At 52.6% G+C, this 57,671-nt stretch carries 55 protein-coding genes and 4 pseudogenes (2 of these 59 cut by a window edge); 44 read left to right on the top strand and 15 right to left on the bottom strand.

Features of this window, described 5'->3' with window-relative positions:
• The 10 genes and pseudogenes from rimM to C8P63_RS06675 all read left to right on the top strand — a co-directional run.
• Nucleotides 1–60: the end of a ribosome maturation factor RimM gene (rimM, locus tag C8P63_RS06630; RefSeq protein ID WP_108022565.1), read on the top strand. The gene continues 456 nt to the left of window position 1, outside the view; the window shows 60 of its 516 coding nt (coding positions 457–516); the start codon falls outside the window, past its left edge; it ends in the stop codon at nt 58–60.
• A 16-nt stretch (nt 61–76) separates the two neighbouring features.
• On the top strand, nt 77–826 hold the full coding sequence (gene trmD / locus C8P63_RS06635; RefSeq protein WP_108022566.1) for a tRNA (guanosine(37)-N1)-methyltransferase TrmD: 750 nt from the start codon (nt 77–79) through the stop codon (nt 824–826).
• 112 nt (nt 827–938) lie between these two features.
• Entirely contained in the window at nt 939–1,283 is a 345-nt protein-coding gene (gene rplS, locus C8P63_RS06640; RefSeq protein WP_108022567.1) for a 50S ribosomal protein L19, read from the top strand.
• 103 nt (nt 1,284–1,386) lie between these two features.
• Nucleotides 1,387–1,956, top strand: a pseudogene (lepB, locus tag C8P63_RS06645) (signal peptidase I).
• A 10-nt stretch (nt 1,957–1,966) separates the two neighbouring features.
• The gene (ylqF, locus tag C8P63_RS06650; RefSeq protein WP_108022568.1) at nt 1,967–2,857 is read left to right on the top strand and encodes a ribosome biogenesis GTPase YlqF; all 891 of its coding nucleotides are present in this window, start codon (nt 1,967–1,969) and stop codon (nt 2,855–2,857) included.
• A complete protein-coding gene (locus C8P63_RS06655) occupies nt 2,832–3,623 on the top strand; it encodes a ribonuclease HII (protein WP_108022569.1) in 792 nt (263 codons plus the stop codon). Before ylqF ends, C8P63_RS06655 begins: the two co-directional genes overlap by 26 nt.
• Nucleotides 3,624–3,871: 248 nt before the next feature.
• Nucleotides 3,872–4,783: an ABC transporter ATP-binding protein gene (locus C8P63_RS06660; RefSeq protein ID WP_108022570.1), complete on the top strand. Its 912-nt coding sequence runs from the start codon at nt 3,872–3,874 to the stop codon at nt 4,781–4,783.
• 2 nt (nt 4,784–4,785) lie between these two features.
• Nucleotides 4,786–5,580: an ABC transporter permease subunit gene (locus C8P63_RS06665; protein ID WP_170109532.1), complete on the top strand. Its 795-nt coding sequence runs from the start codon at nt 4,786–4,788 to the stop codon at nt 5,578–5,580.
• A gap of 74 nt (nt 5,581–5,654) precedes the next feature.
• On the top strand, nt 5,655–6,407 hold the full coding sequence (locus tag C8P63_RS06670) for a TetR/AcrR family transcriptional regulator (RefSeq protein WP_170109533.1): 753 nt from the start codon (nt 5,655–5,657) through the stop codon (nt 6,405–6,407).
• A 27-nt stretch (nt 6,408–6,434) separates the two neighbouring features.
• Nucleotides 6,435–6,809: a YraN family protein gene (locus tag C8P63_RS06675; protein WP_108022573.1), complete on the top strand. Its 375-nt coding sequence runs from the start codon at nt 6,435–6,437 to the stop codon at nt 6,807–6,809.
• 105 nt (nt 6,810–6,914) lie between these two features.
• Here the strand turns inward: C8P63_RS06675 and C8P63_RS06680 are convergent, their stop codons facing one another.
• Nucleotides 6,915–7,490 carry a hypothetical protein gene (locus C8P63_RS06680; protein WP_108022574.1) on the bottom strand — a complete coding sequence of 192 codons (576 nt, stop codon included), beginning with the start codon at nt 7,488–7,490 and terminating at the stop codon, nt 6,915–6,917.
• 1,048 nt (nt 7,491–8,538) lie between these two features.
• Between C8P63_RS06680 and C8P63_RS19005 the strand changes: the two genes are divergently transcribed.
• The gene (locus tag C8P63_RS19005) at nt 8,539–8,679 is read left to right on the top strand and encodes a hypothetical protein (RefSeq protein WP_170109534.1); all 141 of its coding nucleotides are present in this window, start codon (nt 8,539–8,541) and stop codon (nt 8,677–8,679) included.
• A gap of 35 nt (nt 8,680–8,714) precedes the next feature.
• Here C8P63_RS19005 and brnQ read toward each other — a convergent pair whose 3' ends face one another.
• Nucleotides 8,715–10,037, bottom strand: a complete 1,323-nt coding sequence (gene brnQ / locus C8P63_RS06695; protein WP_108022577.1) for a branched-chain amino acid transport system II carrier protein — start codon at nt 10,035–10,037, stop codon at nt 8,715–8,717.
• 145 nt (nt 10,038–10,182) lie between these two features.
• Here brnQ and C8P63_RS06700 point away from each other — a divergent pair, with 145 nt between their 5' ends.
• On the top strand, nt 10,183–10,884 hold the full coding sequence (locus C8P63_RS06700) for a Type 1 glutamine amidotransferase-like domain-containing protein (RefSeq protein WP_108022578.1): 702 nt from the start codon (nt 10,183–10,185) through the stop codon (nt 10,882–10,884).
• Between the two features lie 97 nt (nt 10,885–10,981).
• Here the strand turns inward: C8P63_RS06700 and C8P63_RS19010 are convergent, their stop codons facing one another.
• Nucleotides 10,982–11,137 (bottom strand): hypothetical protein, encoded by a 156-nt coding sequence (locus C8P63_RS19010; protein ID WP_170109535.1) that lies wholly within the window; start codon nt 11,135–11,137, stop codon nt 10,982–10,984.
• Nucleotides 11,138–11,508: 371 nt separating this feature from the next.
• On the opposite strand from C8P63_RS19010, the gene C8P63_RS06705 reads away from it, so the two are divergent.
• The 16 genes and pseudogenes from C8P63_RS06705 (at nt 11,509) to prpB (ending at nt 29,605) form a co-directional block, all read left to right on the top strand.
• The gene (locus C8P63_RS06705) at nt 11,509–12,981 is read left to right on the top strand and encodes a PTS mannitol transporter subunit IIBC (RefSeq protein WP_108022579.1); all 1,473 of its coding nucleotides are present in this window, start codon (nt 11,509–11,511) and stop codon (nt 12,979–12,981) included.
• 23 nt (nt 12,982–13,004) lie between these two features.
• Nucleotides 13,005–15,107, top strand: coding sequence for a BglG family transcription antiterminator (locus C8P63_RS06710; RefSeq protein ID WP_108022580.1), 2,103 nt, complete (start codon nt 13,005–13,007; stop codon nt 15,105–15,107).
• A gap of 5 nt (nt 15,108–15,112) precedes the next feature.
• Nucleotides 15,113–15,550, top strand: a complete 438-nt coding sequence (locus C8P63_RS06715; RefSeq protein WP_108022581.1) for a PTS mannitol transporter subunit IIA — start codon at nt 15,113–15,115, stop codon at nt 15,548–15,550.
• 2 nt (nt 15,551–15,552) lie between these two features.
• Nucleotides 15,553–16,716: a mannitol-1-phosphate 5-dehydrogenase gene (locus C8P63_RS06720; RefSeq protein ID WP_108022582.1), complete on the top strand. Its 1,164-nt coding sequence runs from the start codon at nt 15,553–15,555 to the stop codon at nt 16,714–16,716.
• Between the two features lie 280 nt (nt 16,717–16,996).
• On the top strand, nt 16,997–18,526 hold the full coding sequence (locus tag C8P63_RS06725; protein ID WP_108022583.1) for a YifB family Mg chelatase-like AAA ATPase: 1,530 nt from the start codon (nt 16,997–16,999) through the stop codon (nt 18,524–18,526).
• A 378-nt stretch (nt 18,527–18,904) separates the two neighbouring features.
• Nucleotides 18,905–19,159, top strand: coding sequence for a hypothetical protein (locus C8P63_RS06730; RefSeq protein WP_108022584.1), 255 nt, complete (start codon nt 18,905–18,907; stop codon nt 19,157–19,159).
• Between the two features lie 392 nt (nt 19,160–19,551).
• A pseudogene (gene tnpA / locus C8P63_RS06740) lies at nt 19,552–19,967 on the top strand (IS200/IS605 family transposase).
• Entirely contained in the window at nt 19,967–21,055 is a 1,089-nt protein-coding gene (locus C8P63_RS06745; protein ID WP_108022587.1) for an RNA-guided endonuclease InsQ/TnpB family protein, read from the top strand. The pseudogene tnpA and the gene C8P63_RS06745 overlap by 1 nt, the downstream one beginning before the upstream one ends.
• Nucleotides 21,056–21,135: 80 nt before the next feature.
• On the top strand, nt 21,136–22,350 hold the full coding sequence (locus C8P63_RS06750; protein ID WP_108022588.1) for a dicarboxylate/amino acid:cation symporter: 1,215 nt from the start codon (nt 21,136–21,138) through the stop codon (nt 22,348–22,350).
• A gap of 776 nt (nt 22,351–23,126) precedes the next feature.
• Nucleotides 23,127–23,312, top strand: coding sequence for a helix-turn-helix domain-containing protein (locus tag C8P63_RS06755; RefSeq protein ID WP_108022635.1), 186 nt, complete (start codon nt 23,127–23,129; stop codon nt 23,310–23,312).
• A 116-nt stretch (nt 23,313–23,428) separates the two neighbouring features.
• A complete protein-coding gene (locus C8P63_RS06760) occupies nt 23,429–24,106 on the top strand; it encodes a GntR family transcriptional regulator (RefSeq protein WP_170109536.1) in 678 nt (225 codons plus the stop codon).
• A 36-nt stretch (nt 24,107–24,142) separates the two neighbouring features.
• Nucleotides 24,143–25,153, top strand: coding sequence for a tripartite tricarboxylate transporter substrate binding protein (locus C8P63_RS06765; protein ID WP_245920747.1), 1,011 nt, complete (start codon nt 24,143–24,145; stop codon nt 25,151–25,153).
• A gap of 5 nt (nt 25,154–25,158) precedes the next feature.
• Entirely contained in the window at nt 25,159–25,680 is a 522-nt protein-coding gene (locus C8P63_RS06770; RefSeq protein WP_245920748.1) for a tripartite tricarboxylate transporter TctB family protein, read from the top strand.
• Nucleotides 25,681–25,693: 13 nt separating this feature from the next.
• Nucleotides 25,694–27,196 carry a tripartite tricarboxylate transporter permease gene (locus tag C8P63_RS06775; protein WP_108022590.1) on the top strand — a complete coding sequence of 501 codons (1,503 nt, stop codon included), beginning with the start codon at nt 25,694–25,696 and terminating at the stop codon, nt 27,194–27,196.
• A gap of 24 nt (nt 27,197–27,220) precedes the next feature.
• On the top strand, nt 27,221–28,663 hold the full coding sequence (locus tag C8P63_RS06780; protein WP_108022591.1) for a bifunctional 2-methylcitrate dehydratase/aconitate hydratase: 1,443 nt from the start codon (nt 27,221–27,223) through the stop codon (nt 28,661–28,663).
• An 18-nt stretch (nt 28,664–28,681) separates the two neighbouring features.
• Nucleotides 28,682–29,605, top strand: a complete 924-nt coding sequence (prpB, locus tag C8P63_RS06785) for a methylisocitrate lyase (protein WP_108022592.1) — start codon at nt 28,682–28,684, stop codon at nt 29,603–29,605.
• 58 nt (nt 29,606–29,663) lie between these two features.
• Here prpB and C8P63_RS06790 read toward each other — a convergent pair whose 3' ends face one another.
• From C8P63_RS06790 to C8P63_RS06820, 7 genes are all read right to left on the bottom strand, one after another.
• The gene (locus tag C8P63_RS06790) at nt 29,664–30,179 is read right to left on the bottom strand and encodes a GNAT family N-acetyltransferase (RefSeq protein WP_245920750.1); all 516 of its coding nucleotides are present in this window, start codon (nt 30,177–30,179) and stop codon (nt 29,664–29,666) included.
• 287 nt (nt 30,180–30,466) lie between these two features.
• A complete protein-coding gene (locus C8P63_RS06795; protein ID WP_108022593.1) occupies nt 30,467–30,907 on the bottom strand; it encodes a PaaI family thioesterase in 441 nt (146 codons plus the stop codon).
• 491 nt (nt 30,908–31,398) lie between these two features.
• Nucleotides 31,399–32,526 carry an o-succinylbenzoate synthase gene (menC, locus tag C8P63_RS06800; protein WP_108022594.1) on the bottom strand — a complete coding sequence of 376 codons (1,128 nt, stop codon included), beginning with the start codon at nt 32,524–32,526 and terminating at the stop codon, nt 31,399–31,401.
• A 1-nt stretch (nt 32,527) separates the two neighbouring features.
• Nucleotides 32,528–33,358: a GNAT family N-acetyltransferase gene (locus C8P63_RS06805; protein WP_245920751.1), complete on the bottom strand. Its 831-nt coding sequence runs from the start codon at nt 33,356–33,358 to the stop codon at nt 32,528–32,530.
• Between the two features lie 44 nt (nt 33,359–33,402).
• The gene (locus tag C8P63_RS06810; RefSeq protein ID WP_108022596.1) at nt 33,403–34,542 is read right to left on the bottom strand and encodes an amidohydrolase; all 1,140 of its coding nucleotides are present in this window, start codon (nt 34,540–34,542) and stop codon (nt 33,403–33,405) included.
• 16 nt (nt 34,543–34,558) lie between these two features.
• Nucleotides 34,559–35,941 (bottom strand): YjiH family protein, encoded by a 1,383-nt coding sequence (locus tag C8P63_RS06815; RefSeq protein WP_108022597.1) that lies wholly within the window; start codon nt 35,939–35,941, stop codon nt 34,559–34,561.
• A gap of 44 nt (nt 35,942–35,985) precedes the next feature.
• Entirely contained in the window at nt 35,986–36,852 is an 867-nt protein-coding gene (locus tag C8P63_RS06820; protein ID WP_245920753.1) for a MurR/RpiR family transcriptional regulator, read from the bottom strand.
• Between the two features lie 261 nt (nt 36,853–37,113).
• On the opposite strand from C8P63_RS06820, the gene C8P63_RS06825 reads away from it, so the two are divergent.
• Nucleotides 37,114–38,160, top strand: coding sequence for an MBL fold metallo-hydrolase (locus C8P63_RS06825; protein ID WP_245920754.1), 1,047 nt, complete (start codon nt 37,114–37,116; stop codon nt 38,158–38,160).
• Between the two features lie 461 nt (nt 38,161–38,621).
• On the opposite strand, the gene C8P63_RS06830 is transcribed toward C8P63_RS06825, so the two are convergent.
• A complete protein-coding gene (locus C8P63_RS06830; protein WP_108022600.1) occupies nt 38,622–39,440 on the bottom strand; it encodes an SPL family radical SAM protein in 819 nt (272 codons plus the stop codon).
• Nucleotides 39,441–39,527: 87 nt separating this feature from the next.
• A complete protein-coding gene (locus tag C8P63_RS06835; RefSeq protein WP_108022601.1) occupies nt 39,528–40,241 on the bottom strand; it encodes a 2OG-Fe(II) oxygenase in 714 nt (237 codons plus the stop codon).
• 419 nt (nt 40,242–40,660) lie between these two features.
• Here C8P63_RS06835 and C8P63_RS19015 point away from each other — a divergent pair, with 419 nt between their 5' ends.
• The 4 genes and pseudogenes from C8P63_RS19015 to C8P63_RS06850 all read left to right on the top strand — a co-directional run.
• Nucleotides 40,661–40,810, top strand: coding sequence for a hypothetical protein (locus tag C8P63_RS19015; protein WP_170109537.1), 150 nt, complete (start codon nt 40,661–40,663; stop codon nt 40,808–40,810).
• Between the two features lie 263 nt (nt 40,811–41,073).
• Nucleotides 41,074–42,495, top strand: coding sequence for a Na+/H+ antiporter NhaC (gene nhaC, locus C8P63_RS06840; protein ID WP_108022602.1), 1,422 nt, complete (start codon nt 41,074–41,076; stop codon nt 42,493–42,495).
• Between the two features lie 284 nt (nt 42,496–42,779).
• Nucleotides 42,780–44,819, top strand: a complete 2,040-nt coding sequence (locus tag C8P63_RS06845; protein ID WP_108022603.1) for a phospholipase D family protein — start codon at nt 42,780–42,782, stop codon at nt 44,817–44,819.
• An 810-nt stretch (nt 44,820–45,629) separates the two neighbouring features.
• Nucleotides 45,630–46,115, top strand: a pseudogene (locus C8P63_RS06850) (zinc-binding dehydrogenase); the annotation flags it as partial.
• 49 nt (nt 46,116–46,164) lie between these two features.
• Here the strand turns inward: C8P63_RS06850 and C8P63_RS20000 are convergent.
• From C8P63_RS20000 to C8P63_RS06860, 3 genes and pseudogenes are all read right to left on the bottom strand, one after another.
• Nucleotides 46,165–46,245 (bottom strand): annotated as a pseudogene (locus C8P63_RS20000) (helix-turn-helix domain-containing protein); the annotation flags it as partial.
• 12 nt (nt 46,246–46,257) lie between these two features.
• Nucleotides 46,258–46,518 carry an AAA-type ATPase lid domain-containing protein gene (locus tag C8P63_RS20155; RefSeq protein WP_483869520.1) on the bottom strand — a complete coding sequence of 87 codons (261 nt, stop codon included), beginning with the start codon at nt 46,516–46,518 and terminating at the stop codon, nt 46,258–46,260.
• Nucleotides 46,437–46,946: a sigma 54-interacting transcriptional regulator gene (locus C8P63_RS06860; RefSeq protein ID WP_108022604.1), complete on the bottom strand. Its 510-nt coding sequence runs from the start codon at nt 46,944–46,946 to the stop codon at nt 46,437–46,439. The genes C8P63_RS20155 and C8P63_RS06860 overlap by 82 nt, the downstream gene beginning before the upstream one ends.
• 340 nt (nt 46,947–47,286) lie before the next feature.
• Between C8P63_RS06860 and C8P63_RS06865 the strand changes: the two genes are divergently transcribed.
• The 11 genes from C8P63_RS06865 to C8P63_RS06915 form a co-directional block, all read left to right on the top strand.
• Nucleotides 47,287–48,171 carry an FAD binding domain-containing protein gene (locus C8P63_RS06865; RefSeq protein ID WP_108022605.1) on the top strand — a complete coding sequence of 295 codons (885 nt, stop codon included), beginning with the start codon at nt 47,287–47,289 and terminating at the stop codon, nt 48,169–48,171.
• The gene (locus C8P63_RS06870) at nt 48,168–48,695 is read left to right on the top strand and encodes a (2Fe-2S)-binding protein (protein WP_108022606.1); all 528 of its coding nucleotides are present in this window, start codon (nt 48,168–48,170) and stop codon (nt 48,693–48,695) included. Before C8P63_RS06865 ends, C8P63_RS06870 begins: the two co-directional genes overlap by 4 nt.
• Entirely contained in the window at nt 48,676–51,027 is a 2,352-nt protein-coding gene (locus tag C8P63_RS06875) for an aerobic carbon-monoxide dehydrogenase large subunit (RefSeq protein WP_108022607.1), read from the top strand. Before C8P63_RS06870 ends, C8P63_RS06875 begins: the two co-directional genes overlap by 20 nt.
• 157 nt (nt 51,028–51,184) lie before the next feature.
• The gene (locus C8P63_RS06880; RefSeq protein WP_245920755.1) at nt 51,185–52,225 is read left to right on the top strand and encodes an XdhC family protein; all 1,041 of its coding nucleotides are present in this window, start codon (nt 51,185–51,187) and stop codon (nt 52,223–52,225) included.
• A gap of 408 nt (nt 52,226–52,633) precedes the next feature.
• Entirely contained in the window at nt 52,634–53,134 is a 501-nt protein-coding gene (locus tag C8P63_RS06885) for an SRPBCC family protein (protein WP_170109538.1), read from the top strand.
• Nucleotides 53,135–53,163: 29 nt separating this feature from the next.
• Nucleotides 53,164–54,027: an AAA family ATPase gene (locus tag C8P63_RS06890; protein ID WP_108022609.1), complete on the top strand. Its 864-nt coding sequence runs from the start codon at nt 53,164–53,166 to the stop codon at nt 54,025–54,027.
• The gene (locus tag C8P63_RS06895) at nt 54,015–55,166 is read left to right on the top strand and encodes a vWA domain-containing protein (protein WP_108022610.1); all 1,152 of its coding nucleotides are present in this window, start codon (nt 54,015–54,017) and stop codon (nt 55,164–55,166) included. Before C8P63_RS06890 ends, C8P63_RS06895 begins: the two co-directional genes overlap by 13 nt.
• An 83-nt stretch (nt 55,167–55,249) precedes the next feature.
• A complete protein-coding gene (locus C8P63_RS06900; RefSeq protein WP_245920756.1) occupies nt 55,250–55,762 on the top strand; it encodes an XdhC family protein in 513 nt (170 codons plus the stop codon).
• Nucleotides 55,759–56,598, top strand: coding sequence for an XdhC family protein (locus tag C8P63_RS06905; RefSeq protein WP_108022611.1), 840 nt, complete (start codon nt 55,759–55,761; stop codon nt 56,596–56,598). The genes C8P63_RS06900 and C8P63_RS06905 overlap by 4 nt, the downstream gene beginning before the upstream one ends.
• Before the next feature lie 47 nt (nt 56,599–56,645).
• Nucleotides 56,646–57,656 (top strand): molybdopterin-binding protein, encoded by a 1,011-nt coding sequence (locus C8P63_RS06910; protein ID WP_108022612.1) that lies wholly within the window; start codon nt 56,646–56,648, stop codon nt 57,654–57,656.
• Nucleotides 57,657–57,662: 6 nt separating this feature from the next.
• A protein-coding gene (locus tag C8P63_RS06915) for a nucleotidyltransferase family protein (RefSeq protein WP_146172129.1) crosses the window boundary here: on the top strand, nt 57,663–57,671 show its beginning. 618 nt of this gene lie beyond the right edge of the window; 9 of the gene's 627 nt are visible here — the first part of the coding sequence; the start codon lies at nt 57,663–57,665; the stop codon falls past the right edge of the window.

A 57,671-nucleotide genomic window follows, 5' to 3' on the forward strand; every position in this document is an offset into this window, starting at 1 on the left:
AAGGATGTGGATCCCGACGCCGGACGGGTGACCATCCGGTGGATGGAAGGGTTGGAGTGATTGAGGTGACGAAACCGTGCACTTCGATGTGTTGACGTTGTTTCCCGAAATGTTCGAGGGCTTTTTGGGCTCCAGCATCATGAAACGGGCGATCGACCAGGGACTCGTCACAACATCCGTCGTCAACTTCCGGGAATACAGCACCAACAAACACCGCACCGTCGACGATACCCCGTACGGCGGGGGCGGGGGAATGGTGCTGAAGCCGGAGCCGCTGTTCCGGGCTGTGGAGGATTTGACCAAAGACGAACCGGTCCGGCCGCCGGTTCTGATGATGAGTCCCCAGGGGACGCCCTACACCCAGAAGAAAGCGGAGGAGTTGGCCCGGCACGACCGGCTGATCCTTCTCTGCGGTCATTATGAAGGGTTTGACGAACGGATCCGGGAGCATTTGGTGGACGAGGAGATTTCCATCGGGGATTTTGTGTTGACGGGGGGAGAACTCCCTGCCATGGTCCTGATGGACAGCGTGATCCGGCTGATTCCCGGTGTTCTGGGCAACGAATCCTCGGCGGAAACCGATTCCTTTACCACGGGTCTCTTGGAGTATCCTCAATATACCCGGCCCGCCGAGTTTCGGGGTTGGAGGGTCCCGGATGTCCTGTTGTCGGGGCATCATGCGGAAATCGACCGTTGGCGGCGACGCCAGGCCCTCAAACGAACCCTCGAGCGCCGGCCGGATCTTTTGGAAAGCGCGGAATTGACGGAGGAAGACCGCGCGTGGATCCGGGAGATGACGCAAGGGAACGGGGGGCGGAAAGATTGAGCCCTTTTGGGTTCATTGTTTTCGGCCAACCCATATGATAAAATGGATCTTGTGCTCGATGGATTTTAGATTCGGCTGAGATAAAACAAGCGAGGGGAAGGAGGGAATACCCGTGAACCAACTCGTACGCGAAATCGGTGAAGAACAACTGCGCAAAGATATCCCTCAGTTCCGTGCCGGCGACACCGTCCGGGTTCATGTGAAGGTCGTCGAAGGCCAACGGGAACGGATTCAGGTATTTGAAGGGGTTGTGATCCAGCGCCGCGGCGGGGGGATCTCCGAAACCTTCACGGTTCGGAAAGTATCCTACGGCGTGGGCGTGGAACGGACCTTTCCACTTCACTCCCCGCGGATCGACAAAATCGAAGTGATCCGCCGCGGGAAAGTCCGCCGTGCCAAGCTGTTCTACCTGCGGAAACTGCGTGGCAAAGCGGCCCGGATCAAAGAAATTCACTAATCAGTTGGAAGGGCTTGGGGGTCTCAAGCCCTTTTTGTCACTTTTTTCTATCTGAAATCTCCGTTTTCTTGATGTTGTGTTCTCGAGAGTCAGGAGGAGCTTCATGAGCGAGTTCACCCCCCGTTCCGCCAGGCACGGACGACGCAGGAGGCGGGGAAACGATGAAGCGTGGGAGTGGGTACAGGCACTCGCCATCGCGATCGTCCTGGCCTTGATTATCCGCTATTTTATCTTTTCCCCGTTCAGCGTTTCCGGACCCTCGATGTTGTCCACCCTGCACAATGGTGATCTGGTGATCGTAAACAAGGTGGTATACCTGTTCCGCGATCCGAAACCCGGAGAAGTGGTCGTTTTTCATGCGACGGAAGACAAGGACTATATCAAACGGGTCATCGCAGGGCCGGGTTAGACGGTCTCCGCCCACAACAACGTGGTGCGGGTCGATGGCAAGAGTATAGAGGAACCATACATAGACGAGGGGAACCGGACGGCGGATTTCGGACCCGTCAAGGTGCCCAAAGGGCACATCTTCGTGATGGGTGATAATCGGATGAACAGCAGTGACAGCCGCAGCCCGGATGTGGGACCGGTTCCCATTGACGAGGTCGTGGGCAGAGCGGATCTGGTTTTCTGGCCTCTGAGCGACTTCAAGGTTTTGGTGGCGAAAAGGTGATTTTTTCAAAATGGTGATTCAATGGTATCCCGGCCATATGGCCAAAGCCCGCCGGCAGGTGGAGGAAAAACTGAATCAGGTGGATCTGGTCCTGGAGCTTCTGGACGCACGGCTGCCCCTGTCCAGCCGGAATCCGATGATCGACGACTTGATCAAGGGAAAGCCCCGGATCGTTCTCCTCACCAAGAGTGACCTGGCCGATCCGGATGCCACGCGGTGCTGGACGGAATTTTTCCGCGGGGAAAAGACCCAGGCCCTTCCCGTGGATATCCTGTCGGGAAAAGGAGTGAAGGCCATCTTTTCCATCAGCCGGGAGCTGATGAAGGAAAAGATTGAAAATCAGGCCCAAAAAGGGATCCGACGTCACCGCATCCGGGCGATGGTCCTGGGGGTTCCCAATGTGGGGAAATCCGCTCTGATCAATCGGTTGTCGGGGCGGAGTACGGCCAAGACCGGAGACCGGCCGGGAGTGACCAAAGCCCAACAGTGGATCAAGCTGGGAAACGGGATGGAACTCCTTGACACTCCAGGCATCCTGTGGCCCAAGTTTGAGGACCGGGAAGTGGGGCTTCGGCTGGCCTCCAGCGGGGCGATCAAGGAAGAGATCCTCCCGGTGGACGAGATCGGGCTCTACCTTCTCGAGTATCTCTCCCAACGGTACCCCGAACAACTGAAAGATCGCTACAAGCTCTCTGATATCCGGGACTTGCAAGGGCCGGCCCTCCTGGAAGAAGTGGGGAAACGGCGCGGTTGCATGAGAAAAGGCGGGGAGGTCGACCTGGAGAAAGCGGCGGAGATGGTCCTGCGGGATCTGCGGTCGGGACGTTTGGGCAGGATCTCCCTGGAATTTCCTTCGGATTGGGAGGAGAAACCGAATGAAAGTGAAGGGGACGGTCCGTGAGATTGCCGACCGATTGCGTCGGGAGGAAGATCTCACGGAATCTTACTTGGAATCGCTCCTTCGGGACCCCCGGGCCGGCGTTCAGAAGCTGGCCCGTTCTTATTTGCGGAAACGGGATGCCGAACGGCGCGAGAAGAAACGGTTGGAACAGATGTGGCAGTTTGAACGTACATACCGCGATCAGGGGTACCGGTACATCGCCGGTGTCGACGAGGCGGGGAGGGGTCCCTTGGCGGGGCCGGTGGTCGCCGCGGCGGTGATCCTGCCGGAAGGTTTCGATGTCACCGGTCTGAACGACTCCAAAAAATTGACTCCGGAAGAACGAAGCTCCCTCCGGGCCCGCATCGAACGGGGGGCGGTTGCCTGGGGGATCGGCGTAGTGGACAACGCCTATATCGATGAACATAACATCCTGCAGGCGACTTTTGAAGCGATGCGCCGGGCTGTGGCGGAGCTGGAGCCGGCGGCGGATTTCCTTCTGACAGACGCGGCCAAGGTACCGGGGTTGTCTCTTCCCCAGGAGCCCATCGTGAAGGGAGATGCTCTCAGTCATTCCATCGCCGCCGCTTCCGTCATTGCCAAAACGGTCCGGGATGAGTGGATGATCCATGCCGGGAAGGAATATCCCCAATATGGATTCGACACCAACATGGGTTATGGCACGCCCGAGCATCTGGCTGCGCTGGATCGCTGGGGGGCTTGCCCCCTTCACCGGAGGAGTTTCGCACCGGTGGGGGAACGCTGCCGAAAAGAAAGACTTTGTTGATCCGGATTTGCCATAACTGAAGTTTGAAGAAGGACACACTTGAAAGATCGAGCGCCCCGGGATCGAATGCAAATCAATTTTCATCCACTTTCCATAACGGGAAGTGGATTTTTTTGGTGAGTAATACTTATCATTTAAACGGATAAATATATATTGTTCATTTTTGTTGTTGATTTTATAATAAACCGAACGATATAACATTAAATTGTTCACATAAAGGGTTCCCAATGAATACGGAGGTGTGACCCATGGTTGGAAAGGAAAACGTCATTTGCATGAATGATCTGACAAAATACTACGGCCAGCATCAGGCTCTTGACAGGCTGAATCTTGAAGTGGAAAAAGGGACGGTTTACGGTTTCATCGGACCGAACGGTGCAGGAAAATCGACCACCATCCGTATTTTGCTCGGCTTGCTCAAACCGACGTCAGGAAGTGCTTTTATACTGGGGAAGGATGTCATAAAAAAAGGAGCTGTCATCCGACGTCATGTCGGTTACCTCCCTTCAGAGGTACATTATTATGAAAGGATGAAGGTCCGGGACGTCTTGAATTACGCATTGAGTTTTTATCCCGATGCCGATCGTTCCAGACTGGAATATTATCTTGATTTGTTTGAGGTGGATCCGAAGAAGAGAGTCAAAAACCTTTCCCTCGGTAACAAAAAGAAAGTGGCCATCATCCAGTCTCTCCTGCATGATCCGGATTTATTGATTCTGGATGAACCGACCAGCGGATTGGATCCTCTCATGCAGGGTGTCTTTTTCAATGTATTAAAAGAAGAGAAGGAAAAAGGGAAAACCATTTTCTTTTCCACGCACATCTTGAGTGAAGTGGAGAAAATATGCGACCGGTTTGCCATCATCCGTCAGGGGCAAATCGTGGCGACAAAAGATGTGGAAAGCATCCGGAAGCAGGTCATGCGCATTTTGAAAGTGGAATATCCGGCTCAGGATCGGATTCCGCATATTGAACATGAACAAATTGTCAAACGGGAAGTGCATGATCATATCGTCAGGTATTATGTACAGGGAAAAATCAACGAGGTGTTGCGCCAAATTGTCCATGATGAACTGAACGACATCCGTGTCGAAGAACCGTCCATCGAAGAAATATTCATGGATTATTACCAACCGAAAGAACCGGAGGGAGGGAAATGAGGATGTCCATTTTCAAACAAGAATTAAAATTCCATCGTAACAGTTTTATCATTTGGGCGGTGGTCATGGTTCTTTTTGTCTTCGTCTACCTGGGTTCATATGAAGCGATCGCAATGGACGAACAAATGATGAAAGTGTACGAAAAATTGCCGGAAGCCATGAAGAAAGCATATTATATGGATCAGGTCAATATGGCGGATATCCACGGTTATTTTGTGAGTACATTTATGTATCTCATCATCCTGATGGGGATTTATACGGCCATTTCGACCGCCACGGTTTTTGCCAAAGAAGAAGATCGGCGGACAGCCGAATTTTTGTACACCCGACCGGTGACGCGCACGAACATTTTTGCACAAAAAATTTTGAGCAACTTGACCGGTTTGATCCTGATGCATCTGATGGTTCTGGGTGCCATCTTTTTGACCCTGACCGGCATCATTACGGCAGACTATGAGCCGGCTGTCTTTGTTTATGTTGTCATGTCAACGTTTTTTGTCAGTGCAGCGATCGGTGCCGTGGGGTGGTTGATATCGACATTCCTGACCGGCGAAAGACTGGCTTCGTCCTTCGGCATCGGACTGGTGCTGGGATCCTATATGTGTCATATCCTTTCCGGACTGGCCGAAGAGCTGGAACCTTTTCAATACTTCAGTCTGATGTATTATACCGATCTGCCTTTCATTGTTCAGAACTCCGCTTTACCTTGGGAAAAAACGGCGATCATGCTTCTGATTTTTGTCGTTTCCGGTGGTTTGGCCCATTTCCGGTTCCAAAGCAAGGATATTCATGTGTAGTCAGAGCTGGTTTCATCGGTCCATGATTGACATAATAGGAAGGGTGAGACTGGAATGAGTTGAGGAGGATCACTGTGGCCGAAAATCGTTCCCGAAGAACATCAAAAAAGAAGCAAAAGATTCTGCTGACCGCTGAACGGTTGTTTTTAAAAAAAGGGATTCGCGCCGTAACTGTGGAAAACATCGTGGATGAGGCGCAAGTGAGCAAGGCTACTTTTTATAAATATTTTCGCAACAAAGAAGATATCTTGGAGCGGGTTTTTATCCACATGACGGACGAAATTGCCGCTCATTACCGGGATATAGTCGAACAAGCAAAGCGGGACGGCCTGACGAAGGAGATGTTTTTAAAACTGTTCAATGTGAACGAATATGATCGGTATTACCAGTCCGATTATGCTCTGGAACTGTTTCGGGATTATCCTGAACTTACAAATAAAATACAGTCGCACGGGTTGGAGAAGGTGATGCCCTTTTACCAGGAATTAATTCGTCTGGCCAAAGCGGAAGGGATCATCCGCACGGATGTGGATACCGACGTATTAATGGTATACACGCTGCAGATCCGAAGAATGTTCATTGAGCATCCCCAGCTGCCCGGACACATGAATGTGAAAGAGGCCACTACCCGGTTCTTGGATCTGTATTTGTACGGTGTGATGGAAAGGGATTCATCCATTAAAACCCGAAGGGAGAGATTCCCGCCGACTGTGCCAAAAAAAGATCTGCACAGTCTCGTGGACCGTCTGGAGGAACGGGATCAAAAAAGCGCCCGTGATTTTCTTTTGTATCTGGTCGACCGCAGTAAAAACACGGGTGATGAATAAATGTAAAAAACCGAACGGAGAGGATGGGTGGGGACCGTGAGAAAAGACCGGAGAAGGGAGACCGGCCGGATCGGGGAAGCCCTGGCGGCCCGTTTTTTGTCGGACAAGGGGTACCGGATCCTCGAAACCAACTGGCGTAATCGCCTGGGTGAACTGGACCTCATTACGGAAAAGGACGGCCTGCTGGTCATCGTCGAAGTCCGCACCACCCGGAGCCGCCGTTTCGGAATGGGGTTCCAATCCGTCGACCGGAAAAAACAACAACAGGTCCGCAGGCTCACCCTGTCTTATCTCCAAGTCCGCCATCGGGAACTGACGCCTTTCCGGTTCGACGTCGTCTCCGTCCTCCTCACCCCCACCAATGAACCGGCCCGGATCGATCACCTGGAAGGGGCGTTTTGATCATCGGTAACGGTTTGGGGTCCAGTCATATCTCAAGAACCCGTCTGGACAACGATTTCACCATGGTGAAATGGCTGCTGCCGGGGGGAGAGTCTTAAAACCGGATCACACCGCCTCCAAGTGTCCGTTCAACAGCTCCCGGTAAAGCTCGTCCCCGCCGATGTGGACGCGCATCGACACCTGATCCCGGCCGTTTTCCTGCCATTGGTAGAGCTGTTGGAACACCAGGTAAATGCACTTTTTCACTTCGATGTGGGGAAACAATTTCAGATCGACGAAAAAGCTGTACAGACTGGACTCGTCCACGGTGTGGCTGACCACTTTCATCGCTTCAAAGGTTTTTTCCAACCCGTTCAGCAGGTGGCCCATCCATTCCGGGCGCCCCGCTTTTCCTTTTTCGTCCAGATAGTGAATGGTGAAACCCATCATGGGATAGCGGTGGATGTCCGCCTCGGTGTACTGGGTTTCCTGATCGCTTTTGGCGTCGTACAGGAAAAACTCCAAGTGGTACCGCTTCGATTCCCCGCGTTCCACAGATTGCTTGCGAGCCATCTGATGTTTCAGTCTCAGCTCGTCGTTTTCCTTTTTCAAGCGCTGCAACTCTCTATGTAAATATTCCTTTTCCTCGGAGTAATCCGGATCCGGAGTAAAGTCGAAGAGCCGTTTGAGTTTCGAAAACATCCAACCTCTCTCCTCTGGGAGCAAAATTTTCATATCGTGTACATTATATAATACATAAACGTACATGCCTGAATAAAGTGCGTCAGGGCCGTTTCGGTTGGAGTCCCACGGACGGGGGGCTTTTTCCTGTTTTCGGAGTCCACCTCCCAAAACCCTCCCGGACGGGGGGATTCCCGCGGCAACAGGAAAACCCGCTGTCGGGGACAGGGGTTTTCCATCCGGCCTGTTTTTGTTCCTCTTCCCTTCCATGAAGGGAGCCAAACATCCGTGGGAATGAAGAAAAAACAGAAATCCTCTTTTTGCTTTCAGGCCTGAAACAGGTGAAAGATGAACAGAGAGGGGGAAGGTGAATTGATGGCGGTTTGTCCAACTTGCAAAGGAAAAGGAAAGATCCGAACCCTCCTCCCCATTCCGATGGATGCCCCCTGCGCGATGTGCGGCGGGACGGGGAAAAGACCGCCGGAAAAGCGAGACGGGAACAGGAATTCCGATGACAAAACGAAATAAATCCGCGACGCAAACGAGCCAACCCCGAGAAGCGTTGTGAAAAAGTGAGCGGCAGCATTTACCCAAAGCCGCTCCGGCTGCACTCACAGAGCACAAGTCTCGCCTGGGGTCGCTTCGCTCCCCGGTCTCGCTATGCTGTCCTGCAGAGATGGTTGCACTGTCCGCTCCGAATCATCCTGCTGCGGGCAGGGGCAAAGGCCTTCGGATGCAACACAGCGGAGCTTTTGCCCCTGAACGCCCTTTCAGGCTGATTCTCCGCTGGGCAGGACAGCAAAGTCGCTATTTTGGGTAAACGCTTCCCCTTTTCTCGAGAAGAACATTAAATCACCAACGCTTCGAGAGGTTGGTTCTTTTTTTGCACGTTAAACTTTTTTGAGACCGGATCCAATAAAAACGCCCTCTTTTTCTCAGCCTCCGGACCGAGAACTTTTTCGGCCGGTCCCGGGACTTCCCCGGCGATCGCTGGGACCGCACCCCGGAGGGCCAGCCGGAGGCTTATCACGTTCCTGAGGGCAACGCCGCGTATTTTATGATGGACCGGGTGGAAGGACCTTACCGTCTGTCCAACGGTTGGACCACGGTGTTCATCACCGGGCCCGACGGGGAGGTGCTGGAGTTCGGGGAATTCGATGGGGAAACAGAAGAAAAACCGGCCCGAAGCCAGGGGCCGGTGGAAGAGTGACACCCCATTTCTTGCGGGAGGGGTGTTTTGTCGTTTTATGCACGGGAGAGGGATCCGTGGGGTTTCAGACGGTGCCAGGCATAGCCGATCAGCGCTCCGAGCAGGCCGGGAAGAAGCCAGCCGATTCCTTCCGAATAGAAGGGGAGCCAACCATAGACTTGGTCCGTCCACCCGAGGGAAATATTCATGGCCTTCAAGCCGTCGGTGAAGCTGACCAGTGCGGTTCCGATCAATGCGAGGCCGTATATTTCCCGTGCCTGGTTCAAAGAAGGGAACAGGCTGAGCAGAATCAGCACGATCGCCATCGGATACAGGGCGGTCAGGACCGGAATGGAGACGGCGATGATCTGGGTCAGCCCCATGTTGGCGACGACCATGGCGGCGATACACAATGCCGCGGCGGTCTTTTTATAATCCAGGCCAGGGATGAGGCTGGAAAAGTAGAACGCCGAGGAAGTGACCAATCCCACGGAGGTGGTGAGGCAGGCCAGGGTGACTGCCGTTCCCAGCAGGAGCACTCCCGGATGGCCGAAGAGTTGCAGGACCACGGAGGTCAGGATCTGGCCGCCGTTTTCCGACATCCCCAGGGATTGGCTGGTGGCTCCCAGGTACCCCAGAGTGAGGTAGACCAGCGTCAATCCGAGGGCCGCCACCAGGCCGGCTTTGACCGTGACGGAGATGACGGTATTGCGATCGTTGGTCCGCTCCTTCACCGAACGGATGACCACGATTCCGAAGACCAGCGCCCCCAGGGTGTCCATGGTGAGATAACCCTCCATGAATCCCCTGAAGAAGGGTTGGGTCTTGTAATCCCCCATCGCGGTGCCGAAAGGTCCTGCCGGATCGATCAGGCTTTTCACCAGCAAGACACCGATGATCACCAGCAGCAGAGGAGTCAGAATTTTCCCGATGCGATTCACCAGTTTGGAGGGATTGAGCGCAAGCCAGAAGGTGATGGCGAAGAAAATCAGCGTATAGAGAAACAACGGCCAACCGTAGGCGTCGAAACCTTCCGGAAGGAAGGGGAACGCGCCCATTTCAAAGGCGACGGTGGCCGTGCGCGGGGTTCCGAACAGAGGGCCGATCACAAAATAAACCGCAACGGTAAAAGCCACTCCGAACCACGGATGGACCCTTCCGGCCATTGTCTGCAGGTTTCCGCCGGAAACCGCAATGGCGATCACGCCCAGCAGGGGAAGACCGACCGCGGTGAACACGAAGCCGGCCATGGCGGGCCAGACCTCGATCCCCGCCGCCTGTCCCAGGGCGGGAGGAAAGATCATGTTTCCGGCTCCGAAGAAGAGTGCCAACAGCATGAGTCCGATCATTGTGATATCCTTGGTATGAAACGGTGTCATACATATTACTCCTTGTATTCTGAATAAACCGTTGTCCGCTATACACGGAATTTTTGATTTTCACTATAACAGATGGAAACGCGGTTTGACACCGGAATAATGAAAGAAATGTTAACCATTTTTTAAACGGTTGGAGGGTTGAAAATTGAAACAGATCATCGCGATGGGGGGAGGCGGTTTCTCCATGGAGCCGGACAACCCTCTCCTGGACCGGTATGTGTTGCGGCAGAGCGGGAAAAAGCGGCCGAAAATCTGTTTTGTCCCCACCGCCAGCGGGGATTCCATCGACTATATCCGCCGCTTTTACCGGGCTTTCAAAAAGATGAATTGTGAACCGTCCCGCCTCACTCTGTTTCCCCCTCCCACCGCCGACTTGGAGGATTTCGTGATGGATAAGGACATTTTGTACGTGGGAGGGGGAAACACCAAAAACCTGATGGCCCTGTGGAAAGAGTGGGAGCTGGATCGGATCCTCCGGAAAGCGTGGGAGGAAGGGAAAGTACTCGCCGGCATCAGCGCCGGGGCCAACTGTTGGTTTGAAGAGGGAGTGACCGACTCGATCCCCGGCCAGATCAGCCGGGTGAAGTGCCTGGGATTTCTGAAAGGGAGCTTCTGCCCGCATTTTGACGGCCAAAACGAGCGACGCCCGGGGTTTCACCGTCTGCTTCTGAACGGGGACATCGGAAACGGATTCGCCGCCGATGACGGAGCTGCTCTCCATTTTGTCGGGAGCGAGTTGAAGAGCGTCATCGCGTCCCGTCCCCATGCCCGGGCCTTTGCTTTGAAAAGGGAGGGCGGGAGCGTGGTGGAACGGCAACTGGCGACGACCTGTTTGGGAGAAGAATGAGCCTTTATACCCGTCCAACGGTGAAATGCAGGGAAACAAACAGAGACGGACAACCGCTCCGATTTCGGTCGGACTGAGGGCGGTTGCCCGTTTGGTTTTATGGTTCCTTTCGCTGGCTGGGCCGGGTCCCTTCTCCGATCAGGCGAAGGTCCGCATCCGCATCCCCGTGCTCCCGTTGAACCTCTGCCGGTTCCCGCTTCGCTTTTTGCGCCTGGGTGAGGTGCTCTTCTTTTTCATTTCCACGATGGGTCATCGTAAACCCCTCCTTTCCTTCCTTTTAAGGTTCCCTTTCGTTGAGCCGTTAATCATGGAGAAAGAAAAAGAATGACAGCGATGGCAGCGCGTTACCCCGGCATGACGTATTTCAGGCGATCACCGATCCGAGATGATTCTCCGCCGGTTCCTGATTCCAATGGATTTGGAGCCCCCATGGGCGCTGTTTTCTTTACAGTCTTATCACTGTTTATATATATATATCTTCTCTCCGCAGAAACACTAATGGAAAGCTTCCCTCCTTTAACGATGTCAACAAGGGGAATGACAAAGTTGCATTTTCTTTGCATTGAGAAGGGGATGTAACCGCTTTATCCTTGAGATAGACGGGAACCAAAGGAGGGAATGCGCATGTCCGGCCTTCAAGCAAATCAGAGTGTCACCCATGGTGACCATTCCTGGCGGGTAAAAATTCAACGGATGGGCAGTTTTTTAAGTGGACTGATCATGCCGAATATCGGGGCATTCATCGCCTGGGGACTGATTACGGCCCTGTTCATACCGACCGGATGGCTGCCCAATGAGAACCTGGCCCAGTTGGTCGATCCGATGATCAAATATCTGTTACCGCTGTTGATCGGTTTCACCGGCGGCAATATGGTGTACGGCGCCCGCGGCGGGGTGGTGGGTGCCACAGCTGCGCTCGGCGTCATCGTCGGAGCCGACATCCCCATGTTTCTGGGGGCCATGATCATGGGACCCTTGGGCGGGTGGGCCATCAAAGGGGTGGACCGCCTGTTCGAAGGAAAAGTGCGTTCCGGTTTCGAGATGCTGGTCAACAACTTCTCCGCCGGGATTGTGGCGGGTCTGCTCACGATTGCAGCCTATCTCGCCATCGGACCGGTGGTGTTGGGGTTGAACAAAGCCCTGGCCGCTGGCGTGGAGTGGATCATCGGGGTGGGATTGCTGCCGTTGGCCAACATTTTCATTGAACCGGCCAAGGTGTTATTTCTGAACAATGCCATCAATCACGGCATCCTGAGCCCGATCGGGGTGGATCAGGCCTCCAGAACAGGTCAGTCGATTCTCTTCCTGCTGGAAACCAATCCGGGGCCGGGTCTCGGGATCCTGGCCGCATACTGGCTGTTCGGCAAAGGGATGGCCAAGCAATCCGCACCCGGTGCGACGATCATCCATTTCCTGGGCGGCATCCATGAGATTTATTTCCCATATATCCTGATGAAACCGGTACTCATCCTGGCTGCGATCGGTGGCGGCGTCGCCGGGGTCTTCACTTTCTCCCTCTTCGGGGCGGGATTGGTGGCGGTTCCTTCTCCGGGCAGCATCTTCGCCCTGATGGCGATGACACCCCGGGGCGGATATCCGGGTGTGCTTGCCGGAGTACTGGTCGCGACGACCGTTTCGTTCCTGGTGGCCTCGCTGTTCCTGAAACGAAGTGCCGCAACCGAAGGGGATCTGGAGGCGGCCACCCGCAGAATGGAAGCGATGAAAGGGAAGAAAAGCAAGCCTCTTTCGGCGGTGATGGAGGAACCGGCGGAAGTCACCGTTCGCGAAGAACCGCTTGAAAAGGAAGAGGAAGTGAACAAAATCGTATTTGCCTGCGATGCGGGCATGGGTTCCAGCGCCATGGGCGCCTCGATCCTGAAAAACAAGGTGCAAAAAGCGGGTCTCGATATCGAAGTGACCAACACTGCCATCAGCAAACTCCCCGCCGATGCCGACATCGTGATCACTCACAAGAACCTGACCGACCGGGCGAAAGCGAAACTGCCAGGAGCCCGGCACATTTCGGTGGACAACTTCCTGGGCAGTTCCGAATACGATGCCCTCGTCAACCGGCTGAAAAAAGACGAAGCGAAATAAGTACTCCGAAGCAGGTGACCCCCATGTACTTCACATCCAGGGAAAGAAACCTCCTCCGTTTACTGACCGGCCAGGCACGCGTCTGGACCGTGGAAGAGTTGGCGGAAGCCCTCGGCGTCAGCCCGCGAACGATCCACCGGGATCTCGCGGGTTTGGAGACCACGCTGGACGGCTTCGGCCTTTCCTTGCGTAAACAGGCGGGAGTGGGGGTTTCCCTGCAAGGAGATCCCGCCGGTGTGGAGTCGCTTCTTGCCGCCCTTACGGATTCTCAGGAAACGGACTACACACCGGGGGAACGGGAAGCCTATCTTCTCTGTACCCTGCTGGAAACCTCGGAGCCGGTCAAACTGGCGGCCCTTGCGGGGGACCTCGGAGTGTCGCCCGCCACGGTCAGCCAGGATCTCGACCGTGTGGAAGCGTGGTTGAAATCCTTCGGCCTCACCCTGGTCAAAAAGCGGGGATGGGGCATCCAGGTCATCGGCGGGGAAAAGGGCCGCCGGGCAGCGATGCGGAGTCTCCTTGCCGAGCATTTTGACGAAGGGGAAATCCTGGGACTCCTGAAACGATCCATCACCCGTAAATCCCCGGACCACTCCGATCCCGTCATGGAGCGGCTGTTGGGGTTGGTGGAAAGAGAGAGACTGGCCCAAGTGGAAGAGGCGGTGAAAGAGGAGATCGGAAACCTGCCGTATTCCATGGCGGATACCGCCTATATCGGCCTGGTGGTCCATTTGGCCTTGGCGCTGGAACGGATCGAAAAGGGGGAGACCCTTGAGTTCGATCCAGAAATGCTGGCACACATGGCCGGGACAAAGGAACAGGAGGTGGCGGAGAAGATCGCCGCCCGATTGAGCGCTGTTTTCGGTTTGCCGTTTCCGGATTCGGAGATCGCCAATATCGTGTTGCATTTGCGCGGGGCGAAGCTGGGAAGCGACGAAGGGTATTGGTTCCGGGAGCGTTCCGGAGCGGTGATCGGGGAGACCCGGGAATTGATCCGGCGGGTCGGGCAAGCCATGGGTGTCTCCCTGACGGAGGATCCCTCCCTGCTGCAGGGACTGCTGGCCCACCTGGAACGGGCCGTCTATCGGCTGGAAGAAGGCCTGCCGATCCACAACCCGCTCCTTCCCCGCATTGAAAAGGATTATCCGGCGCTGTTTGATGCGGTGGAAAAAGCGATGGCGGAAATCTTCCCTCAGCACCGGATCCCCCGTGAAGAAATCGGTTATCTGGTGATGCATTTCGGGGCCGCTCTGGAGAGAAAGCGTCGCGGCCGTCCCCTCAGGGCTCTCGTGGTTTGCGCCAGCGGAATCGGAACATCCAAGCTGCTTGCCAGCCGTCTGCAGGCGGAGTTTCCGGAGATCACCGGGGTGGATACCGCATCGTTGTTGGAATGGCAACGGAAGGAGCCCCGAAACTACGATCTGATACTCTCCACCATCCCGCTGGAGCTGGAGGAAGGGGAATACATCCGCGTCCATCCCTACCTGACGAAACGGGATGTCTCCCGGATTCGGACCCGTCTGGAACAGAGGGGACGCGGAGAGTTCCAACGGCCGTCGCCGGAGCCAACCGGAGACACCGCCGATACCCAAGCTGTCCTGGAAGCGATGGAGCGGGTCCGGGAGGCGGTGGAGTGTACTCTCATGATTCTCCGCGGTTTTTCTTTGACGCGGATTCCCGCCGCCTCAACGCTCCCGGCCGTATTGGAGACGGTCTGCGAGCGGCTGGCAGCCGAGGGGGTGCTTCGCGAGCCCGCTGTGGTGATGGATCAGCTCCTGGCACGGGAGCGGTTGGGGGGGCTGGGGATCCCGGGAACGGAACTGGCACTCTTTCATGCACGGGCCGATGAAATCTCCCGTCCATCCTTTACCATCTATGACCTGGAACGGCCCATCGATGTGGAAGGGATGGACGGGAGAAAGATGCGGATGACCGGCCTGCTGGTGATGCTTGGGCCGGAGAACGGGGTGGACGTCATCCCGGACCTGCTGAGCCGGATCAGCGCTCTCATCGTCGAATCTCCGGCGATTTTCCAATCCAAGGACGAAGACCGGATCCGTGGATTCCTGACGGAACAACTCCACCGGACTCTGTTTGAAAAGATTGAGGAACAAAGGAAGGTGTAAGCAGAATGAACGATGACATCCTGAACGAAAAAACCGTGCTCCTGAACGCCCGGGCGGAAGATAAAGAAGAAGCCATTCGTCTGGCGGGCCGCTTGCTCGTCGACCAGGGGTACGTGGAGCCTTCCTATATCGACAACATGATCGAACGGGAAGCATCCCTCACCACGTACATCGGGAATTCCGTGGCCATCCCCCACGGGACGGAAGAAGGAAAAGCCAACATCCGCCGATCGGGCATCTCCATTGTCCAATTGCCCGAAGGTGTCGATTTCGGGGACGGGCAAACGGCCAAAATCGTGATCGGCATCGCCGGAAAAAACGGCGAACACATGGAGATTCTCTCCCGGATCGCCCTGGTCGCCTCGGACGAGGCGAACGTGGCCAAAATGGTGGAGGCCGGGTCCAAAGAGGAGCTCCTCTCCATGTTCCAAGGGGGGAGCTGAGGATGCGGGCGGTCCATTTTGGTGCTGGAAACATCGGGCGGGGATTCATCGGTGCCCTGCTCAGTCACTCCGGATACCACGTGTGCTTCGTCGATGTCCGGGCTCCATTGGTGAAGGCGCTGAAAGAACGGGGGAGCTATTCCGTCCGTCTGTTGGGAGAACGGACCGAAAGGATGGATGTGTCGGGGGTCACCGCCCTCGACAGCCGGACGGAACCCGAGCGGGTGAGAGAGGCGGTGGCTGCGGCGGACATCGTCACCACGGCCGTGGGTCCGACCGTTTTGAAAAAGGTCGCGCCGCTGATCGCAGAGGGTTTGCGCCTGCGGCTCCGCCGGAATGAGGTCCCGCTTAACGTCATCGCCTGCGAAAATATGCTGGGCGGTTCCACCATGCTGAAGAAGGAAATTGCCGCTCATCTGTCCCAAGAAGAGAGGGAGTCCCTGGAACACAGGATCGGATTTCCCGACGCCGCCGTCGACCGGATCGTTCCCGTCCAGACGGGGACGGATCCCCTGGAAGTGACGGTTGAACCCTTTTATGAATGGATGGTCGATCGCAAAGGGGTCCGGGGAGAAATCCCGCCCATCGAGGGGATCACCTATGTGGAGGAACTCACCCCCTACATCGAACGGAAACTGTATACGGTGAACACCGGCCATGCCGTCTGCGCCTATACAGGGCGGCTCCTGGGACACGAAACCATCCGGGATGCGATGCGGGATACCCGGGTGGAGAAGATCGTCACCGGCGCGCTGGAGGAAACCGGAGTCCTGCTGGTTGCCAAACACAGCTTCAGCGAAGAGGGGCACCGGGACTACATCACCCGGATCATGGAGCGATTCTCGAACCCCCGCCTCACCGATCCGGTCGCACGTGTCGGCCGTTCCGCCATCCGTAAACTGAGACCGACGGACCGCCTCGTGGGTCCCGCCCTCCAGCTGACGGACCACGGTTTGGAACCCCGTTATCTGGCCGCCGGAATCGCTGCAGCGCTCTTCTTCGATGACGGGAACGATCCGGAAGCAGTGGAATTGCAACAACTCCTGGACCGCAAAGGCATCGCGGGAACGCTGCAAACGATTGCCGGGATCCCACCGAATTCTTCCCTGACTCGATTGGTTTCCGAGCGATACCGGGAGTGGGAAGGGGAAAAGGAGAAAGCTTGACGCTTCACACGGTTGTAACACCCCAAGGGCACTTCCTGAGGGAACGCCTTCAGGCCATGTTTCAACCACCTCGCAAGTTCAGGGGTGTGTCATCTCAAGCTTCCTTCCATTCTGTCATGGATGGAAGGAGGTTTTTTTTGTATTTTTGACGGTCTCATGTGACCCGGTGCAATGTCTGGACAGCACACTGGCTTGCGAAAAGAAAAAACTTTTGCAAACATTTCGATTGTGATATAAAGGAAGTGGAAAAACGACCCATTTCGACAGAGCGGAGGAGCCTATGTACGCCAAACTTTACAGCAGTTCGGTCTTGGGGATCGATGGATATATCGTCGAAGTGGAAGTGGATATCTCCAACGGCCTGCCGACCTTTGATCTGGTCGGGCTGCCGGATTCCGCTGTGAGGGAATCCCGGGACCGGGTGCGGGCGGCCGTCAAGAACAGCGGTTGCCAGTTTCCGCTCCAACGGATCACCACCAACCTGGCCCCGGCCGACCTGAAAAAGGAAGGGTCCAGCTTCGATCTGGCCATTGCCGCGGGGGTGTTGGCCGCGAGCGGACAGGTGCCGGAAAAGGGATGGGAGAAGACGCTGTTTCTGGGGGAGTTGGCTCTGGACGGGATGTTGCGTCCCCTGAGCGGGGTGCTGCCGATGGTGATGGCGGCGATTCGGGCGGGATTTACCCGGGTGCTTCTGCCGGTGACCAATGCACCGGAGGCCCGGTTGGTGAAGGGGATGGAAGTGATTCCCGTCTCTTCGCTCCAGGAGACGATGGCTTATCTGCGGGGAGAATGGGAACCCCGGGATGGGGAAGAAGCCACGGGGTGGGAAGAGGAGGAGCCGAGCCCCGATGATTTCGCCGACGTCCGGGGTCAGTCCCACGTGAAACGGGCGATGGAAGTGGCCGCCGCCGGCATGCACAACCTCCTCTTCATCGGGCCGCCGGGGTCGGGAAAAACGATGCTGGCCCGACGGATTCCCTCGGTCCTTCCCGAGATGACGATGCAGGAGTCCCTGGAAGTGACCAAGGTGTTGAGCATCGCCGGCCAACTGAGCCGGAAGGGGAAGCTGGTCACCCGCCGGCCCTTCCGTTCGCCCCACCACACCATTTCCCAAGCCGGTCTGGTGGGCGGGGGGTCGACGCCCAAACCCGGGGAAGTGAGCCTGGCTCACCGGGGTGTGCTTTTCCTCGACGAGATGCCGGAGTTTTCCAAAGGAGCCTTGGAAGTGCTCCGCCAGCCCCTGGAGGACCGGGAAGTGACCGTCGCCCGCGCCCGGGCGGTGCTCACCTTTCCGGCGGAATTCATGCTGGTCGGTTCCATGAACCCCTGTCCCTGCGGCTACTTCGGTTACGAGGAAGATCGCGCCTGCACCTGCACCCATCCGCAGGTCCGGCGCTACCGCTCCAAGCTCTCCGGTCCCTTGCTCGACCGGATCGACATCCACGTGGAAGTCCCCCGGGTGGACTATTCGACCCTCACCTCGACGGAGAAGGGGGAGCCCTCCCCCGTCATTCGGGAACGGGTGGCCCGGGCCCACGCCATCCAGTCCGAACGCTACCGGGGCACCTCCATCCTGCACAATGCCGCCATGCCGCCGGCTTCCATACGGGATAACTGTCAACTCAACCGGGACTCCCGGGATCTCCTGAGGCAGTCCTTCGACACCCTCGGCCTCTCCGCCCGCGCCCACGACCGCATCCTGAAACTGGCCCGCACCATCGCCGACCTGGAAGGCAAGGACACCATTGACACCGCTCATGTGGCCGAGGCGATCCAGTACCGGACGCTGGACCGGAAATGGTGGGAGTAGGGCGACCGCGGCGGAGGGGGGAGAGCACGGCTGGGGAAAGAAGCCCGGTAATTGGAATACGATGTAGAAAAGCGGGATCCATACGATCGGGGTTTTGCGTATGTATGGCGGACGGGAAGAACGTACAGGAACACAGTCGGTGGCGAAGGGATTTGGCACGGGTCGAATATTTCTGTGAGAGCGCACATAAACTCAGGAGGTTTTTGTGAAGGGAATAGAAAAAACGCTGTGTAGTGTGACACCTTTGTGAGGTGAAATCATTGCGCTTATTTAAGCAATGGGCAGGGTTTCTTGGAGGGGGGTTGGAATTGTTGTCAGTATCTTTTGGTGGAATGAGGATTTTACCCGTTTTTTTGGGGGAAGGGTGGAAGACATAGGTTGGACGATGTGGATGAAGCTGGGGATGGGAATGATCGTGACGTTTATTATCTCTCGTTATGCTTGGTACTGTCCTTTATTCCATTTTCCGCTCGCTTTATCGTCTTTTTCACAGCTGCGTTTGCGGGGCTGCACTTCGCCCAAGAACTTTGGTACCCGTCTTTCTTCTTGTTTTTTATGGTGGGTGTTTTGGACTTTATTCAATTATTGAGGGATGCGGTACTACTAGACCTGACTGAAGGGGTGAAACAATGAAACCGCTTGTCGATCCGAATACGATCCACGCAGAGAAGCCTTCTCCGGAGGAATATCCGGTAAAGGTGTTGGATGAACCGATGAACGATCTGTTTCGACACAGGAACATGGTCCATGGAAGCTCCAAGAAACCGGATCCGGACAACCCTTATGTTCAACGAGGGTTGAAGTTTGGACTCATTTACCTGATGGTGGTTTTAGGAAATGCGAGCGGGAATCCTCCCCATTTCAATGGGGCAGATGAAAGTGAGCGCACCACAGGCATTCCCTTCGGTCATCGGACGAGGGGGGTATTAACCCCCTCGCAAGTCCGACAATCTGATCAGACCATATGTTAAAGAGAACTCGCTTGAAATATAGCTAATTCCCATCATTTTCGCTATACTACATGTATGGGAAAAGAGAACATCAAGCATGCAAGAACCTGTGTCTATACGTCAATTATCATATCGTTTGGTCCGTCAAATACCGCAGAAAAGTACTGGATGCGGAAATCGAATCCTATCTGAAAAAGCTTTTTCAAGAAATCGCGGAAGAAAAGGGTTTTAAAATTGTCATGATGGAAGTGGGTGAGAAGGATCATGTCCATGTATTTGCTTCCGCTCATCCAAAGGTGGCCCCCTCGTACATAGTCAAGATGCTAAAAGGAATCTCTGCCCGAAAATGTTTCTTAAAATTCCCTCATCTAAAGAAGAGGCTTTGGGGAGGACATCTCTGGAACAGTAGTTTCTACATCGAAACCATCGGTTCCATCTCAGAGGATACCATCCAAAGATATATCAAAAACCAAAAGAAAGGGGGAGACTGATGCTTCGCACCTACAAATTCCGGTTATATCCAAAGCCGGAGCAACAGGAAAGGATCGACTTCACCTTGGAACGGTGCCGATTGTTGTATAACCGTTTGCTCGACGAGCGGATTTACGCATACCGAACAGAAAAGAAAACGCTGACTTATTATGAACAAAAGAAGACTCTGCCGGAGCGAAAAAAGGCCATTCCAGTATTAAAGGAAGTTTACTCGCAAGTGCTGCAAAATGTAGCCGAACGGCTGGACAAAGCATACAAAGCTTTTTTCAAGCGTGTACAAAGCGGAGGAAAAGCGGGATTCCCCCGATTTAAAGGGGAGAACCGCTATCATAGTTTCACCTATCCGCAAAGCGGATTCTCCGTGGAGGGGAAATATTTGCATCTGTCCAAAATCGGAGAGGTTCGAATCCGCTTGCATCGTCAAGTCACCGGTACCATCAAGACCTGCACCATCGTCAGGAAAAACGGGAGGTACTACGCTTGTCTCACCGCAGAACAAGCTCTTAAACCCTTGCCGAAAACGGGGAAGGAAGTCGGTGTGGATCTGGGAATCAAGCACTTAGCCGTTACATCCGATGAGCAGTTTTTTGCCCCTTCCCAACAATTGCGCAGATCGGAATGGAGACTGAAACGGCTCGGGCGGCTCGTATCCAAAAAGAAAAAAGGTTCCCATCGCAGGAAAAAGGCGATCCGTCTTCTTGCCAGAATGCATGAGAAAATCGCGAATCAGCGGAAGGATTACGCGCATCGGATCAGTCATGAGTGGGTGTTGCGATACGATTTGATCGCCTTTGAAGATCTGAACGTGCAAGGGATGATCAAGAATCATCACCTGGCGAAAAGTATTGTGGATGCGGGATGGAGGCAACTGGTTCAATACACGACTTACAAGGCTGAGAGTGCTGGTAAGCGTGTGGTCCAGGTCAACCCCCATCAAACCAGCCAACGATGCGCAAGCTGTGGTGAAATCGTCAAAAAAACATGGGTCGAACGGGTCCATCGTTGCCCCTTTTGTGGCTATGTACAGGATCGGGATGTCAATGCGGCCATTAACATTCTACAACTGGCAAGACAAAAAGTTTCTTAACACTTGATCAGGCCAGGAACTGGCCTTCGTGGAGAGTGCGGCAGGAGTCGGCTCGATGAAACGAGAAGCTCGCCATTTCAATGGCGAGAGGTTCACGGACAAAGATTTTAATAGGGTTAGTTCTTGGGGCCATTACCGGTTTTTTTCTGGGAGATCGGGCTGAGTTTTTTCAACCGTTGGGCGATCTGTTTATAAAAATTGTACAAATACTGGTCATCCCTTTGGTATTGGCTACGATAACGAATTCCATTCTTAGTGTGTCTAATTTTAAAAGCTTTGGCCGAATGGGGATTAAAACGGTCCTGTATTTTTTAAGTACAACAACGGTTGCTGTTGTAATTGGTCTCATTGTAGCTCTTATCATCCAACCGGGAGCGGGAGTTAAACTCGATATAGAAACTTCGGGATTTACTCCGCCGGATCCGGTCAGTCCAACTGACATGTTATTCGGACTTGTACCCAGTAACCCAGTAGGTGCAATGGCTGAAGGAAATGTTCTGCAAGTGATTGTTTTTTCCATCCTGCTGGGTACGTCGATCATGTTAGCTGGTGAAAAAGGAAAGGAAATGGCCCGATTTTTCAATAGTTTTGCAGAAGTCATGTTCAAATTTGTTCAGATTGTAATTCAAATTGCTCCCTACGGTGTATTTTGCTTGATTGCGCCAACCACGGGTCTCTATGGATTAGAAGTTCTTTTACCATTGATCTCGGTTGTTTTGTATTTATTGGCTGCAGTGATCATCCATGTATCCCTGGTCTATTTACCCATACTTAAAATCATTGGCCGATATTCTGTTACCAAATTTTTAAAGAATTCTTCGGAAGCGTTGTTAATGGCGTTTTCAAGCGCCCTCTCTTCAGCTGCTTATCCGTTCAGTATGAAATCGCAAGAAAATATGGGGGTTTCCAAGAGAGTCAGAAGTTTTGTGATGACGGTAAATATGGATGGTACCAGCTTATATTTGGCAATTTCAGCTGTTTTCATCGCTAATGTGTACGGTATTCATTTAAGTGGGATTGAGCTTGCGTTAATTGTATTAACAGGTGTGTTAGCGTCAATCGGGGCCACTGCTGTCCCAATGGCCGGATTAATTATGCTGACGCTTGTCTTGACGTCTGTCGGCTTACCCAAAGAAGGCCTTGCTTTAGTAGCTGGTATTGACCGGATTTTAGACATGCTGCGCACATTCACCAATGTTTTGGGTGACAACATTGGAAGTGTAACGGTTGCCGCAACAGAAAAGGAAATGATACATGAAAAAAAACAGGATCATCGTTATGAAACAGCGCAATAATTTTTTGATTCCCGCGAACATTCAAAAGAGGAAAGATGAACGAAACCCCCTTCCCGGGGGTTTTTCGTAACCGATTAATCTTCTCCATAATCGCTTTTCGATGTTTCGTTGTTGTACCATTCAAGCGTCGCGAACGTTTGATCGGTTGTTTTGATGATGCGTTGCTGTCCTTTTAAAAACAAGGAAAAGACTGCCCTGAATGGACGACCACTCAGATGCAGATATGGTAAAATAGACCATGGTAGTAGCCAAGGGCGGCGGCCACACGACCCTCCGGAGAGAGGGGGTGAGGCCGATAAAGCTTCTTAGCCTGATCACCAAGGTGGCTGGTGTGGTTGTTCAAGCATTAGCCGTCTATGTCGCGTATCGGGCGTTCAAAAAGAAGTAACCCGCCCCCTGGCAAAGGTTCGCGGGTTACTTCTCGCCACTGTGGCCGCCTGTCTGCGGCAGCTACCCGGCGGTGGGGATCACCCTGCCGCCGTTACTATTTCTATCCACAGGTTAGCACAGGTATGCATTTTTTGTCCAGTTCAGGAGTGTTGCAGTTTTCCAAGCGGGCGGGTTACATATCGTACGTGAAGACGATGCTGGCCCGACGGATTCCCTCGGTGGTAAAACAACCGCTCCCCATAGTTAATTATTCTCATAAACACCCCATCAGGAGCCTGATGTGCACCCCTTAAAGTAGACACAGGAAAAACCCCCTGTGAACGGGACTACTTTTAAGGGGTGTTTTTCATGGCGAAAAAAGGACAGAAGTTCAAGTTTCGTTGAAGATGAAGGCAGTTCAAATGAGGATGCAGGGTGTTACCAAACGGGGTGTGGCCGAGAAATTGGGGATCCATGACGTGGGTCGTTTGAAAGTTTGGGTTCGTCAATACAAGATAAATGGAGCAGAAAGGCTTCAAGACCGCCGAGGCGGTGGAAAGAAACCAGTGGAAAGGGATGGCTACCATCAGTGACTTAGGCTATAGAATCGATTCATTTATGAAAATATATTGACAAATGTTTATACTTGATGTATTCTTGTATACAGAAATACTGTATATACAGAGACGCAAAGGTGGTTTCTTCTTTCGTGGAACATTTATCTTCCATTGGTAAATTAAAAACGGAATCGATTGGTGATAAGGCTTATTTACTGTTGAAAAAGTATATCATCGAAGGTAAATTACCTCCCGGAAAAAGGCTGAAAGAGGATGAGCTTTCAGGTTTGCTCGCTGTAAGCCGGACACCTCTCAGAGATGCGATGAAGAGGTTGGAACTAGAAGGTTGGTGTATAAAAAGCACCAAGGGAGGTGTTCGCGTTTCCGAAATCTCGGTAAAAGAAGTCAACGAGTTATACGGCGTCCGGGAAATGATCGAGGGACTGTTGGCCCGTGAATGTACCGAAAAGATCGACGATCGATCGACTGCGATGTTGGAGGAACAGATTATAAAAATGGAAAGGGCCGCTTTCATTCAAGATTCACAATTGGTCATAGAATACGGACAAAAGTTTCACCAGCTTATTTATGAAACGAGCGGAAATAAAAAGGCAAAAGACCTTTTACAACATGTCATCGAACATATTAAACGTTACCGTTACTTCGGTGTTGATGCTGTTCCCGATAGAGGGATGAAGGCCGTTGAAGAACATCGAGCGATCTTACATGCACTAAAAATCAAGAACCCGGAAACAGCTGAAAGAGTCATGCGGGAACATATCCGAAAGGGGAGTACCGCCGTTTTGAACAGTATTAAGAAATATATCTAATATTTATAATATTGATTATTTAAGAAAAGGAGATGAATGACTTTGAAAAAAATGGCAGGAGCTTTGGTTTTGACCTTTGTCCTGGTTTTCACGGCCGCTTGTTCAAGCAGTAGCTCCGGCAGTCAAGAAAGTGATAGCGGAGAATGGAAGCCTGACAAACCGATTGAAATCGTGGCACCAGCCGGTCCGGGCGGCGGTTGGGACACGACGGCCCGAATGGCTGCCAAAGTTTTTGAAGAAGAAGGAATCATCCAACAGGATATCGGGGTGATCAATAAACCGGGCGGCGGCGGTGCCCTCGGATGGTCATACATTCATTCAAAAAAGAGTCCTAACAGCTTATTTGTTTCCTCTCCGCCGCTTTTGTTGGTTCCGTTAAACGGACAGTCACAGTATACGTATGAAGATTTTACCCCGATTGCCAACATGATTGCCGATTATGGCGCCTTCGCGGTCAGAAAGGACGCAAAATGGGACAACCTGAACGAGCTTTTTGACGATATGAAAAAAGATCCATCCAGCATCACAGTCATCGGTGCTTCCTCTCCGGGAAGCATGGATCACATCCAATTTGTTAAAGTGGCAAAAAAAGCCGGGGTTGACATTAAAAAAATTAAATATGTATCCGATCAGGACGGAGGAGCTCTAACTGCACTCTTAAACGGGAGTGCCGATGTTTATACAACGGGTGTGGCAGAAACGTTAGAACAAGCGAAAGCCGGAAAAATTAAAGTGTTGGGCGTGACGTCCGAAGAAAGACTGGACGGAGATGTAGTGTCAACGTTCCCGACGGCAAAAGAGCAGGGAATCGATGCGACGTTCGTCAACTGGAGAGGCTTTTTCGGTCCGCCGAACATGGACGAAGCGGCCCTCTCCTATTACGAAAAGAAGTTTAAGGAGTTGAGCGATTCCGAAGCCTGGGCTGAAATCCGCGAGAAATATGGATGGAAAGAAATGTACATGGATCATGACGAATACATGGAGTTCTTATCCAAAGAGAAGGACGAACTTCAAAAGTTGATCGATGAGTTAAGTTTAGGAAAATAAAACAAATGGGAAATGGAGCCGATGTTTCCCATCGGTTCCATCTCCTGTATTTAGGGTGGTGGATGAAGGTGTTAAAAACAACAAACCAGAAAATTGCGCTTTTCTTAATCGTACTTTCCATTGTTTATCTAATCCTGAGTTTTCGTTTGCCGCCGTTTGCATACGTTCCGGTGGATTCGGACGTTGTCCCGATTTCGCTCGGTTTTCTTCTTCTCTTTTTATCGGTTCTGCTGTTTTTCAAAAAGGACCGGGAGAGCGAGGAAGGGCAAAGCAACCGCGCGATACCGAAACAAGAGATTCTCATTCTTGTGGCAGTGCTTTTGTTCATTCTACTCTATATTTTTCTGCTTGAACGGGTCGGCTTCATCCTGGTGACTACATGTTTTATTTTCGTTTGCTCCTGGTTTCTCGGTTATAAAAAATGGGTCATCAATGCGGTCGTTTCCGTACTTACACCCATTTTGATTTATTATCTGTTTACTTCTTTTTTACAGATCGAGCTACCTCAAGGTGTATTACCTATTTAAAGGGGGGATCCTCATGGAAGCACTGGAAGGATTGTTGACCGGCTTTCAAATCGCGTTCAGTTTTCACGGGATCCTGTTCGTTTTAATCGGTGTTGTGGTTGGAACATTGATCGGGATGATACCGGGATTGGGTCCGATTACTGCCATTGCGGTGATGATTCCCGTCATTTACGGGATGGACCCCACCCTCGCTCTGCTCATGATGGCAGGTGTTTATTATGGTGCAGCTTACGGCGGTGCCGCATCCTCCATATTGCTGAATGCGCCAGGGGTTTCCGAAGCCGTAGCAACCACATTTGACGGTTACCCGATGGCGCAGCAAGGGAAAGCGGGGAAGGCACTTGCGATCGCAGCGATCTCTTCCTTTGTCGGAGGGACGGTCGGTGTTATCCTTCTCACTTTTTTTGCGCCGACACTTGCAAAGGTTGCGGTTTCATTCGGGCCTCCGGAATATTTCATGCTCATGCTGATGGGTTTGACGGCCATTTCAAGTCTCTCCGAGGGGTCGACCATCAGAGCACTCATCTCGGCAACCGTCGGTTTTATGTTTGCGACGATCGGGATCGATGCACAAACCGGAACCCCCCGATTTACATTCGATAGTCCTCATTTAACAGAGGGAATCGATTTCCTTGTCGTCGCTCTGGGACTGTTTGCCCTGGCCGAGGTTTGTTCTCTTATTTTAAATCGGAAAGAGAGGTTAACCGATCAAAAAAATATAGGGAGCTTGCACTTGACAAAGAAAGAGTTACACGAAATGAAGGGTCCGATGGGCAGACAATCCATATTGGGCTTCCTCATCGGAGTGTTGCCTGGAGCGGGAGGAACCATCGCATCGTTTTTAGGTTATCTAACGGAAAAAAGAATAGCGAAAAATTCGGATGAATTCGGTAAAGGCTCCGTAAAAGGGGTGGCAGCTCCCGAAACAGCCAACAACGGCTCTTCCACTGGTGCCTTTGTACCGCTTTTGAGCCTGGGAATCCCCGGTTCGGGGACAACCGCTGTCATGTTGGGAGCCTTGATTGTATTGGGGATTCAACCCGGTCCGATGCTGTATCAACAACACCCGGATGTATTTTGGGGTGTGATCGCCAGCATGTATATCGGAAACATCTTTTTGTTGATTTTAAACCTGCCGTTGATCCCGTATATCTCTAAAATATTAAAAATCCCGCGTCCATTGCTCATCTCTTTGGTCATTGTGTTTTGTATCATCGGTGTCTACGGAATCAGCTTCAACACCTTTGATCTCTATCTGCTATTAGGATTCGGAGTGCTCGGTTATTTGATGAGACTCGTCTCTTTTCCGGCTGCACCCTTTATTTTGGCCTTTATTTTAGGGGGGATGATGGAACAGTCCTTGCGTCAGTCCCTCACCATTTCCAACGGCAGTTTGATGATCTTTGCGACAAGACCGGTCGCACTGACGATTCTCATCCTATCGATTTTATCCTTGTTGTTTCCCTACTTTCAAAACAGATGGCAGAAAAGAAACCGTATCAGACAAGGGTTATAAAATAAAGAAGGAGAGAGGTTTTCCATGCGGGAGACAAAATCCTTGAAAAAACAGGAAACCGATCCATTGCTCGAGGAAATTGCAGAATATGCCGTCCATAAAAATATTACCAGCCGGGAGGCGCTGGAAACAGCGCGTTACGTTTTGATGGATACCCTCGGCTGCGGAATTCTCGCCCTTCTCTATCCGGAATGCACCAAGCATCTCGGACCGATTGTTCCCGGGACGGTCGTGCCGAACGGGGTCCGTGTGCCCGGAACATCCTATGTACTCGATCCGGTGCATGGGGCCTTTAACATCGGATGCATGATTCGCTGGCTTGACTATAATGATACATGGCTTGCCGCTGAATGGGGACATCCCTCCGATAATCTGGGCGGTATTTTGGCGGCGGCGGACTACTTGAGCCGAAAGCGGATTTCGGAGGGGAAAGCTCCCGTCATGATGGAGCAGGTTCTGGAAGCGATGGTAAAAGCCCATGAGATTCAAGGGGTTCTGTCCCTTGAAAACAGTCTGAACCGCAAAGGTCTCGACCATGTATTGTTCGTAAAAGTGGCCTCGACGGCGGTCGTAACCGCCATGCTCGGCGGAAATAAGGAAGAAGTCGTCAACGCTCTTTCTAACGCTTGGATCGACAGTGCCAGCTTGAGGACATATCGCCAAGCGCCGAATACAGGCTCACGGAAATCGTGGGCAGCCGGCGATGCGACTAGCCGCGCCGTTCGCCTCGCTCTGATGGCCTTAAAGGGCGAAATGGGCTATAAAACCGCTCTGTCGGCGCCGGGTTGGGGGTTTCAGGATGTTCTGTTCGGAGGTCAGAAGCTGACGTTGGCCCGTCCCTTGGGCTCATATGTGATGGAAAATGTTCTCTTTAAAGTTTCTTATCCCGCGGAATTTCACGCCCAAACGGCAGCCGAATGCGCAGTCCGACTCCATCGCGACGTAGTCGGCCGTCTGGATGACATCCAAAAAGTGACGATTACAACACATGAATCGGCCATTCGGATTATCGATAAAACGGGGCCTCTTCATAACCCAGCCGACCGGGACCATTGCATCCAGTATATTACGGCCATCGGCTTGATCTACGGTGACATCACGGCCGATCATTACGAAGACGATGTCGCCGGGAATCCGCAAATCGATCAACTGAGAGAGAAGATGGAAGTGATAGAAAATAAGCGATACAGCAGAGACTACTTGGATCCCGACAAACGTTCCATCGCCAATGCCGTTCAGGTTCACTTCAAGGACGGAACAGCAACAGAACAAGTGGAAATCGAGTATCCGATCGGCCATCGCCGCAGAAGGAACGAGGCTATTCCGCTTATCATAAAAAAATTCGAGCATAACCTGAGAACCCGCTTCCCGTCCAAACGAGTGGAGCAGATTCTCCAGTTGTGCGAAGACGAAAATCGTTTAAGAGACACGAGTGTAAATGAATTTATGGATTTATTTGTGATTTGAGGAGAGGGGCAGTTAAAAATGACCTGGATTGTGGAACAGGAGATTAGTCAGGCTGAACTCGCTAGAAGATTAAAATTCTTATTGAACACCCCTTCCATCTTAAAAATTCCGGGTACCCATGACGCCATGGCCGCCTTGGTTGCCAAGCAGGTCGGCTTTCAGGCCTTGTATTTATCCGGTGCGGCCTATACCGCCAGCAGGGGGCTTCCCGATCTGGGTATGATCAGCTCGGAAGAGATGGCCGCCCGCGCCCGGGACCTCGTCCGTGCCGTCAATTTACCCTTACTTGTCGACATCGACACAGGCTTCGGCGGTATTTTAAATGTGGCCCGAACGGCAAAAGAGATGGTGGAAGCCAGAGTGGCAGCCGTACAAATCGAAGATCAGGATTTGCCGAAAAAATGTGGTCATTTAAACGGAAAAAAACTGATATCAGTGGAAGAAATGATGCAAAAGATTGAGACGATCAGGGAAATTGCCCCGACATTAACGGTGGTCGCACGGACGGACGCAAAAGCGGTGGAAGGGATCGACGGAGCGATCCAACGGGCGCAATGCTATATCAAAGCGGGTGCTGACGTGATATTTACGGAAGCCCTTACCTCAAAAGAGGAATTTAAACAAGTCAGCCAAGCAGTCGAAGCCCCCTTGCTCGCCAATATGACCGAATTTGGAAAGACTCCGTATTATACGGCTGAGGAATTTGAATCATTCGGCTATCATGCGGTCATTTATCCTGTCACTTCCCTGCGAGTCGCCGCAAAAGCCTATGAAAGCGCCTTTAAGAAAATCTTTGATCAAGGTACGCAAAAGGAACTGTTGAATGAAATGCAAACCCGGGAGGAACTTTACAATACCATCCAATACTATTCCTATGAAGATCTCGATAAAAAGATCGCCAAAACCGTGTTGCCGGATATCGGTAAAGAATCGGACGGCTGACCCGGCGGTCGTCTCGAAAAAGAGTTAACCGGTTCGTGAAGGGGGATCGTCGTAACATTCAGGTGGCCGCCCCCAGTTTCAAAATATATTCTTCCACTTCCACACCGCGAGCATTGGAAAATCCTTTATCTTCATCGATGATCGAAAACCCGCATTTTTCTAATACCCGAAGTGAAGCAAGATTGTCTTTGGCCGCACGCGCATAAAGGGGGCGTGTCTTTACATGATTCAAAAACTTGAATAGCGCTTGTGTAGCTATGCCTCTGTTCCAATATTGCTTTCCAATCCAGTAGCTGACGGCCTGTTGATCGAACTGTTTGAAATTCGAAATGTGGCCAACCACGATTCCTTCTAAGAGAATAGTCTTTTTGGTGATCGCCTCGTCGCTTAAAATCTGCCTCCAATGTGTAGAGAAGACTTCCCAGTCCGACGGGTCCTTAACCGTAAAAGCGGCCTTGTCGTTTGCGGATGGATCCAGTTGCTGTTCAAAGAATATGGGAAGGTCTTCTTCGGATACGTCCCGCAGTTGGACGTCGCTTTTCCATCTGTCATTCATGGAGATACGCTCCTTCATCCGACACTTCCTTTTGGAAGTCGATGTGTTGAATTCATCTGATCGATATACTCCACAGCGATCTTAATTTCCTTCTCTGTAGATGGAGCGAATCAGGTTTGTGATCCCCACTGGTGAAACCTGGGCAGGACAGCAAAGTCGCTGTTTCGGGTGAACGCTTCCCTTCTTCTGAGCCTGACCATAAATCACAACGCTTTTAGTGACTGAAGGTTTAAATAGGGACTTCACAGCGTGAGGTAGCAGACGGCTGCTATTCTGGTGGTATGGCAGCAGCCGTCTTCTTGGGATTAGTGGCCCGCCTCTGGCTTTTCAGATGACATTGTCACGATCGTCCCCTGAGCGGTGGCGCACAGGATCTCCCTTTCTCCGTCCTTGGTGTCAAAGACATCACAGCGACATACGGCTTGGCGCTTACTCGCGTAAACAACGTTGCCACGGGCGACCAGCTTTTGCCCAACAGCGGGCTTCAAGTAATTGATCTTGTATTCGGACGTTAAGACATTGGGTCCCAGAACCGAGCCGCCAGCGAAGGTCAGAGCGTTGTCAGCGGCATAGCTGAGAACGCCGCCATGCACAAATCCGTTTTGTTGCAACAAGTCCTTGCGCACGGGGATCTCCAGCACGGCCTCACCAGGTTGGAACACTGTGAGCTTCGTTCCAAGAAGACTGCTGAATGACTGCGCCCCCAGTGCTTTTTGGCCGATGTTGAACAGCTCATTCTTATCCAATCATTTCACTCCTTGAGTGGAATCTTCTTTAGAAGTTGTCTTTAGAAGCAAAGCCAGTCAAATTCAAACTCTTCTTCCATCTGATTAGCCAGCTCAATGGAAGGTCGGCTTCCTCGTTCGATAGAGGCGCAGCCCCCCAACGCATCTCTCTCATTGACTCCGTCTGTGTCATTGGCGAATTTCTCGAAGGCCATTTTTCATTTGCTTTTTCCCCCTAAACTTTGCTTGTTCTTTCTATTTCTCGGATCTTGGTTCGATTCCTTTCATTTTTTAAGAAAAGGAAATGGTATGAGAATACCGAATCAATCCTTCATCAAGGAAAAGGGAGGACGAATGATCCTCCTTAAACCAGATAATCGAATTCATTACTTTCGGGGGGAAACAGACTAGAAGTATTGTGAAAAAATGAGCGACGGCATTTACCCCGAAGCCACTCCGGTTGCACTGTGTCATCAAACAACCCGGCTTCCATTCACGGAAGCCGGGTTGTTTCAGGCGATGAAAGGACTGTCAGGGTTGAAGTGCCGGGCGTACAACGTCAGTTCATCGATCCTTTTTCGATTTGGCTCAAAGCCGATGCCTGGTTTTTCCGGTACTTCGATGATCCCGTCATGAACCTCCACTTCCGGGTCGATGATGTCCCTGGCCCAATAGTGGGAAGAAGAGGCGGTATCACCGGGCAAAACAAAATTGGGCAAGGTGGTGATGGCGATATTGTGCGCCCTTCCCACACCTGCTTCCACCATCCCTCCGCACCAGACCGGTATGTGGTGGCTCTCGCACAAATCATGGATTTTCCTGGATTCCGTCAACCCGCCGACGCGACCGATTTTGATGTTGACGATTTTACAACTGCCCAATTGAATGGCCTTCCTCACATCTTCCGCGGAATGGATACTTTCATCCAAACAGATGGGTGTTTTCAGTTTGGATTGCAATTGCGCATGATCCACGAGGTCATCAAAGCCCAGCGGCTGTTCGATCATGGTCAGATTGAAATCATCCAGCGCGGCCAACCGGTCCATGTCTTTCAGTGTATAGGCACAGTTGGCATCCGCCATCAGCGGGATATCCGGGAACCGTTTTCGGATGGCTTCCAATATATTGAGATCCCAGCCGGGCCGGATTTTCACCTTGATCCGCTTATAGCCCTGTCGCAGGTGTTTTTCGATCCGGTGCAACAATTCCTCTTCGGAATCCTGGATCCCCACACTGACCCCCACTTCGATCCGGCTTTTGGTGCCGCCGAGAGCTTTTGCCAGAGGCTGTTCTCTTTCTCTCGCGTAAAGATCCCAGACCGCACCTTCCAGAGCCGCTTTCGCCATATAGTTTCCGCGGATGGGGTTGAAACGTTGGGAAACCTGGTCCGGATGGGTGATCGGCTCCCGGAATAAGAGAGGGATGAGGAAATCGCTCATGATATGCCAGTTGGTCTTTACTGTTTCTTCTTTGTAAGTGGGGTCAATGGCGGCCACCGATTCAGCCCAGCCGGACAATCCGTCTTTCGATTTCACTTCGACCAGAATAAAATCCTTGTCCACTTCCGTGCCGACGCTGGTGGTGAATGGATGCAACAGCTTCATTTTCAAATGTCTCAGAATGACCTGCTTCAGTTCCATCTTATGACCTGCCTTTTCTCAAAACGTAAAAACACAGATTTTTGTGTTGTTGGCTGCGGATCAGATCCACCGCCATCCAATGGCGTTGAAAACAGTGGGTGAATGCCTGACGCACCATGATCCTCCATTTTTTTGCGACTTCGGGTGTTTGTTGTTTGATCTGCTGGAAATTTGCGGGCACCGGGATAAACAAGGTTTCCGCTTTTTTTTCCGGGTCCAGGTTCACTCCCAGGGGCACACCGTCCGCTGTGTCGATCAACCGATTTTGTTCGGATGGAAGGGGAGGAGGGTCCTCTCTTCCGGGAAACGGAACCGCGTCCGGTCCGCCCCGGATCCGCCACTCCACCAGCAGGCGGTCCGACGGAATGCCGGCATTTAATTCGTCCGGCATGTCACCGTAGGCATCGACCATGTATACGGAACAGGTCCCGCCCAATTTGTGCAGATTCAGATAACCGTTGACCGTCTCGAGCGGATCGTACGTCCAGATGATCCGGTCATATCCTTTTTCGAGGGCTTCTTTTTTTTGGGCCCATTTCAGCTTTTCGCCGATCCCCTGTTTTCGGTATGCCGGATGAATTCCCAGGGTGTGGGAGCAGAGATAGGCCTTTTTCCCGTCGAATCCGGCAAAGCTGTACTGGAAGCCGACCAGGATGTGGTCCATGTACGCTCCCAACACCAATCCCCCGTTTTTTACGGAGGCCACGGTGTGATGGATCGGCACCGGGTCATCGTTTTTCCAGATCAACCTTTCCAAATCACGGACGGCGGTCAATTCTTCAGGGGATGTCAAGCTGCGTATGGAAACGTCGGGGGGCGTTTTCCTTTCCAAATCAGACACCTCCTCTGTTGACCCTTTCGGGGGTCGGAAAATGGTCACCATTCGAGCGGGTCCGCCTGCAACACCATCTTTGTCAGGATTTCCGTTCCATCCGTCAGGGCTTCCTGGTTGAATGTCATATCCGGATGATGCAAACCGGGCTGAAGATCACATCCCAATCCGATCATCGTGGAGGCGATATGGGGGTTTTTTAAGGCGTAAAAATGGAAGTCTTCCCCTCCCGGCGATCGGCAGACCGGGACCAGGTTTTGTTCGCCCAGCGTGGATACAATGGCATTTTTGGCCACGTCGACAGCCTTTGGGTGGAAGCTCGCGGCGGGCAAAAAATCCTCCACTTTGGAATGGATGGCGGTGCCGGTCCATTCCGCGGTTTTTTCCACCGCCTGCAGCGCTTTTTCCATTAACTCCTCCATCGCTTCGTTGGTGTCGGCCCTCATGTCGAAGGTGAACCGGGCCGTGTCCGGAATGATATTGGTAGCGTTGCCGCCGGAATGCAATTCGGTGATTTTAACGGAATGGGAGTGGCTGCTTTTCAAGCGGATTCCTCGGATGGTTTGGATCAAACACGCAGCCGCTTCGATGGCATTGTTGCCGTCCTCCGGCCTCGAGGCGTGGGCAGGGGTTCCTTTGATGACCCCGGTCAGGTTGGCCGCCGAACCGTGGATGATGACGGGGGCGGCTTGTCTGAAAGGAATTTCCGAGCGGGGCCTTAAATGGATCCCGACCAGCAATTTGACGTCATCCAGGGCGCGGTCTTTCATCATCTGCAGCGCGCCCTGCCCTTTTTCCTCGGCCGGCTGGAAGATGAACCGGATAGTGTGATTGAGTCTTCCGGCGCAGCGGGCCAAATGGAGGGCCGTGTGCAGGACCATGGTGCTGTGTGCGTCGTGTCCGCAGGAATGGTTGGGTCGGAGGGTTCCGTTCACTTCCTGGACCAAAGCGTCCAGATCAGCACGAAGGGCGATGACATCGGGTTTTCTTCCTTTGATTTCCGCTGTCAGCCCGAAGTGGTTTTCATAAGTTTGGACCGGAAGGCCTTGATCCCGCAATTTTTCACGGATGAACCCGGAGGTTTCTTTTTCCTTCCAGCTGGGTTCGGCCAACGAATGCAGTTTCCGCCAGGTTTGAAGGATCTCGTTTCTCTGCCGGAGGATTTGTTGATGGACCTCGTTCAAAGGGATCCCCTGCCTCTCAAAACAGAATATGGGCGATTGCCGTGATGATCGGAAGGGTGATCAGAGTCCGTTCCAAGAAAATGATGACCAGATCTTTGAAGTGGATGGGCAATTTGGAGCCCAGCAGCAATCCACCGATTTCCGACATATAGATCAGCTGGGTAACCGAAATACAGGCGATGACAAACCGGGTCAGCTCACTCTCGATTCCGCTGCCGACCACGGCGGGGAGGAACATGTCGGCAAACCCGAGGACCATGGTTGGGGCGGCCGCGGCGGCTTCGGGGACCTGCATCGCCGATAACAGCCAGACAAAGGGATAACCCAGTAATTGGAAAACCGGAGTGAATTCAGCGATGATCAGGGCCACCGTTCCGATGGCCATGACGACAGGAACCACTCCCGCCCACATTTCGACAACGTTTTGCAAACCTTCTTTTACAAGGGAAAGGATGCGCTTGTTATTCCGGGCTTTTGTCACCGCCTGATCGAGTCCCCATTTCAGGTTGGAGCGCAAGGAAGGACGGACTTCTTCCGTTTTGTATTCCGCCGCTTCATACGGGGTGTCGGGTTTCCTTGACAAAGGGGGGATCCTCGGCATGATGAGGGCGGCGATCAGTCCGGAAAAAATAATGGTCAGATAATAGGGAACAAAGTAGGGCTCCAGCTTCAGATAGGAAATCACCACGATGCTGAAAGTGATGGACACCACGGAAAAGGTGGTTCCGATGACCGCCGCTTCACGCTTTGTATAGTATCCGCCTTCATACTGCTTGGTGGTGATCAGAACCCCGATGGTCCCGTCTCCCACCCACGAAGCGATACAGTCCATCGAAGAGCGTCCGGGCAATGTGAACAGCGGCCGCATCACCTTGGTCAGTAAAGCCCCGCACAATTCCAACAGGCCGAAATTCAACAAAAGGGGGAGAAAAAGTCCGGCCAGAAGAAAGATGGAAAACAACAGCGGCACCAGATCGTACATCAACAGTCCGCCTGTGTTGTCGGAATAGACCCAACCGGGACCGAACCGGTAAAGCGTCATCACCGCGAACACCATTCCGAGAAACCGGACGGAGAGCCAGAAGTTGCTGATGTTGAACAGATTGAAGAGGAAAGATTGTTTCTTGAGAAAACCGGAGGGAAGGGTTCTCACCAGGATGGATCCGGCCACGGACAGGACCATCATGTAAGTCATGACAGTGGGTAACCATGCTTCGAAATGTTGGTTGATGAGATCCGCCACAAAAGCGATCGGGATGGTGAGACTCTCATTGGAAGGGATCGGAATCATGAATAAGAGGATTCCGAGCACGGAAGGAATGATAAACCACAGATAATCCCCCGGGGAAAAAGAAAGGACCGGCCCTTCTGCCCTCTTCTTCTCAGCTGCTTCACGCATGTTTTTTCACCTCATTTCATCCAAGCGGATGGGTTGTCAAGCCGTCACTCCAGAAATGTTTGCTGACGGGTATACATCTGTTCAAGCTTTTTCTGCCGTTGACCGATCTGCTCGGAATCCCGCTGGTGAAATCCCGTGATGATCAGGTCCATCAAACTGATCACCGAGGCGATGGAGTTGAACCCGGATGCCATGTTTTCTTCCGTGATCAAAGTAAGGTCGGAGATTTGGCCGATCGGGGACAGCGGTCGATCGGTGATCGAAATCAGTTTGACCTTTTGTTTTTTTGCCTGCTCTCCCATCAGCTGTGCTTCTTTGGTGTAACGGGGAAATGAAATCACCACCACCGCGGAATCTTCGTCCAAGTCACACATGTGCTCCGGTAGAAAATGAGTCGGTGATGTGATCCAAACATTCTCCCTCAGCTGGCTGAGTGTGTAGTAGAACCAATAGGCGGCGGCGAAGGAGCTGCGGAATCCTCCGATGTAGACCCGATTGGCCCGGATCAGCGCGTCAACGGTTTTTAACACCTTTTCCGTGTTCGTCTCTTCCAAGAGCTTGTCCAGGATCGATTTTTCTGTTTGGATCACCCGTTGGAAGGAACTCTCCACCGTTTGTCCTCTTGGTCGTATGACTTCATCGTCATTGTCTTTGTCCATCTGCTTCCCGGCTAACAACTCCTGGCGTATGGTGTTTTGCAATTCAGAAAATCCGGCGAATCCGAGAGCAAAGGCAAAGCGGATGACCGTGGTTTCACTCACGCCGGCTTTTTGTCCGATCTGATAGGCCTTCATCCATACGGTTTCTTCCAAATGGGAAACGATAAACTCCGCGACTTTTTTTTGGCCGGAAGAAAGTGTGGAAAATTTCGCTTTGATCAAATCGGAGATCGGGGTCCGGGTCTTCTTCATCATGCCACCACCGTTAGATGCAGTTTATGCTTCGTAAATAAATTATAATGCAGTTTATGCTTCGAAGCAATCACAAAAGGCAGGGGAAGGCTGCGATTCCCGGGAACGACGTGGTTTCCACCTGGCCGAGCTTAAGATGGACCCCCTTCTTTCTTCAACGTGGGATGAGAACGCTTGGCTTCTCCGGCCCCCCAGATGTAAAATAGTGAATGAATGACTATTCACTCAATATTTGCGTTGCTGAAAGCGGAGGTGTTATGTTTGAGAAGTTGCATTCAAAGGATTCAGGGTATTCATTCGTTTCAAGTTCCCACTCCCTTCCCCGTTGGACCGGTCAATGTTTATCTTATCGAAGATGACGCCTTGACATTGATTGATGCGGGACCGAAATCGGAAGCCGCGTGGACCGCCCTGAAACGTCAACTGAAAGAGGTCGGGTATGTTCCGGAGGATATCGATCAGGTCGTGTTGACGCACCACCACGTGGACCATGTGGGACTTTTGGACTACCTCGGACAAGAGAGCCCTATCGATGTGTTGGGACATTGGCGAAACGAGCCTTGGATCAGCCAGGACCCCGCCTTTTTCGAAAACAGCTGGGCCTTCTTTAAAAAACTGTATCGTTCATTCGGCGTGGAGGAGCGGTTTCTTCCCTTTCTGAAGCAAATGTTCGAGGGTATTTTCCGATTCAACTGTCAGACCGGTTTAGACACGGTGTTGAAAGAAGGGGACGCTGTGCCGGGGATGACGGACTGGAGGGTGATGGAGACGCCGGGACACGCACAAAGCCACATCGCCCTGTACCGGGAACGCGACGGGGTGATGATCGGGGGAGATCATCTTCTCGCACACATCTCCTCCAATGCGGTCATGGAACCTCCCTACCCGGGTGAAGCGGAACGGCCAAAAGCGTTACTCCAGTACCGGGAATCCCTCAGAAAAATGCTTCCGCTGGATTTGTCCCGCGTGCTTACCGGTCACGGGGAAGAGGTGACCGGTGTGCATGAGCTGATTGGACAACGGTTGCAAAAGCAGGATGAACGCGCTACTGCCATTCGGGCTGTTTTGGATTCGGGGCCGCTTTCGGGCTTTGACATTTGCAAACGATTATTTCCGTCCAAGTACGAAAGCGAACTGTCACTGGTCCTGTCGGAGACCCTCGGCCACCTCGATTTGATCCAATCGCGGGGAGAGGTGAAAGTGATGGAAGAGAACGGGGTCTGTTACTACTCAGCTGTGTATTGGTTCCATGAAGGAACCGGGCATATGCCATTCTCTTCGAAAAGACGGAATTTACATGACCAATAGAAGTGTTGTGATGGATTGTCAGGCTCAGAAGAAGGGAAGCGTTTACCCGAAACAGCGACTTTGCTGTCCTGCCCGGCGGAGAATCAGCCAGCAAGGGGCGTTCAGGCAAAAGCTTCTCTGTGTTGCATTCGCAGGTGTTCGCCCCTGCCCGCAGCAGGAAGATTCGGTGCGGACAGTCCATTCATCCCTGCAGGACAGCATAGCGAGACCGGGGAGCGCAAGCGACCCAGGCGAGACTTATGCTCTGTGAGTGCATAGCGAGACCGGGGAGTGCAAGCGACCCAGGCGAGACTTATGCTCTGTGAGTGCATAGCGAGACCGGGGAGTGCAAGCGACCCAGGCGAGACTTGTGCTCTGTGAGTGCATAGCGAGACCGGGGAGTGCAAGCGACCCAGGCGAGACTTGTACTCTGTGAGTGCAAAGTGAGCGGCTTTACCGCCGCTCACTTTTTCACCATACTTCTAAGGCAAGAACCCCTTCTGACTCAAATAGAGTTGTTCATCGGGGAATACTTTTTTTAGTCTGTCATAGACGATCCGATAAGCTGACCGATCATACCATTCTTCCAAACCCAGTTCTTCGTACATCGAAAAAATACCCAAATTCCCGGTTCGTTTTCCTCCGCTGCCGTCTCCCATGAAATAATCGTCGACACAGACACGGTTGACCAATTTCTTTAACTTGACCGGAAACTGTTCACTGCTGGGCAACACCGGGGCGATCGTCACTTGAGTCGGCACCCCTTTATCGGCCAAAAGTTGCAGCGCCTTTAACCGAGCCTCAATCGGCGGGGCACCCGGCGTAAAATGTTTACGTATATCTTCCCGGTCTGTTTCAATGGTCATGCTGACCCGGACGCGATCCTTTAAAAGAAGAAACAGATCAATATCTCTGCATACCAGAGGGCTCCTGGTCTGCACGAATAAAAAGTCCGGTTGATTCTCCACCATGACTTCCAGCAAGGATCGGGTTATTTTCTCCTTGTACTCGACAGGTTGATAAGGGTCGGTGCTGGATGACATAAAAATCGTCACTTTCCCTTTACTCTTGGCTCTCTTAAGCTCTTTGCGCAGGATGTCTGCCGATTTCTTTTTGATGTCCACCCAGGTTCCCCATTCCTCCTCACGGAATATCGAAACAGGCATTTGGCGCACATAGCAGTACGAACAACCAAATGAACAACCCGTATAGGGATTGAGAGAGTGGCTATAACCGGAAAGAAATCCTGTTCCTTTATTAAGGAGTCTTTTTGGGTATTTATAAAAGAACTTGCTCTTCATGCGGAATCCTCCAGAGGTTTTACACTGTACAGGGTCCGTACATTCGTTTTGAGGGTTCGATTTTACTTTCAGTATAGCGCCCGGGCATCACTTCGCGTCATGGAAAATAATACCCAAGCTGTATCTCGTACCCGAAGTGACGGTGCTGACCCCGTGCCGAAGTCGGGTTTTATAGTAACCGCGCTTTCCGGAAACAGGACGATGATGGGTGGGAAAGATCAGTCCGGATCCTTGTTCCAATGTAATCACATGTCCCCTGCTTTGTGCCCTTGGCCTTTGTTCCACCAGCATAAATTCCCCACCGGTGTAATCCACCCCTCTTTGATTTAATGCGAATACCACCTGGAACGGAAAGAAAATGTCACCGTATAAATCCTGATGCAGACAATTGTATCCACCTGCTTCATACTTTAAAATCAGCGGAGTTGGCCGTACCTGTCCCTGCTGGTGACATTGATTGAGAAATTCCTGTAGATCAGATGGATAGATGGCATCATCTCCGAGCCGCTGCAGCCACCGATTCGCCGTTTTTGCCAGTTCGGGGTAAAAGCTTGTGCGCAGTTGTTGCAACAAGGGCGGAAGAGGAGATTGAAAATATTTGTACTCTCCTCTTCCAAACCGGTATCGGGTCATATCAATCGTGCTTCGAAAGAAGGATTCCTGATCATACATATTTATGATTTCGCGGCACTGATCCTTGTCCAATAAGGAAGGAATCAAAGCATATCCATGCTCGTCCAGCGATTGTTGCAACAACTTCCAGTCCAAAGAAGCAACGCGTTCCGTGATCGGATCAGGCATAACGGATTCTCCCTTGCATGTGCTTTTTCATCACCCGAGAAAGGACCATCATCCATTGGATATCGGCACCAAGAGCGGCTCCAACTTTTTCCGCCCTTTAATATTCTCTATGTTCGTCTGTTTTTATTCATTGGTTTCAACCGGCTGATAGGGTGGGTCCAGCCCACCAAGGGGATGCCCCCTGTCCGGGTTTGCTGTTATTAAAAGCCTTCCTGCCCAATGTATCATTAAACCATTCAAGCCAAGTGGAGCAATCTACCTGGCTTTTTTTATTCAAGCACATCCAGCACGATGATCCGTTTAACCACCAGTCCTATTAACGCATCATCATCAACTCCAAATATTGTAAATCAGTTTGATTTGTTTGTCCATTAAGGTAAAATATAGGAAGGAAATTGTACGACGGAGGACGACAGACGATGTTCAAACAGATCCTATTCCAATTGGTATTTGCCATTTTCACCCTGTTCGTCGTTTTGTCTCTCAGTGTGTTAGGCGTGGATGCGCTCATGGCCTATCTGGGGGATCATCCAACCATTGTGGACGCATTTTCCACGCTATTTTCATAAAGTCGTAACTTAGGGACTTGAGATTAAGGTAGATGAAATATAATGGGGCGCGCATTTTAGCTGAAACGTTGCTGAATGCTTGAGAGCTTGTTCTTTTGCAAGATAATACCTTTTCATATTTTTCTAACAAAAACAAATTGACGATCGGCACAAGAACATTTATTCTTACCCTGCCAACGACTATTAAACGACAATTACCCAAATTGTATTAAAAAATTAGCAACGAAAAACGCACAACAGAGATAAGGGTGAGAGGAATTACTATGAAAAAAGAGATGAAATTCAGTATTGCAATTATTCCGCTCGTCGTTATGATCGTTGTGATGGCGATTACTGTTATTAAACTCGAGCAAGGGCCTCATATTCCACTCATCGTTGGAACCATAGTTGCTGCTCTTGTCGCATGGCGTTCCGGGTTTAAATGGAAAGAGATAGAAGAGGCAATGTATAAGGGGATTCGCCTCGCACTACCTGCTGTTGTCATCATTATGCTCATTGGTCTGACGATCGGTGCATGGATTGGCGGCGGAATTGTTGCCACAATGATTTATTTTGGTTTAAAAATGATTACACCATCACTCTTCCTCGTTACGATGGTAATCATTTGTGCAGTTGTATCTTTAGCCATCGGCAGTTCCTGGTCAACGATGGGGACAATTGGGGTTGCCGGTATGGGAATTGGATTAAGCATGGGCATTCCTGCTCCAATGGTAGCTGGTGCGATCATTTCAGGAGCTTATTTCGGCGATAAAATGTCACCACTTTCAGACACGACAAACTTAGCATCAGGCCTGACAAACACAGATTTATTTGTTCATATTCGCCACATGCTTTTTACAACGATTCCAGCTTTCGTCATTACGTTAATTGTTTTTGCGATATTAGGAAGGAACTTTGGAGAAAATCGGATCGATTCAACAAAAATTGATCAAACGGTGCAAGTATTACAGGACAGCTTTGTTCTTTCACCTTTTTTATTAATCATTCCAGTGCTTGTTATTGTTTTGGTGGCAAAAAAGGTTCCTGCCATTCCGGCATTAATCGTTGGAATTACCCTTGGCTTTTTGGCTCAAATAGTTGTTCAAGGAGACTCCATTTCCGAAGCAGTTTCAGCACTCCAAAGCGGCTATGTGATTGATACCGGAAATAAAATGGTGGACGACCTTTTTAATCGCGGTGGCTTGGATTCCATGATGTACACCGTTTCGATGGCGATTGTAGCAATGACTTTTGGTGGTATTCTTGAGAATACAGGAATGCTGGAAGCCATTGTGAAACAAATTTTAAAGGTTGCGAAATCCGCAAAAGGATTAGTCGTTTCGACAGTTGTCTCATGCTTTGCAACCAATGCGTCTTGTTCTGAGCAATATATTTCGATCATTATTCCATCTCGGATGTATGCAAAAGCATACCGTGAAAAAGGATTGCACTCAAAGAATTTATCTCGTGCGCTTGAAGATGGTGGTACATTGACATCCGTTTTTATTCCATGGAATACATGCGGAGTCTTCATTTTTGGTACGCTGGGTGTCCACGCGTTTGAATATGCACCATATGCCGTTCTGAACTTTACCGTTCCGTTGATTTCGATTATTTTTGCGATCACAGGTTTAACAATGACAAAATGGACAGAATCTGAAATCATCGCACTGCAAAAGGAAGAAGAAGCTAAATTGAACGGTTAATAAGGAAAAAGAACTTGATATTGGTTCAGACGTTCCAATCAAAGAAAGGAAAGTTCGAGCTTTAAAACTTTCCTTTTCGTTATTTATAGACAGTGTGCCAGCATGGGAGGGAAACATCTTGATCACCTCATTCCAGCGTAGCCGAACGGGTGATCGATGGAACTGGGGATGGGTGGGGAAAGTTACGAGGTCACCTGGAGTGCTTTATTCAAAGAATTCTATTAAACAAAAAAGTATCATTTATGATATGGTTAATATGAGTTTGGTGCAGGGAGGGGGATCAGATGTCCTTTCTTCAAGTTGTGAAAGATGGACAAGTTGTTTCGATGGATAAAAAGGCTCTTTTTGATACAGAGAGATATGATTATCTGTCTGCTGTTACTTACGTTGCCTCCCCTCGCTATTTTTTCGAGGCCACACAAGGTTTCTCATCCGTTCATCTCATTCTGGGAATCGAAGATCGGGAAAACCATCAATCATTTACCGACGGACTTTATAAGCTGGCCAGTCAAGATGAACGGGCAAAATTTTGGAATTCCCTCGATCTGCCGACCAAGGAAAAAATGAGAAAGGGCCAATACTCTGTTCGCTTCAGTTCAGATAAACCGATTCACTCAAAGATCTATCTGTTAAGTCACTCCCAAACAGAAGAGACCCGCCTGATTATGGGATCCGCCAATTTCACCCCCCATGGATTTGGGGAGGGAAACCAATTTGAAGACGTGATGGTCTTTGACAATGACCCACTATATGCCGTTTATAAAAAACGGTTTGATAAAATTCAGGAAGAAACGATCGATTACATACCGGATTTTATCAAGAAAGAGAAAAAACCGGAAGAAATTCTTCTTGTCGATCCCGATTTGAAGACGAACTGGACCATTCAAGAAATGACGGAGTTGAGAGACAAAAAAATCGCGATACCCGAAGAGACTTGGGAAGCCCTGCAAAACCGTCCTCAAGAATTGGATAAGGAAAAGAAAGAAGCTCAGGATCGAATCCAGCTTCTTAAATTAGTCATCCAAAAAGATTCTAAAAATAAGACAATCAAGCCTGCCACGGTGAAGATGCTGCAGAAGAGACGGAATAAAATCACCGCGACCGTTACAACGAAATACCAAGACAATGAAGGACTGGACAATCGACAGCCTGTTTTATTTGACCCAGGGACCTCCCAGTTATATGTCAAAACCGAACCAGAAGAAGGCGAAACGGAACCCCGTTTAATCCCATATTCCAAACCGGCCACAAAAGAGGAGATTCACCATCAGCTGTCCTTGATCCATCAATTTATCGATGCGTATCAACGCTTCACCGTTGAGAAAGAGGTGGAGAACCAAAAGCGGATCTTTGAAGCCATCCTTTATGGGCTAACATCGCCTTGGATGTGGAAGATTCGGGACCATTACGCCACCATGGAAGGGAGCAACAGTGCTCGTTCCGATTTTCCAGCTTTCTTGATCCTTGCTGGAATGCCCCGACAAGGGAAAACGGCTGTGATCGAATTTCTCGGCATGATGATGGGATGTGACCCCCATTACCGTTGGTACACCGATTTTAAGAGTGAAGTTCATCTCCGAAGTTTTTTTGAGTCCGAATGGATCATGCCGTTACTGATCGATGAAATCCCCGATCGTTTCTTCACCGGAAAAAGAGGAGAAGAGCTGATCAAACACGTTAGCAATCAAATGTTCAACAAGCACCCGTGTATGATCGGAACGACCAACTCGACCAAGTTCCATTCCTCACCGCAAAACATTCGCAGGATCTATTACCTTCAAATCAACAACACCTTCCCCGAAGAGAACTTAGCCGAATCCCGACGATATTTAACCCGAGTTCAGTCGGAACTGAATGCTTCGTTGTTCAAAGATGTGACCTATCGGATGGGACAAAAGATCAAAAACGATGAACCCTTTTACACACTGGATGATCCTCTGTCTGCGACCCGACAAATCTTTTTGGACTATTACAACAAAGTCGGGTTGGAAGTCCCGCCGTATTTCCCTTACCATCGGTTTTCGGACTATAAAGAACGCCAACGAAACACGTGGAGGAACCTGTATCGTCAGTTCAGTGAACACTTCCAGTTGATCGACGGGGAAGAAGATAAAATGGTAATCAATATTCACGATTTTCCAGGAACGAAAACCGATTTACAACAGAAAGTAAATCTGCTGCCCGTCGAATGCATTGCAGACAATCAAGACCTGCTCATTGTATGGACCGATCGCTTTTTCAATTTTATCGGGATGAAGAAGCCTAAACTCAGCCTTTTGCGTCGGATTACGTTAGGAATTAAAGGATCGCTGATAAAACAATAGATAATCAGAAGATTAAAGGCTTTCGAAGACGGCCTGGAAAGGGCCATTTTTTTATCCACGGATCATCGATGGTTGAAAAAATAAAAGGGAAATCTGTCCAGATGAATCCGAGACACTCCCGGAAGCCGTCGATGGAGATGCTCCTGCAAATCATTATCACGGTATCTGGAAGATCAGGTCCTTGGAAGTGGTGTGGATGAAGGAAACAATCGCGTATTCTCCTTACTTGTGTAGGTGGTAACGGTTTGTGTTCTGATCGCACGAAAATGACCCGTACATGCTTGAAAACTGGGCGGGTCACTGTACGAGTCGTCTGGGATCACGCCCGTAAGGCGTGGCCCGGTATCCCTCACACTCATAAACAGTATGCTCGGTTGTTGAAATCAAACCCCTAACCATAAGGAAATGGTCAAAGTTTTCTTATTTAAACCGCCTTCAATCCTTATCAGAAAAAGGTTATATCAATCTCACAAAGCTTAATTGCTTGTATACGATAGGAAAATTAGACTTCAGGGGCCCGGCAATCCCCGGGGGAACTAATTGTAGATTTTTAGCTTGCAGGTTCTGACCCGAAGAATACATAGGATAAACAAATTGTTCATAGAGTAGTCAAGTTGTTCATCCTTTTAAACAGTTTGGGAAAACACGGTGTGTATAAGCTTGTTGTGTCGTCGTTTATTAATCCCTGCCTTTGGTATGATTTTTGCTCTTTTAACTAGAGCGACTGGTTAACATTGCTTACCAAATCTTAGGGAGGGGAATGGTTTGCAGTTGTAGATGTCAAACCTCTGGTTAGTGAATTTTTGACGGAGTCTCGGGGCCCAGGTGATCGCCGTCGATATTGACGATCAAAAGCTGGAAATGGCCAAGCAAGAAGGGGCAATAGCAACCGTCAATGCCAAAAATGAAAACGTCCCCGAAGCAATTCAAGAAATTACAAAAGGCGGTGCACATGTCGGACTGGATGCGTTGGGCATTAAGGATACGGTTCTCAACTCGGTCCTGTCCTTGCGAAAAGGTGGACGTCATGTACAGGTTGGACTTACCACGGCAGAAGAAGGTGGTTTTGTGTCTCTGCCCGTTGATCTCATTACTGCATTTGAAATTGACTTTGTCGGCAGTATCGGCAACCCACACCCTGATTACCAGGGTCTGTTAAATTTGGTTGCATCAGGTCGGCTTAATCCAAAAAGATTGGTTGAGCGTGAAGTCAGCTTAAATGATGTCAACGAAGTGTTCGAAAATATGACACAATATAAAACGAAGGGCTTCAATGTCATCACTAAATTTAGTTAACTACTTTCAAAGAGGACCCCTGCCGGATTTTTTCCTGCAGGGGTCTTTTTTAACGGAGACCGTATTGTTTAAGCCGTTTATACAGAGTGCCACGGGAGATACCCATGATTCGAGCTGTTTTTGAGATATTGTACTTGGTTGATTACAGAAGCCTGAGGATATATTCACGTTCCTTGTTTGGTTTTTCTTTCTCTATTCTCATAGACTCGTTAAGGGGGGGATCGGCGGAGCAGAGCTCGTCTTCCAAAATGGATGGCGGCAAATGTTTCAACTGGATAACGGAACCTTCTGTAAATAATAAAGCATACTCTACAGTATTTTTCAGTTCACGCACGTTGCCAGGCCAATCGTAATGTTCCAATCTGTCGATTGTTTCCGGTGCAAAGACGTGGGTTTTCTCCATATTTTCTTTTTTTCAAATTGCCGCATAAAATGCTCAGACAGAGCAAGAATGTCCTCTTTTCGTTCTCTTAGTGGCGGGACAGTAAATGAAATTATATTTAATCGAAAATAGAGGTCGGAACGGAACGTTCCTTCATGAACCGCTTTCCGTAAATTTTTGTTTGTAGCGGCAATTAAGCGAACGTCCACTCGGCGCAATTTTTGTTCACCAATACGTGTCAACTGTTTTTCTTGTAAGACTCGAAGTAGCATCGATTGGGTCGGAAGGGGGAGTTCGCCAACCTCATCCAAGAAGAGGGTGCCGCCGTCTGCGCATTCGAAGAGTCCTGCTTTTCCTTCTTTCAATCCACCAGTGAACGTTCCTTTGCCGTAACCGAGAAATCCAAGTGTCATCTGAATAATAGGAAGCTTCGTAGTACCTCCCCCCATACAGACGATACTCTTGGGTCCAATGGGTGCTTCCTCTTGTAGACTATTATAAAGACATTAAATGATAAAAGTAAGAAAACAAAGGAGTTACATCCCAAGGAATAAACAGAAGAAGGTGGTTTTGTGCATCGCCCGATTTACGAAAAACTGGATTGGGAAGCCTCATTTTTTATACGGGATCTCGATTCTTCACCCTTGCTTGAAGCGAAGGATACAGTTCTCTGTTCAACAATCTGGATCGCTATTGACTTGTAACTTCCCTTGTGTAAATTTATTGACTTAGTATTATATTCTGATTATTATAGAAAGGGAACAAATCCCAATCAAAGGAGGTTTCGCGTTGTTTCCCAACTCATTTGAGTATATGGCCCCCACCACTTTGGCGGAGGCGGTGGAACTGATGCAGCGGCACGAATACGACGCGAAAGTGCTCTCAGGCGGACAAAGTCTGTTGCCGATGATGAAACTGCGCATGGCGGCGCCGCCCATCCTGATCGACATCAACAGTATTGATGAACTGAGAGGGTGGAAAGAAGAAAGCGGTTTCCTTCGGATCGGAGCGCTGACCCGACACTCGGAGCTGGAAAATGCGGTGGAGTTGCGGGACCGCTACCCGCTTTTGGCTGAGACCGCCGTCTGGATCGCCGATCCTCTGGTGCGCAATCGGGGTACGATCGGCGGCTCGCTGGCCCACGCCGATCCGGCTTCCGACTGGGGGGCGGCCATGTTGGCCTTGCATGCCCGGGTGGAGGGGATTGGGTCCGGGGGGGAGCGGCAGATTCCCATGGACGACTTTTTCGTGGACACGTTCACCACGGCGCTGGAGGAGACCGAGATCGCCACGGCGGTACTTGTTCCGAAGCCGGCGGGTCGGACCGCCGGACGGTATCTGAAGATTGAACGGAAAGCCGGTGACTTCGCGATCGCGGGACTCGCCATCCATGTGGTGCTGGCTTCCGACGGAACCGTCGCCGAGGCGGGGTTCGGCATCTGCGCGTGTGGTCCGGTTCCGCTGCGGGGGAAGCGTGCGGAGGAGTACTTGCTGGGCAAGAAGCTGACGCCGGAGACGATTGATGACGTCTCCCGCATGGTCCCGGAAGACGCCGATCCGGAAGACGATCTGCGCGGGAGTGCGGCTTATAAGCGCGACGTTCTGCGGGTGTTCGCCGAGCGGGGTTTATCCGATATCGCGAAAGAACTGCAGGGAGAGGGGGTAGTGGGATGAAGATCCAGCTTCGCATCAACGGGCGGACAAAGGAATCCGATGTCGAGCCGCGGAAGCTGCTGGCCTACTACTTGCGGGAGGATCTGGGACTGACCGGCACCCATATCGGATGCGATACGACCAACTGCGGCGCCTGCACGGTACTGCTCGACGGCAAGGCGGTCAAATCGTGCACGGTGTTGGCTGTTCAGGCCGATGGATGCGATGTGATGACCGTCGAAGGGCTGGAAGGGGAGGACGGGCTGCATCCGTTGCAAACGGCCTTTTGGGAGGAACATGGTTTGCAGTGCGGCTACTGTACGCCTGGCGTGCTGATGTCCGGCTACGCTCTGTTGCAAAGCAACCCACAGCCGTCGGAAGCGGAGATTCGGTCGGGGATTTCCGGGAACGTCTGCCGCTGCACGGGATACGTGAACATCGTGAAAGCCATTCGATCGGCTTCGGCGAAGTTGGCCGGTGCGGCCGACGATACACCCTCTGAATCAGCCAAGGAGGTGGCGGCCAGTGGCAAAAAGTCAGACTGAGTTGCGCCCACTGGGCAAGTCCGTCGGACGCAAGGAGGACCCTCGCTTTATCCGCGGCATGGGCCGCTATATCGACGACATCGTGTTGCCCGGCATGCTGTACATGAGTTTGGTTCGCAGCCCCTACGCACATGCGCGGATCAAGCACGTGGATCCTTCGGCGGCGCTGGAGGCACCGGGCGTCAAGTTGGTGATCACCGGTGAAGATCTGGCGGCCATGGACCTGGCCTGGATGCCGACCATGGCCGGGGACAAACAGATGGTGCTGGCGACCGGGAAAGTGCTGTACCAGTACCAGGAAGTGGCCGCGGTGATCGCCGAGTCCCGGGAGCAAGCGGAAGATGCCGCGCAGCTGGTCGACGTGGAGTATGAACCGCTCCCCGCTGTCGTTGATCCGATCCAGTCGCTTGACCCGGACGCGCCGGTCCTGCGAGAGGACAGGGAGAAGAAGTCCAACCACATTTTTCACTGGGAAGCAGGCGACAAGGAGGCGACTGAAGAACTGTTCCGGAACGCGCCGGTGGTGGTCAAGCAAAATGTGCGCTTTCCCCGTGTCCACCCGTCGCCGTTGGAACCGTGCGGCTGTGTCGCCGACTACCAGTCGTCGACCGGAAAACTGACATGGTACGTGACGTCCCAGGCTCCCCACGCGCACCGGACCGTCCTGTCGATGGTCAGCGGCCTGCCGGAGCACCAGATTCGCGTGATTTCGCCGGACGTCGGGGGCGGGTTCGGCAACAAGGTCCCCGTTTATCCCGGATATGTTTGCGCCATCGTGGCCTCGCTCAAACTGGGCCGTCCCGTCAAGTGGATCGAATCGCGTACCGAAAACATCAGCAGCACCGGCTTTGCGCGCGATTACCACATGACCGCCGAAATTGCCGCTGAGGAGGATGGACGGGTGTTGGCGCTGCGGGTAAAGACCATTGCCGATCACGGGGCCTTTGACGCCGCGGCCGATCCGTCCAAATTCCCGGCGGGGCTGTTCAGCATCGTGACCGGTTCCTACGACTTCAAGGAGTCCTTCGTTGAGGTCGACGGTGCCTATACAAACAAGGCGCCCGGCGGGATCGCCTACCGCTGTTCGTTTCGCGTGACCGAGGCGGCGTATTTGATCGAGCGTGTGATGGATGTGCTCGCCCGCCGTGTGGGCGTCGATCCGGCGGAGCTCAGGAAACGCGACTTCATCCGCAAGGAACAGTTTCCGTACCAGTCGCCGACGGGCTGGACTTACGACAGCGGCGACTACGAGAAAACCCTGGATCTGGCGCTGGAGAAAATCGGTTACGAAGAACTGCGTAAGGAACAGGCGGAAAAGCGGGCCCGCGGAGAACTCATGGGTATCGGCATCTCCACTTTCACCGAGGTGGTCGGTGCGGGGCCGAGCCACACCTTTGACATCATGGGAATCAAGATGTTCGACAGTGCCCAAATCCGGCTTCATCCGACAGGCAAGGTGCTCGCCCGCCTGGGGGTCCGCCACCAGGGACAGGGGCATGAGACGACCTTTGCCCAGATCATCGCGGAGGAGTTGGGGCTGAGCACCGAAGATGTCCTGATCGAGGAGGGGGATACCGACACCGCCCCCTACGGATTGGGAACCTACGCCAGCCGCTCCACTCCGACCGCCGGTGGTGCCGCTGCGCTCTGCGGCCGGCGGATCCGTGATAAGGCAAAGAAGATCGCGTCACACCTGCTGGAGGCGGGGGAGGACGACGTGGTTTGGGATGGCGTTTCGTTTTCGGCCAAGGGGTTGCCAGACAAGAGCGTGACGATGAAGGACATCGCCTTCGCTGCCTACACCAATGTGCCGGAGGGCATGGAGCCCGGGTTGGAAGCCACGTACTATTACGATCCTCCCAATCTCACCTTTCCCCACGGAGCGTACATTGCGGTCGTCGACATCGACAAGGGAACGGGAGCGGTGAAAGTTCGCCGTTTTCTCGCGGTCGACGATTGCGGTAACGTGATCAACCCGATGATCGTCGATGGACAGGTGCACGGCGGGTTGACGGAAGGCTTTGCGATCGCGTTCATGCAGGATATCCCGTTCGATGAGGACGGAAACTGCCTGGCACCGAACTGGATGGATTACTTGGTTCCGACCGCGCTGGACACCCCGCACTGGGAGACGGATCGGACGGTGACGCCCTCACCGCACCATCCCATCGGGGCCAAGGGGGTCGGCGAATCGCCGAACGTCGGTTCGCCCGCGGCTTTTGTCAACGCGGTGGTGGACGCTCTGGCGCCGCTGGGGGTGGAGCACATCGACATGCCCATCTTCCCGTGGAAGGTATGGGAGGTCCTGCGTGAGCACGGAGTGAACAAGTGACGGCGGGAACATAAGGAAGACGCCGACGGTCACGGCTTCAGACGGAACCGATTGGTGACGGCCACCCCCGGGGTAGTTTCCCCGGTCGATCGGCGGGAATCCGGCGGTGATCCGGTGCTGGAGCGGTGGGGTTCACAGAAAAAGGCGGGGTAAGGAGGTGATCTCCGGCGGGGGTCTTCCCCTGCCGGTTCACGCGATGAACACGTTACAGAACGAGATTCGCTTGTTGGAGGAGCATCGGGAACCTTACGCCGTGGTGACCGTGGTCCGTCGAGTCAGACCCAGCTCGTCCACCGTGGGCGACAAGGCCGTTGTCACTTCCGACGGTCGCATATTCGGTTTTGTCGGAGGTCAATGTACGCACGGGTTGGTGACGGATCAAGCCCGGCAATGCCTCGAAACGGGTCAGAGCCAATTGCTTCTGATCACCCCGCGTCCGCCCGCCGAGGCGGAAGAGGGGGTGACGGTTTTGCCGATGACTTGCCAGTCGGAGGGGGAGGTGGAACTGTTCATCGAACCGAAACTGCCGGATCCGCTCCTGCTCGTGATTGGAGATTTTCCGATTGCCTTGGCACTGGAGGAGCTGGCTCCGAAATTCGGGTGGTTTCCCCGGCGGCTGGCGTTGGAACAAAATCAGGCGAATGGAAGCGACCCGCTGGAACGTTTGAAACGAGGCGTGTCGGAGGTGTGCGAACCCGACATGTACGCCATGGTGGCAACGATGGGACTGTACGACGGCGACAGCCTGCGGATGCTTCGGGATTATCCGTTGGCTTATGCCGGGCTGGTCACCAGTCCGAAACGCTGGCGTTCGCAGCGGGAGGAGTTGATCCGCACGGGAGTATCCGCTGAGTTTTGCGATTTCGTTGACGCGCCGGCCGGTCACGATATCGGCGCCGTGGGACCGCAAGAGATCGCACTGAGCATTTTTGCGCAGATGATCGAGCGGCGGCGCCGCCAGACGGATGTTCGTTACTTTCCGCCCTCCGGTACGTCAACCTCGGAGACGGTTGCCGGGGGGACTGTGTCCACATCCACGGGGTTGGGGACGGGGATCGATCCGGTCTGCGGGATGCGTGTCGATCTCGACAATACAGCTTATCGTACGGAGCACGACGGAAAGACGGTTGGGTTCTGCTGCCCTCACTGTTTAAGTAAATTTCAACAAGATCCGGAAGCATACGCGATCACCCGCTAGAAGCGTTGTGATTGATTGTCAGGCTCAGAAGAAGGGAAGTGTTGACCCAAAATAGCGACTTTGCTGTCCTGCCCAGCGGAGAATGAGCCTGCAAGGGCGTTCAGGGGCAAAAGCTTCTCTGTGTTGCATCCGCAGGCGTTTGCCCCTGCCCGCAGCAGGATGATTCGGAGCGGACAGTGCCTGCATCTCTGCAGGACAGCATAGCGAGACCGGGGAGTGAAAGCCGACCCAGGCGAGACTTGTGCTCTGTGAGTGCATAGCGAGACCGGGAGTGAAGCGACCCAGGCGAGACTTGTGCTCTGTGAGTGCAGTCGGAGCGGCTTTGGGTAAATGCTGCCGCTCACTTTTTCACAACGCTTCCAGAGAGGGCGGGGTGCGTCTGACTGTTTCCGGCGAGGAGGTAGACAGGTGCGTACGTATCAAGGAGACTTTTTCATCGATTTGCCGCGTCCGACGGTATGGGCGTTTGTAACCGACCCACACCAGATGGGGTCTTGTATTCCGGATCTTTTGCAGTTGGATGTGGAGAGCGAGACCCGCTTTCGCGCGCTTGTGCGGGTGGGTGTCGGGCCCGTGAGGGGAAAATTCAACTTGCAGACCGAATTGACCGTAACCGAGCCGGAAAAGTCGGGTGAGCTCTCCATCCGCGGCGGGGGGATGGGCAGCCGCGTCGACATGAAGACGAAGCTCACGCTCAGCGACACGGAAAACGGGGGAACGAAACTGGATTGGCGCTGTGACGCCGTGATCAGCGGGCCGATCGCCAGTATCGGCGGCCGGTTGATTGATAACGAAGCCAAGAAGATCACGGAGAAGATGTTCGCCAATTTGCGCGAATCGCTTTCGTCCGTATCGAAGCAAGCGGCTGCAGCGTCGGCGGATACGGAGGAACCCGGGTCGACGGACTGACTGCCTGGGGTCGTACGGAGGGATCGACCGTGGACGACCGCGTGGAGAAGTTGCGAAAAAACTTGCATGATGCGAATTACGTAGCCGATGAAGGACTGGCCACGGTCCTCCACTTGGCACATCGGCTGAACCGTCCGTTGCTGTTGGAGGGCCCGGCCGGTGTCGGCAAGACCGCACTGGCCAAGGCGGTGTCGACGATCCGGGAGGTCGAGCTGATTCGTCTGCAGTGCTACGAGGGGTTGGACGCGGCTCATGCCCTGTATGATTGGGACTACCCGAAACAGCTGTTGCTGACCAGGGCCACGTTATCCGATGAGGCCGGGGAGACGGCGCCGGACATCTACACCGACACTTTTTTGATCGAACGGCCTTTGTTGCGTGCTTTGAAGACGACTCCCGCCCCCGTTCTGTTGATCGACGAGGTGGATCGGGCCGATGAAGAATTTGAAGCTCTGTTGCTGGAATTTCTGTCAGAGTTTCAGATCACGATTCCGGAACGGGGCTCGTTCCGGGCCGAAGTGCCGCCGACGGTGATCCTGACATCCAATCGCACGCGCGACCTGTCGGACGCGCTCCGAAGGCGCTGTCTCTACTATTGGGTGGATTATCCTGATGTGGAACAGGAGGCGGCCATCATTGCCCTTCATGTGGCCGACGTGGCTCCGACCGTCACCCGCCAGATCGCGCGCGGGGTGCGCCGGTTGCGCAAGGCATCGTTGCTCAAGCCCCCCGGTCTGGCAGAGTCGATCGATTGGGCGCGCGCGGTTACCGATCTGACCGCCGGAGAACTGGACGAAACCGTCAGCCGCCTGACGCTCGGGTGCCTGTTGAAGACGCAGGAAGACATGGAACTGGTGAGAGGGAAGGGGCTGGCCTTGTTGTGGAACGCGTAGATCTTTCCGGACTGACGGGGCTTACCGCAGCGGCGATTCGTCAGGTGCGGGATTTTGCCCCTTTTTTGCGTCAACACGGTTTTCGCGCGGGCACGCCGGAGACGTTGACCGCACTCAGGTGCTTGGCGGAGGCGGACCTGTCGATGCCGGGGGAACTTTTTGTTGCGCTGCGCTCGGTCTACGCCCGCTCCCCTGCCGAGTGGAGGTCGTTTCCGCATTTGTTTGAGCGCCACTTTTTGAATCGGGGACCCCGGTTGGAAGAAAAGAAACGGGTTCAGGTTGAGGATCGTTCCGGGAATTCGGGTGGTCCGGCTTTGATGCAGGATCGCCCGCCCACCGTGAGTTTCGCCATGCAGCCGGGATCCAGTCCGAGTCAGGGGGAACGCTACGCCCTGCAGGCCGACCCGGATCGGTTACGGGAGGTGATGGCCGTCTCCAAGCGGGCTTTGCAGCAATTCGACAGCCCCCCGGGGCGACGGTATCAAAGCGGCGGGTGTGATCGGGTGGACCTGCGCGCGACGATCCGTGAGAGCGTCCGTTACGCGGGGGAGCCGCTTCGCCTGCGTTGGCAACAGGTTCGTCCGGACCGGCCGTCGGTGGTTCTCTTGATCGACATTTCCGGGTCGATGAAGGAGCACACCCCGTTCATGACCGCCCTTGCGTGGTCGTTTACGCGCTTGCGACTGCGTTGCGAGGTGTTCGTCTTCTCGACCCGGCTCAAGCGTGTCACGCAACTGGTGGCGCGTAAAGCCGTGCAGGGGATCCCGGTGTCGGAATTGACAGAACTCAAGGGCGGAACGCGCATCGGGGAAGCGCTGGAGGAGTTGCAGCTCAGGTACGGCGGTCTGCTGCGGCGACACACTTTCGTGATCATCGTGTCGGACGGGTTTGACGCCGGCCGACTCGAACGCCTGCGTTCCGCCATGCAGGGGCTCTCCGAACGGGTACGGCACGTGGTATGGTTTAATCCCCTGCTCGGCGATCCGGGCTATGAGCCGATCTCGGGTGGCATGTCCACCGTGATGCCGTACATCCATCGACTGGTCGATGTACACGACCTGGACAGTTGGCGGAAGGCGGTGGAGGGTCCGATTTTCCGGCCCCTCTTCTTGCCTCCGGCACCTGGTCCGAACAGGTAAGCGGCGTCTGGACAGGGGGACCGTGACGGGGTCCAATTGGAAGATCAAAGGGAAGTGGGACTTGTGCGATTGGGAGCCGGAGTGTGGACAGAAGATTCACCGGTCAGTTTTCGGAGGACCTGCGATCCTCCCTCCTTCGGGTGGCTGACGAATCGCATTCAATTCCGGAGGTGATGACGGACATGAAAGAGAATCGGGAAATCGTCCTGGCGATGGAAGAGACGGAGCGGGAGGGCAGAAAGATGGCGCTGGCCACCGTCATCCGCGTGAAGGGATCCGCCTATCGCCGGGAAGGGGCCAAAATGCTGATCGACGAGGAAGGAAATAGGACCGGTGTGATCTCCGGCGGCTGTCTGGAGCCGGATGTGGCGGAAGTGGCCAAACGGGTCATCTCCGAGGGACGACCGGTTCTCAAGCGTTACCATTTGGACGAGGATCTCGTGTGGGGGTTGGGCCTGGGCTGCCCGGGAACCGTCGACGTGTTCATCGAGGCGGTATCGCGGAGTGGGACGAAGAGCTGCGCGGATGCGCCGCCATCATTTGCCGGCGGGGATGCGGAAGGGCAGGGTTTTGCGGGGAAGGAGTCATCCTCATGAATGGACGGAAGGAAAACGACCGCCTCCGTCCGGGGCGTGATCCCTTTGGCGCGTGGACCACGTGTCTGAAGGAAGAGCAGGCGGCAGTGTTGAACACGTTGTTGGAGCTTTCTCCTTCACCGGGCCTTCCCGCCGGGGTCCGTCTCTTTGTCCCTGAGAACGGCGAACCACTGGGAGACTTGGGCGATGAGGCCTTGAACCGGTTGGCTGTCGAACGGGCACGAAAAAAACTGGACACCCTGCATCCCCAATCGGAGACCTGCCTGTTTTCCTTGCCCGGAGGCAGACAAGCGGAGGTTTTCGTCGACGTCAACCTTCCCCCGTTGGAGCTGGTGATTTTCGGTGCCGGTCACGACGCCGTCCCGTTGGTGAAATTCGCCGTCGAGTCGGGGTTCAAAACGGTGGTGGTGGATCCGCGCCCGGCCTACGCCACGGAGGAACGCTTTCCAGGAGCCCGGATCATTCCGGCCGATGCAGGTTCGTGGGAGGAGCGGGTGATCATCGGGAGGCGGACGTTTGTCGTGGTGATGAACCACCATCTGGAGCGTGACCAGGCCGCCATCCGGTTTTCCCTGAACTCCGCCGCCCCCTATGTGGGCGTGCTCGGGCCGCGATCCCGTCGTCAGCGGATGTTGGAGGAGTTGGAAAGGAAAGGAATCACCTTCGGGGAAGAGCAAATGGCGCGGATGTACAATCCTGTCGGCCTGGACATCGGCGCCGACAACCCGCAGGAAGTGGCGATCAGCATTTTGGCGGAGATCCTGGCGTTTCGAAATGGTCACCCGGGCGGGTTTTTACGGGGAAAGGACAAGATTCATCAATTGGCCCGGAGATAACGCGACCGGGTAAGAAATAGAAGAGCCATTCGATATGGGGGGACATCATGAAGGAAATACCCATCCATGAAGCTGTTGGGATGAAGTTGGGCCATGATGTGACACGGATTGTTCCCGAAGAAGTGGATGAGGTGGCTTTTCCAAGAGGACACGTGATTCGGGAAAAGGATATTCCTGTCTTGAAATCCATCGGAAAATTTCATATTTTTGTAATGGATATTCCGGCCGATCAGATTCACGAAGAGGAGGCTGCGTTGAAAATCGGCAAAGCCATCGGGGGAGCCGGCATTGAACTTACGGCTCCCTCCGAGGGCAGGGTCAATCTCATCGCCGAATACAGGGGCTTAGTAAACATCGATCGGGAATTGCTCCGGCAGATTAATTCCATCCCTGATGTGATCGTGGCCACCATCGAAGACGGTATTCCAGTAAAGAAAGGGGATCGAATAGCGGGAACCCGTATTATCCCGTTAACCACCGCACAACAGAATATGGATGATGTGCGGAAATTAACCGAACAAAAACCCCTTATCTCCGTCCATCCTTTTCAGCCGATGAATGTGGGAATGATCAGCACAGGAACGGAGTTGTATGAAGGATTCGTATCCGATGGGTTTAAGGAAAAAGTAAGTGAAAAACTCTCGGCTTACGATTCACAAGTGAGTGAATATCAAGTGGTCCCTGACGATCAGCCGCAAATTGTTTCGGCGATCAAGACGATGCTGGATAAAAAGATCGACTTATTGCTCGTAACAGGAGGAATGTCCGTCGATCCGGATGATCGAACACCTGGCGCGATTCGCGCAGCAGGTGTGAATGTCATCTCTTACGGGGTTCCAGTCTTACCCGGTTCGATGTGTTTAGTGGGTTATGATCACGAAATCCCGGTGCTGGGATTGCCAGGGTGTGTGATTTGGGATCCGATCACCGTTTTTGACAGGATTTTACCTTGGGTTGCGGCAAGAAAAAGGGTCAATAAGGCGGACCTTGTGGATTTGGGTTATGGAGGTTTGTTAACCGTGGAGCCCGTGCCTGGCAAATCTTCCGTAAACAGGTGAAAAATCGTGGTATCA

The organism is Melghirimyces profundicolus, from assembly GCF_003054245.1.
GTDB classification, from domain to species: Bacteria; Bacillota; Bacilli; order Thermoactinomycetales; family DSM-45169; genus Melghirimyces; species Melghirimyces profundicolus.

Coding starts and splice junctions, on each gene's coding strand:
- C8P63_RS06870 (WP_108022606.1), top strand. CDS start 48,168: ATGAAGATCCAGCTTCGCATCAACGGGCGGACAAAGGAATCCGATGTC.
- C8P63_RS19010 (WP_170109535.1), bottom strand. CDS start 11,137: ATGACCCATCGTGGAAATGAAAAAGAAGAGCACCTCACCCAGGCGCAA.
- brnQ (WP_108022577.1), bottom strand. CDS start 10,037: ATGACACCGTTTCATACCAAGGATATCACAATGATCGGACTCATGCTG.
- C8P63_RS06705 (WP_108022579.1), top strand. CDS start 11,509: ATGTCCGGCCTTCAAGCAAATCAGAGTGTCACCCATGGTGACCATTCC.
- C8P63_RS06725 (WP_108022583.1), top strand. CDS start 16,997: ATGTACGCCAAACTTTACAGCAGTTCGGTCTTGGGGATCGATGGATAT.
- C8P63_RS06845 (WP_108022603.1), top strand. CDS start 42,780: ATGTCCTTTCTTCAAGTTGTGAAAGATGGACAAGTTGTTTCGATGGAT.
- C8P63_RS06815 (WP_108022597.1), bottom strand. CDS start 35,941: ATGCGTGAAGCAGCTGAGAAGAAGAGGGCAGAAGGGCCGGTCCTTTCT.
- C8P63_RS06860 (WP_108022604.1), bottom strand. CDS start 46,946: ATGGGGGGAGGTACTACGAAGCTTCCTATTATTCAGATGACACTTGGA.
- C8P63_RS06745 (WP_108022587.1), top strand. CDS start 19,967: ATGCTTCGCACCTACAAATTCCGGTTATATCCAAAGCCGGAGCAACAG.
- prpB (WP_108022592.1), top strand. CDS start 28,682: ATGACCTGGATTGTGGAACAGGAGATTAGTCAGGCTGAACTCGCTAGA.
- C8P63_RS06780 (WP_108022591.1), top strand. CDS start 27,221: ATGCGGGAGACAAAATCCTTGAAAAAACAGGAAACCGATCCATTGCTC.
- C8P63_RS06790 (WP_245920750.1), bottom strand. CDS start 30,179: ATGAAGGAGCGTATCTCCATGAATGACAGATGGAAAAGCGACGTCCAA.
- C8P63_RS06770 (WP_245920748.1), top strand. CDS start 25,159: ATGGGAAATGGAGCCGATGTTTCCCATCGGTTCCATCTCCTGTATTTA.
- ylqF (WP_108022568.1), top strand. CDS start 1,967: ATGGTGATTCAATGGTATCCCGGCCATATGGCCAAAGCCCGCCGGCAG.
- C8P63_RS06710 (WP_108022580.1), top strand. CDS start 13,005: ATGTACTTCACATCCAGGGAAAGAAACCTCCTCCGTTTACTGACCGGC.
- C8P63_RS06715 (WP_108022581.1), top strand. CDS start 15,113: ATGAACGATGACATCCTGAACGAAAAAACCGTGCTCCTGAACGCCCGG.
- menC (WP_108022594.1), bottom strand. CDS start 32,526: ATGGAACTGAAGCAGGTCATTCTGAGACATTTGAAAATGAAGCTGTTG.
- C8P63_RS06910 (WP_108022612.1), top strand. CDS start 56,646: ATGAAGGAAATACCCATCCATGAAGCTGTTGGGATGAAGTTGGGCCAT.
- C8P63_RS06720 (WP_108022582.1), top strand. CDS start 15,553: ATGCGGGCGGTCCATTTTGGTGCTGGAAACATCGGGCGGGGATTCATC.
- C8P63_RS06665 (WP_170109532.1), top strand. CDS start 4,786: ATGTCCATTTTCAAACAAGAATTAAAATTCCATCGTAACAGTTTTATC.
- C8P63_RS06750 (WP_108022588.1), top strand. CDS start 21,136: ATGGCGAGAGGTTCACGGACAAAGATTTTAATAGGGTTAGTTCTTGGG.
- C8P63_RS06655 (WP_108022569.1), top strand. CDS start 2,832: ATGAAAGTGAAGGGGACGGTCCGTGAGATTGCCGACCGATTGCGTCGG.
- C8P63_RS06660 (WP_108022570.1), top strand. CDS start 3,872: ATGGTTGGAAAGGAAAACGTCATTTGCATGAATGATCTGACAAAATAC.
- C8P63_RS19015 (WP_170109537.1), top strand. CDS start 40,661: ATGTTCAAACAGATCCTATTCCAATTGGTATTTGCCATTTTCACCCTG.
- C8P63_RS06835 (WP_108022601.1), bottom strand. CDS start 40,241: ATGCCTGATCCGATCACGGAACGCGTTGCTTCTTTGGACTGGAAGTTG.
- C8P63_RS06830 (WP_108022600.1), bottom strand. CDS start 39,440: ATGAAGAGCAAGTTCTTTTATAAATACCCAAAAAGACTCCTTAATAAA.
- C8P63_RS06765 (WP_245920747.1), top strand. CDS start 24,143: ATGACTTTGAAAAAAATGGCAGGAGCTTTGGTTTTGACCTTTGTCCTG.
- C8P63_RS20155 (WP_483869520.1), bottom strand. CDS start 46,518: ATGGAGAAAACCCACGTCTTTGCACCGGAAACAATCGACAGATTGGAA.
- C8P63_RS06905 (WP_108022611.1), top strand. CDS start 55,759: ATGAATGGACGGAAGGAAAACGACCGCCTCCGTCCGGGGCGTGATCCC.
- C8P63_RS06820 (WP_245920753.1), bottom strand. CDS start 36,852: ATGAAGAAGACCCGGACCCCGATCTCCGATTTGATCAAAGCGAAATTT.
- C8P63_RS06775 (WP_108022590.1), top strand. CDS start 25,694: ATGGAAGCACTGGAAGGATTGTTGACCGGCTTTCAAATCGCGTTCAGT.
- C8P63_RS06755 (WP_108022635.1), top strand. CDS start 23,127: ATGAAGGCAGTTCAAATGAGGATGCAGGGTGTTACCAAACGGGGTGTG.
- C8P63_RS06680 (WP_108022574.1), bottom strand. CDS start 7,490: ATGTTTTCGAAACTCAAACGGCTCTTCGACTTTACTCCGGATCCGGAT.
- nhaC (WP_108022602.1), top strand. CDS start 41,074: ATGAAAAAAGAGATGAAATTCAGTATTGCAATTATTCCGCTCGTCGTT.